50 protein-coding genes and 1 other RNA gene (2 of these 51 running past the window's edge) are annotated in these 57671 nt (G+C 48.8%); 49 read left to right on the forward strand and 2 right to left on the reverse strand.

From position 1 onward, the window contains the following. From HP552_RS21705 to HP552_RS21785, 17 genes are all read left to right on the forward strand, one after another. Positions 1-471: the 3' end of a stage II sporulation protein P gene (locus HP552_RS21705; RefSeq protein WP_175397464.1), read on the forward strand. It extends 819 nt beyond the left edge of the window; only the last 471 of its 1290 coding nucleotides appear in the window; the start codon falls outside the window, past its left edge; it ends in the stop codon at positions 469-471. 36 nt (positions 472-507) lie between these two features. Further along, complete coding sequence (locus tag HP552_RS21710; protein WP_175397465.1) at positions 508-858, forward strand: hypothetical protein; 351 nt, start codon at positions 508-510, stop codon at positions 856-858. Positions 859-1004: 146 nt separating this feature from the next. Then, complete coding sequence (gene lepA / locus HP552_RS21715) at positions 1005-2819, forward strand: translation elongation factor 4 (RefSeq protein WP_175397466.1); 1815 nt, start codon at positions 1005-1007, stop codon at positions 2817-2819. Positions 2820-2942: 123 nt separating this feature from the next. Next, positions 2943-4127: a radical SAM family heme chaperone HemW gene (hemW, locus tag HP552_RS21720; RefSeq protein WP_175397467.1), complete on the forward strand. Its 1185-nt coding sequence runs from the start codon at positions 2943-2945 to the stop codon at positions 4125-4127. Between the two features lie 116 nt (positions 4128-4243). Then, positions 4244-4714, forward strand: a complete 471-nt coding sequence (locus HP552_RS21725) for an N-acetyltransferase (protein WP_175397468.1) — start codon at positions 4244-4246, stop codon at positions 4712-4714. 250 nt (positions 4715-4964) lie between these two features. Next, positions 4965-5996 carry a heat-inducible transcriptional repressor HrcA gene (gene hrcA / locus HP552_RS21730; RefSeq protein WP_175397469.1) on the forward strand — a complete coding sequence of 344 codons (1032 nt, stop codon included), beginning with the start codon at positions 4965-4967 and terminating at the stop codon, positions 5994-5996. Positions 5997-6056: 60 nt separating this feature from the next. Further along, positions 6057-6635, forward strand: a complete 579-nt coding sequence (grpE, locus tag HP552_RS21735) for a nucleotide exchange factor GrpE (protein WP_175397470.1) — start codon at positions 6057-6059, stop codon at positions 6633-6635. Positions 6636-6787: 152 nt separating this feature from the next. Beyond that, entirely contained in the window at positions 6788-8632 is a 1845-nt protein-coding gene (gene dnaK / locus HP552_RS21740) for a molecular chaperone DnaK (RefSeq protein ID WP_175397471.1), read from the forward strand. A gap of 129 nt (positions 8633-8761) precedes the next feature. After that, a complete protein-coding gene (gene dnaJ, locus HP552_RS21745) occupies positions 8762-9883 on the forward strand; it encodes a molecular chaperone DnaJ (RefSeq protein WP_095359516.1) in 1122 nt (373 codons plus the stop codon). 222 nt (positions 9884-10105) lie between these two features. Beyond that, entirely contained in the window at positions 10106-10474 is a 369-nt protein-coding gene (locus HP552_RS21750; RefSeq protein WP_175397472.1) for a hypothetical protein, read from the forward strand. Between the two features lie 42 nt (positions 10475-10516). Further along, positions 10517-10696: a YfhD family protein gene (locus HP552_RS21755; RefSeq protein WP_095289850.1), complete on the forward strand. Its 180-nt coding sequence runs from the start codon at positions 10517-10519 to the stop codon at positions 10694-10696. Beyond that, on the forward strand, positions 10689-11081 hold the full coding sequence (locus HP552_RS21760; RefSeq protein WP_175397473.1) for a hypothetical protein: 393 nt from the start codon (positions 10689-10691) through the stop codon (positions 11079-11081). Before HP552_RS21755 ends, HP552_RS21760 begins: the two co-directional genes overlap by 8 nt. Positions 11082-11244: 163 nt before the next feature. After that, positions 11245-12210, forward strand: a complete 966-nt coding sequence (gene prmA / locus HP552_RS21765) for a 50S ribosomal protein L11 methyltransferase (RefSeq protein WP_175397474.1) — start codon at positions 11245-11247, stop codon at positions 12208-12210. A 3-nt stretch (positions 12211-12213) separates the two neighbouring features. Further along, positions 12214-12894 (forward strand): site-2 protease family protein, encoded by a 681-nt coding sequence (locus tag HP552_RS21770; RefSeq protein ID WP_175397475.1) that lies wholly within the window; start codon positions 12214-12216, stop codon positions 12892-12894. 142 nt (positions 12895-13036) lie between these two features. Continuing rightward, entirely contained in the window at positions 13037-13801 is a 765-nt protein-coding gene (locus HP552_RS21775; protein WP_175397476.1) for an RsmE family RNA methyltransferase, read from the forward strand. Positions 13802-13803: 2 nt separating this feature from the next. After that, a complete protein-coding gene (gene mtaB / locus HP552_RS21780; protein WP_175397477.1) occupies positions 13804-15150 on the forward strand; it encodes a tRNA (N(6)-L-threonylcarbamoyladenosine(37)-C(2))-methylthiotransferase MtaB in 1347 nt (448 codons plus the stop codon). 107 nt (positions 15151-15257) lie between these two features. Further along, complete coding sequence (locus HP552_RS21785) at positions 15258-15695, forward strand: NUDIX hydrolase (protein WP_376768975.1); 438 nt, start codon at positions 15258-15260, stop codon at positions 15693-15695. Positions 15696-15747: 52 nt separating this feature from the next. Here HP552_RS21785 and HP552_RS21790 read toward each other — a convergent pair whose 3' ends face one another. Beyond that, positions 15748-16749 (reverse strand): Na/Pi cotransporter family protein, encoded by a 1002-nt coding sequence (locus HP552_RS21790; RefSeq protein WP_175397479.1) that lies wholly within the window; start codon positions 16747-16749, stop codon positions 15748-15750. A 754-nt stretch (positions 16750-17503) separates the two neighbouring features. Between HP552_RS21790 and HP552_RS21795 the strand changes: the two genes are divergently transcribed. The 31 genes from HP552_RS21795 to rnpB all read left to right on the forward strand — a co-directional run bounded on the left by HP552_RS21795 (position 17504) and on the right by rnpB (position 55227). Next, positions 17504-18883 carry a class I SAM-dependent rRNA methyltransferase gene (locus HP552_RS21795; protein WP_175397480.1) on the forward strand — a complete coding sequence of 460 codons (1380 nt, stop codon included), beginning with the start codon at positions 17504-17506 and terminating at the stop codon, positions 18881-18883. Between the two features lie 181 nt (positions 18884-19064). Then, a complete protein-coding gene (gene addB, locus HP552_RS21800; RefSeq protein WP_175397481.1) occupies positions 19065-22568 on the forward strand; it encodes a helicase-exonuclease AddAB subunit AddB in 3504 nt (1167 codons plus the stop codon). A gap of 5 nt (positions 22569-22573) precedes the next feature. Next, positions 22574-26830: a helicase-exonuclease AddAB subunit AddA gene (gene addA / locus HP552_RS21805; RefSeq protein WP_175397616.1), complete on the forward strand. Its 4257-nt coding sequence runs from the start codon at positions 22574-22576 to the stop codon at positions 26828-26830. 194 nt (positions 26831-27024) lie between these two features. Further along, complete coding sequence (locus HP552_RS21810) at positions 27025-28209, forward strand: exonuclease SbcCD subunit D (RefSeq protein WP_175397482.1); 1185 nt, start codon at positions 27025-27027, stop codon at positions 28207-28209. Continuing rightward, positions 28206-31625 (forward strand): AAA family ATPase, encoded by a 3420-nt coding sequence (locus tag HP552_RS21815; protein WP_175397483.1) that lies wholly within the window; start codon positions 28206-28208, stop codon positions 31623-31625. The genes HP552_RS21810 and HP552_RS21815 overlap by 4 nt, the downstream gene beginning before the upstream one ends. Positions 31626-32000: 375 nt before the next feature. Beyond that, a complete protein-coding gene (locus tag HP552_RS21820) occupies positions 32001-32351 on the forward strand; it encodes a hypothetical protein (protein ID WP_175397484.1) in 351 nt (116 codons plus the stop codon). 283 nt (positions 32352-32634) lie between these two features. After that, on the forward strand, positions 32635-32997 hold the full coding sequence (locus HP552_RS21825; RefSeq protein WP_175397485.1) for a histidine triad nucleotide-binding protein: 363 nt from the start codon (positions 32635-32637) through the stop codon (positions 32995-32997). Positions 32998-33172: 175 nt separating this feature from the next. Then, complete coding sequence (rpsU, locus tag HP552_RS21830; protein WP_005547957.1) at positions 33173-33346, forward strand: 30S ribosomal protein S21; 174 nt, start codon at positions 33173-33175, stop codon at positions 33344-33346. Between the two features lie 15 nt (positions 33347-33361). After that, on the forward strand, positions 33362-33805 hold the full coding sequence (locus HP552_RS21835; RefSeq protein ID WP_095289878.1) for a GatB/YqeY domain-containing protein: 444 nt from the start codon (positions 33362-33364) through the stop codon (positions 33803-33805). A 340-nt stretch (positions 33806-34145) separates the two neighbouring features. Continuing rightward, positions 34146-35486, forward strand: coding sequence for an NfeD family protein (locus HP552_RS21840; RefSeq protein WP_175397617.1), 1341 nt, complete (start codon positions 34146-34148; stop codon positions 35484-35486). A 162-nt stretch (positions 35487-35648) separates the two neighbouring features. After that, positions 35649-36656 carry a flotillin-like protein FloA gene (gene floA, locus HP552_RS21845; protein ID WP_175397486.1) on the forward strand — a complete coding sequence of 336 codons (1008 nt, stop codon included), beginning with the start codon at positions 35649-35651 and terminating at the stop codon, positions 36654-36656. A gap of 13 nt (positions 36657-36669) precedes the next feature. Continuing rightward, complete coding sequence (locus HP552_RS21850; protein ID WP_175397487.1) at positions 36670-37269, forward strand: YqfB family membrane protein; 600 nt, start codon at positions 36670-36672, stop codon at positions 37267-37269. A gap of 178 nt (positions 37270-37447) precedes the next feature. Then, complete coding sequence (yqfC, locus tag HP552_RS21855) at positions 37448-37741, forward strand: sporulation protein YqfC (protein ID WP_175397488.1); 294 nt, start codon at positions 37448-37450, stop codon at positions 37739-37741. Further along, positions 37738-38931, forward strand: coding sequence for a sporulation protein YqfD (yqfD, locus tag HP552_RS21860; protein WP_175397489.1), 1194 nt, complete (start codon positions 37738-37740; stop codon positions 38929-38931). Before yqfC ends, yqfD begins: the two co-directional genes overlap by 4 nt. Before the next feature lie 6 nt (positions 38932-38937). Continuing rightward, on the forward strand, positions 38938-39909 hold the full coding sequence (locus HP552_RS21865) for a PhoH family protein (RefSeq protein WP_175397490.1): 972 nt from the start codon (positions 38938-38940) through the stop codon (positions 39907-39909). 15 nt (positions 39910-39924) lie between these two features. Next, the gene (locus HP552_RS21870) at positions 39925-42174 is read left to right on the forward strand and encodes an HD family phosphohydrolase (protein WP_175397491.1); all 2250 of its coding nucleotides are present in this window, start codon (positions 39925-39927) and stop codon (positions 42172-42174) included. Positions 42175-42208: 34 nt separating this feature from the next. Continuing rightward, positions 42209-42706 (forward strand): rRNA maturation RNase YbeY, encoded by a 498-nt coding sequence (gene ybeY / locus HP552_RS21875; protein WP_175397492.1) that lies wholly within the window; start codon positions 42209-42211, stop codon positions 42704-42706. Next, entirely contained in the window at positions 42706-43077 is a 372-nt protein-coding gene (locus tag HP552_RS21880) for a diacylglycerol kinase family protein (RefSeq protein WP_175397493.1), read from the forward strand. The genes ybeY and HP552_RS21880 overlap by 1 nt, the downstream gene beginning before the upstream one ends. A gap of 44 nt (positions 43078-43121) precedes the next feature. After that, entirely contained in the window at positions 43122-43535 is a 414-nt protein-coding gene (locus tag HP552_RS21885; protein WP_175397494.1) for a cytidine deaminase, read from the forward strand. Positions 43536-43569: 34 nt separating this feature from the next. Continuing rightward, positions 43570-44469: a GTPase Era gene (gene era, locus HP552_RS21890; RefSeq protein WP_175397495.1), complete on the forward strand. Its 900-nt coding sequence runs from the start codon at positions 43570-43572 to the stop codon at positions 44467-44469. Positions 44470-44569: 100 nt separating this feature from the next. Next, the gene (locus tag HP552_RS21895) at positions 44570-44710 is read left to right on the forward strand and encodes a YqzL family protein (RefSeq protein ID WP_175397496.1); all 141 of its coding nucleotides are present in this window, start codon (positions 44570-44572) and stop codon (positions 44708-44710) included. A 33-nt stretch (positions 44711-44743) separates the two neighbouring features. Then, positions 44744-45496 (forward strand): DNA repair protein RecO, encoded by a 753-nt coding sequence (gene recO / locus HP552_RS21900; protein WP_175397497.1) that lies wholly within the window; start codon positions 44744-44746, stop codon positions 45494-45496. A 161-nt stretch (positions 45497-45657) separates the two neighbouring features. Continuing rightward, complete coding sequence (locus HP552_RS35460; RefSeq protein WP_281366149.1) at positions 45658-45786, forward strand: hypothetical protein; 129 nt, start codon at positions 45658-45660, stop codon at positions 45784-45786. A gap of 220 nt (positions 45787-46006) precedes the next feature. Next, positions 46007-46894: a glycine--tRNA ligase subunit alpha gene (gene glyQ / locus HP552_RS21905; RefSeq protein ID WP_175397498.1), complete on the forward strand. Its 888-nt coding sequence runs from the start codon at positions 46007-46009 to the stop codon at positions 46892-46894. Then, entirely contained in the window at positions 46887-48965 is a 2079-nt protein-coding gene (gene glyS / locus HP552_RS21910; protein WP_175397499.1) for a glycine--tRNA ligase subunit beta, read from the forward strand. Before glyQ ends, glyS begins: the two co-directional genes overlap by 8 nt. Positions 48966-49183: 218 nt before the next feature. Next, positions 49184-49651 carry a YaiI/YqxD family protein gene (locus HP552_RS21915; protein WP_376768972.1) on the forward strand — a complete coding sequence of 156 codons (468 nt, stop codon included), beginning with the start codon at positions 49184-49186 and terminating at the stop codon, positions 49649-49651. A 48-nt stretch (positions 49652-49699) separates the two neighbouring features. Next, positions 49700-51520 carry a DNA primase gene (gene dnaG, locus HP552_RS21920; RefSeq protein ID WP_175397501.1) on the forward strand — a complete coding sequence of 607 codons (1821 nt, stop codon included), beginning with the start codon at positions 49700-49702 and terminating at the stop codon, positions 51518-51520. Positions 51521-51563: 43 nt separating this feature from the next. After that, positions 51564-52703, forward strand: coding sequence for an RNA polymerase sigma factor RpoD (gene rpoD, locus HP552_RS21925; RefSeq protein WP_095289908.1), 1140 nt, complete (start codon positions 51564-51566; stop codon positions 52701-52703). Positions 52704-52886: 183 nt separating this feature from the next. After that, complete coding sequence (locus HP552_RS21930) at positions 52887-53645, forward strand: tRNA (adenine(22)-N(1))-methyltransferase (RefSeq protein WP_175397502.1); 759 nt, start codon at positions 52887-52889, stop codon at positions 53643-53645. Next, on the forward strand, positions 53621-54736 hold the full coding sequence (locus HP552_RS21935) for a Nif3-like dinuclear metal center hexameric protein (RefSeq protein ID WP_175397503.1): 1116 nt from the start codon (positions 53621-53623) through the stop codon (positions 54734-54736). Before HP552_RS21930 ends, HP552_RS21935 begins: the two co-directional genes overlap by 25 nt. An 82-nt stretch (positions 54737-54818) precedes the next feature. Beyond that, an RNA gene (gene rnpB, locus HP552_RS21940) (RNase P RNA component class A) lies at positions 54819-55227 on the forward strand. A gap of 177 nt (positions 55228-55404) precedes the next feature. Here rnpB and HP552_RS21945 read toward each other — a convergent pair. After that, positions 55405-56634 (reverse strand): aminotransferase-like domain-containing protein, encoded by a 1230-nt coding sequence (locus tag HP552_RS21945; protein ID WP_175397504.1) that lies wholly within the window; start codon positions 56632-56634, stop codon positions 55405-55407. A 108-nt stretch (positions 56635-56742) separates the two neighbouring features. On the opposite strand from HP552_RS21945, the gene pdxR reads away from it, so the two are divergent. Then, positions 56743-57671: the 5' portion of a MocR-like pyridoxine biosynthesis transcription factor PdxR gene (pdxR, locus tag HP552_RS21950; RefSeq protein WP_175397505.1), read on the forward strand. 592 nt of this gene lie beyond the right edge of the window; the window shows 929 of its 1521 coding nt (coding positions 1-929); its start codon is at positions 56743-56745; the stop codon falls past the right edge of the window.

A 57671-nucleotide genomic window follows, 5' to 3' on the forward strand; every position in this document is an offset into this window, starting at 1 on the left:
AACTGGAACTACTCTTATAAATATTCACGTCAAACAGTGAAGGCTGCTCTCGCTCAAAATGATGATCTTACCTACCTTATTGATATTCATCGGGATTCCCAACGTCACAATAAAACAACCACGACCATTGATGGCCTAGGATACGCCAAAGTGTATTTCATCATTGGACATGAGAATCCGAACTGGCAAGAAAATGAAGCATTTGCTGCGAAAATCCACAAAAAGCTCGAAGCAAAATACCCCGGCGTCTCGAGAGGGGTTTGGGGCAAGGATGGCGGCGGAGCAAATAATGGTGAATACAATCAGACCCTTTCACCCAACAGCATTTTGATAGAAATCGGGGGAATAGACAATACGGGGGCTGAGCTCAAGCGGACTTCAAAAGTGCTTGCAGACATGATTGCCGAGGTATATTGGGAAGATCAGAACGTGGATAAAGCCAGCACAGGTACTACGTCACAAGGCAGTTGATTATTCTAGGATATAACCTGACAGGAGGCGAACAATGTGTCCAGATTCGGCAAAAGAATGGTAACCGTTATTGTATTTATGTTATTAGGAGTTCTGCTAGGAATGCAGCTGGCAGGAGGCAGCTTTCAAATAGATGATGTTCCTGAGGTAAGCCCAGCCGTTGTTAAAACAGAACCCGCCGCCGAATCTGAGCCTGCTGTTTCCGTACAACAAGAAGAAAAGGAAACGCCCATTGTTCCCGTACAAACTCCAAGTCAGGTGCTTGGGGCGGAACAGGACAAAGCTCCGGTGGATGTGCTTGCAGACAAAACAGCGGGGCTTCTTCAAAATCTGTCTCACAACGGAATTAAGTGGGTGGTTTCGCTGTTTAGCGGGGTCGCTGAATAAAAAGCTGCTCAATGTAGGTAAAATAAACCCCTGGAGATTCGTATTCGGGACGATTATTATAAAGTTGAGGCAACGCGGGATTGATGCACCCTGCATCAACTGTTATAATGAAGTGATTGACACTAGGCTGTTTCTGGGGGTAAGGAATGACTGACATTCGGGCAAGACAACGTAAAATTCGTAACTTTTCAATTATTGCACATATAGATCACGGCAAATCAACACTTGCGGACCGGATCTTGGAGTACACAGGTGCGCTCACCACTCGGGAAATGCAGGAGCAGGTTCTGGACCAGATGGAGCTTGAACGCGAACGTGGAATTACAATCAAGCTGCAAGCTGTTGCCCTGAATTACAAAGCCGATGACGGTGAAGAATATTTACTCAATCTGATTGATACGCCGGGACACGTAGACTTCACATATGAAGTATCACGCAGTCTTGCTGCATGCGAAGGTGCTCTGCTTGTAGTGGATGCGGCTCAGGGAATCGAAGCCCAGACGCTGGCAAACGTATATTTGGCATTGGACAATGATCTGGAAATCTTACCGGTCATCAACAAAATCGACCTTCCAAGTGCCGATCCGGATCGGGTGAAGCAGGAAGTGGAAGATGTCATCGGTTTGGACACGAGCAACGCGGTACTGGCTTCGGCCAAAGCAGGCATCGGGATCAAAGAGATTCTGGAGCAAGTCGTACAGAGTGTACCTGCACCACAGGGCGATCCTGACCAGCCTTTGAAAGCGCTGATTTTTGACTCTCACTATGACCCGTACAAAGGTGTAATTGTATATATCCGTGTCATTGACGGCAAAATCAAGTCAGGTTCCAAAATCAAAATGATGGCAACAGGTAAATCATTTGATGTAATCGAAGTGGGTGCATTCAAACCGCGCATGACCATTGTGGACGAGTTGAACGTTGGTGATGTTGGTTTTGTTGTTGCAGGTATCCGGCATGTCGGTGATACTCAAGTCGGGGATACAGTAACAGATGCCAAAAATCCAACACCGGAACCTTTACCAGGTTACCGTAAAATCAATCCGATGGTTTACTGTGGTCTCTACCCGATTGAGACATCTGATTATGTGGATCTGCGTGAAGCCTTGGAGAAATTGCAGCTGAACGATGCATCCCTCAGCTTCGAACCGGAGACATCGAGTGCACTCGGCTTTGGATTCCGCTGTGGATTCCTGGGACTGCTTCATATGGACGTTATTCAGGAACGGATTGAACGCGAGTTCAACATACCACTGATCACAACGGCACCAAGCGTAATCTATCATGTGACTTTAACGAATGGTGAAGTCATGCAGATTGATAACCCATCCAACTATCCTGAGGTGGGAAGAATCGATTATGTAGAGGAACCATATGTCAAAGCCTCAATTATCGTACCGAATGATTATGTAGGTACCATTATGGAGCTTTGTCAAAATAAACGCGGCGAATATGTAAATATGGAATATCTCGATACAACTCGGGTAACCCTTACGTATGAAATCCCGTTGTCCGAAATTGTGTATGATTTCTTCGACCAATTGAAATCAAGTACAAAAGGATATGCATCTTTCGACTACGAACTGTCCGGGTACCGTCAGTCCAATCTGGTGAAAATGGACATCCTGCTTAATAGTGAACAGGTCGATGCGCTGTCCTTCATCGTTCACCGTGATCGGGCGTATAACCGCGGCCGCATTATCTGTGAGAAGCTGCGCGAGCTGATTCCACGGCAAATGTTCGAGGTGCCGATCCAGGCATCCGTAGGTACGAAGGTCGTCGCTCGTGAAACGGTAAAAGCCATGCGTAAAAACGTACTTGCCAAATGTTATGGTGGTGACATCTCGCGGAAACGGAAACTGCTCGAGAAGCAGAAGGAAGGTAAGAAGCGGATGAAACAGGTGGGTAACGTTGAGGTGCCGCAAGAGGCGTTTATGGCGGTGCTGAAAATTGATGACTAACCAATTTAATTTGAGGTACGCCACAAAACGTGTGTATTCAAATTAAATTACAGAATATTAAATAAACCAAGCTGAAAGGGAAGCCGGATGGCTTTCCTTTTTTCAAATAGAGGGGGACTTGCCATGACATTGGCAGCACACAGCCGGAAAACAGGTGCACCCCAAGCGGTGTACCTTCACATTCCCTTTTGCACAAATAAATGTTTCTATTGTGATTTCAACTCCTATGTACTGAAGGACCAGCCTGTAATGCAGTATCTTGAGGCATTGGAGCGGGAAATGGAACATACGGTTAAAGCGAATCCGCCGGGAGAGATCAAAACCATTTTTGTTGGCGGGGGTACACCAACCGCTTTGAAGCCGGATGAGATGGCCGTGTTCTTGCGGTCTGTCAAAACGTATTTCCCGAATTGGGCGGACGATATTGAATTTTCGATGGAAGCGAACCCGGGAACGACGGATGCCGAGAAGCTCGCTGTAATGAAAGAAGGCGGCGTGAACCGCGTCAGCTTTGGCGTCCAGGCTTTTCAAAATGACCTGTTGACCGGCATTGGCCGGATTCATAACACGGACGATGTATATCGCAGTCTGGAGAATGCCCGTAAGGCAGGGTTAAATAACCTGTCCATCGACCTGATGTTTGGTTTACCAAATCAGACAGTGGAGATGCTGAACGAGAGTATTGATAAGGCACTTGAGCTTGATCTGCCCCACTACTCCATATACAGCCTGAAGGTTGAGGAAAATACGCTTTTCCATACGCTATATCAAAAGAATCAACTGCCGCTTCCTCATGAAGATGATGAGCTGCAAATGTATCTTCTATTAATGAAGCGAATGAAAGAAGCAGGATACGGGCAGTACGAGATCAGTAACTTTGCCAAACCGGGGTTCGAAAGTCGTCACAATATTACGTATTGGCGCAATGAGGACTATTATGGCCTTGGAGCCGGTGCGCATGGATATGTTGGGCGTGAACGTCATATGAATATTAAAGGCATAAATCCGTATGTCGAAGCTTCTCGTGCCGGACTGCCTCGTCTGGATCATTTTGAGATCAGCCGTGCGGAAGCCATGGAAGATTATTTGATGGTTGGACTGAGAATGCTGGAGGGAGCATCCGCTTCGCGGTTTAGTGAGCAGTTTGGAGAATCCATCGAAGACGTGTTTGCTAAGCCGCTCGGCAAAATGCTGAATGCAGGATTGCTTGAACGGACGTCAGACGGCTTCCGGCTTAGTGAACAGGGGATCCTGTTCGGGAATGACGTTTTTGCCGAATTTATCGGCTCCATATCGCTGAATTCGTAGCTTGAAATTCCATACACTCTGTTGTATATTTATTCATATTGATTTTACAGAGCGTGTCTGGTTAACAACTACGAAGTCAGCTTTCCTCTGGAAAGCTTGTATAGGGGGAGAGCGGGATGTCGGCGATATGCAGAAAAGCCGTGCCGGAAGATGTTGAGCCATTGTTTGAAATGATTAAGGGATACGCTGAACGTGGGATTATGCTTCCGCGCTCAAGGGAAGTACTGCATCGCCAGCTGGAACACTTTGTTGTAGCCGAGGTGAACGGTGAAGTGGTGGGCTGCGGCTCACTGTGCCGTCTGGGGAATGATCTGGTGGAAGTCAGGTCGCTCGGCATCTCCGAAGGCCACAAAGGGATGGGTATTGGTTCCTTGCTGCTGGACCGACTGGTAGAAGAAGCGGAGAAGCTGCAAATTCCAAAGGTCATGGCGCTGACATACGAGGTCTCCTTTTTCCTTAAAAATGGGTTTGCCGTTGTAAACAAGGAGATCTTCCCGGAAAAGGTTTGGACAGACTGTGTCCATTGCAGCAAGCAGGATTGCTGCGATGAGATTGCGGTACTGAAGGAATTGAACGTATCCGCATAACAATCAAGGACCACATGCTCCAGAAGAATAACATTCGTCTGAGCATGGGTCCTTTTCTTTGTTGTAATTGGCGACTGGAGCTGTTATGACCTTCTAAGATTGGTCTATACTATAAATAGATGAGTGTACTCATCAAACTGACTTGACAATCTTCACGTCAGTTTGGTATTTTTGTATTACCGCTTAGCACTCATCTAACCGGAGTGCTAACGACATGGGACAGTACAGTCAGAAGGAGGGAATACTCACCATGTTAACAGAGCGTCAACGCATGATTCTGAACGCTATAGTGGATGACTATATCCGTTCAGCTGAGCCCGTAGGGTCCCGGAGCATTTCCAAAAGGGGAGATGTTGGATACAGTCCGGCTACGATCCGTAATGAAATGGCGGATCTCGAAGATATGGGCTTTCTGGAACAGCCTCATACATCGGCAGGCCGTATTCCTTCGCATAAAGGCTATCGATATTATGTCGATCACTTGGTCCCTTGGAATCAGGTGGAGCCACAAGAACTGGATGATCTGAAATCTTTCTTTGCCGAAAAACTGAACGTCATGGAACAAGTGATTCAACATGCGTCCGTCATTTTGTCACACATGACGAATTATACTTCAATCCTGCTCGGACCGGAAGTGTTTCACACGTCACTGCGCCATTTTCAACTGCTTCCGCTGAATGAAAATACGGCCGTGGCCATTATTGTGACCAACACAGGTCAGGTGGAGAACAAGACGGTTCAAATTCCACCGGAGATTTCGGTAGCCGATATGGAGAACGTGGTAAATTTGCTTAACGCCAAATTGGTCGGTGTGCCTATCTACAAATTAAAGTCCCGTCTGTACACCGAACTGGGGCAAGAGATGGAACGGCATATTTCACGCTATGAGGAAGTTATGCAGGTGCTGAACAGTGCCTTTGACAACGAACATGACAATCGTCTTTTCCTTAGTGGTGCAACCAATATGTTAACTCAACCGGAATTCAAAGATGTCGAAAAGGTAAAAGATATCCTTGACCTACTGGATGAGACACCAACACTCATGAAATTAATGATGCCCGTGCCGGGTGGATCAGGTATTCAGGTGCGGATCGGCACCGAGAATGATCATGAAGCTTTCGCCAACTGCAGTTTAATTACAGCGTCCTATTCATTGGATGGAGAAGCTTTGGGATCCATAGGTATACTGGGACCCACACGGATGGATTATGCACGTGTCATTCATATTTTAAATACATTATCTCGTGATTTAACGGCTATGCTAACGCATCGCTTCAAATAAGTTGCATGCTGATAAAGATACGGGTGTGAACGACTTCATTATTATAAGGAGGTGAACATCTTGAAAGAGGAGCAATCATTCGCAGCAGAAGAACAGGAACAGCAGGACACAACAGCGGCCGAGAGTCAGGAACCTGTTAACGAAGCAGGAGCTGCAGAAGCACAGGCTGAGGAGATGGCAGATCAGGGCCAAGATGAGCTCGCACGTTTGAAGACAGAGGTTGAGGAACATCAACAGCGCTTTGTCCGTGCTCAAGCTGATTTTGACAACTTCCGTCGCCGTACACAAAAGGAAAAAGAGGAGCTGGCGAAGTATGCTTCAATGAAGCTGGTCACCGAACTGGTACCGGTTATTGACAACTTCGAACGTGCCATGGCTACTGTACCGGAAGGTACGGAATCTGAATCCTTTTCCAAAGGCATCCAAATGATCTTCCGCCAGCTGGAAACCGTGCTGAACAATGAAGGTCTGACTGCAATGGATACGGTTGGACAGCCGTTTAATCCTGAATTCCACCAAGCAATTATGCAAGTGGAGAGCGACGAGTATGAAGAAGGTACCGTTGTGGAGGAAGTCCAAAAAGGCTATATGCTGAAGGATAAAGTACTTCGTCCAGCTATGGTTAAAGTCAGCTCATAATTTTGGTTACAGAATAATGGGCTTGACTCCATTGTTTGTTGGATGTGACGAAGTTTAATATAAAGGTTTACACACATAGAGCACGATAAGGAACAATTGCAAACAAGGATCAGCATGATCCATTTTAAATAGTTGAGGGAGGAAATTTTCCGATGAGCAAAGTAATCGGTATTGACTTAGGAACAACCAACTCTTGCGTAGCGGTAATGGAAGGCGGCGAAGCTGTCGTTATTCCAAACCCTGAAGGCGCACGTACAACCCCATCCGTAGTGGGTTTCAAAAAAGATGGAGAGCGCGTTGTTGGTGAAACAGCGAAACGCCAAGCGATCACGAATCCGGATCGTACGATCATCTCGATCAAACGTCATATGGGTACTTCCCACAAAGAAACAATCGACAGCAAAGACTACTCTCCACAAGAGATCTCTGCGATCATCCTGCAAAAATTGAAATCCGATGCCGAAGCTTACCTTGGTCAAACGGTAACTCAAGCGGTTATCACCGTACCAGCTTACTTCAATGACAGCCAGCGTCAAGCAACCAAAGATGCCGGTAAAATCGCAGGTTTGGAAGTTCTGCGTATCGTCAATGAGCCAACGGCAGCAGCTTTGGCATACGGTATGGAAAAATCCGAAGACCAAACGATTCTCGTTTATGACTTGGGTGGCGGTACTTTTGACGTATCCATTCTTGAACTGGGTGACGGCTTCTTCGAAGTTAAAGCAACCAGCGGTGACAACCAACTGGGTGGCGATGACTTCGACCAAGTCATCATTGATTACCTCGTGAGCGAATTCAAAAAAGACCAAGGCATTGACCTGAGTAAAGATAAAGCAGCGGTTCAACGTTTGAAAGATGCAGCAGAAAAAGCCAAAAAAGAACTCTCCGGCGTATTGACTACAACGATTTCCCTGCCATTCATCACCGTGGCTGATGGCGTTCCTCAGCATTTGGAGTTGAACCTGAGCCGCGCGAAATTCGAAGAAATCTCTGCAGGTCTGGTTGAGCGTACGCTTGAACCAACTCGCCGTGCATTGAGCGATGCGGGGATGACAGCTAACGATATCGACAAAATCGTATTGGTTGGTGGTTCCACACGTATTCCTGCAGTACAGGAAGCAATCAAAAAACTGACAGGTAAAGAGCCTCACAAAGGCGTTAACCCAGATGAAGTTGTAGCGTTGGGTGCTGCTGTACAAGCGGGCGTACTGACAGGTGACGTGAAAGACGTTGTATTGCTCGACGTAACTCCACTGTCCCTCGGTATTGAAACTGCAGGTGGCGTATTCACCAAAATGATCGAGCGCAACACAACGATCCCTACTTCCAAATCCCAAGTATTCTCCACATACGCAGACAATCAACCAAGCGTTGAGATCCATGTTCTGCAAGGGGAACGCGAAATGGCAGCTGGCAACAAAACGCTGGGACGCTTCATGCTGGGAGATATTCCACCGGCTCCACGTGGTGTTCCGCAAATCGAAGTTAGCTTCGATATTGATGCGAACGGTATCGTTAACGTATCGGCAACAGACAAAGGTACAAACAAAACGCAAAAAATCACCATCACTTCTTCCAGCGGTCTGAGCGATGCTGAAGTTGAGCAAATGATGAAAGATGCTGAGCTGCACGCAGAAGAAGATAAAAAACGCAAAGAGCTCGTTGAAGCGAAAAACAGTGCAGATCAATTGATCTACTCTGTGGACAAAACGATCAAAGATCTTGGCGAAAAAGCAGATGCTGGTGAAGTGGAAAAAGCCAATGCTGCAAAAGAAAAACTGCAAGGCGTACTGGCTTCCGACAACCTGGAAGACATCAAAGCGGCTACAGAAGAACTGACAGAGATTGTTCAACAATTGTCCGTTAAACTGTATGAGCAAGCACAGGCACAAGAACAAGCAGCTCAAGGTGCTGAAGAGCAACAAGGTTCCGCTAAACGTGACAACGTCGTAGACGCTGATTACGAAGTCGTGGATGAAGATAAAAAACAAAACTAATTCACGGTTTTTCGTGGATTAATCATCGGTGACGTTCGGATCGAGGGGAAAGTCATAGCCGGGTCTTCCGTGCTTTGACTTTCCTTTTGTCACGATGTGCGATAAGGTGAATGTTATGGGGGTGGAAGAGTGGCTGAAAAACGTGATTATTATGAGGTACTCGGCGTCGGCAAAAATGCAAGCGACGAGGAAATCAAAAAGGCATACCGTAAGCTTGCCCGTCAGTATCACCCTGACGTGAACAAGGCAGCAGACGCGGAAGCCAAGTTTAAGGAAGTAAAAGAAGCTTATGATGTAGTCAGCGACAGCCAGAAGCGGGCTCAGTATGATCAATATGGTCATATCGATCCAAATCAGGGTGGATTCGGCGGTGGCGGTGATTTCGGCGGCGGCGGATTTGGCGACATCTTCGATATGTTCTTTGGCGGTGGCGGCGGACGACGTGATCCAAATGCTCCGCAACGGGGAAATGATCTGCAGTACACCATGACGATTGAGTTCAAGGAAGCGGTGTTCGGCAAAGAAACCGACATTACCATTCCGCGTACCGAAAGCTGTGATACCTGTCATGGTTCAGGTGCCAAACCGGGTACGAAGCCAAAAACATGTTCCGTCTGCCAAGGTAGCGGTCAACAGGAAGTCGTGCAAAACACACCATTTGGCCGGATGGTCAATCGTCGTGCTTGTTCGAACTGTAATGGTTCTGGTCAAATCATTGAAGAAAAATGCACAACATGCAGCGGCAGCGGTAAAGTCCGCAAGCAGCGCAAAATCCATGTTCGCATTCCAGCGGGTGTGGACGATGGTGCTCAACTGCGAATGACAGGTGAAGGCGAAGGTGGTCTGCGAGGTGGACCAGCAGGAGACCTTTATATCGTCATTCGTGTGAAATCTCATGATTTCTTTGAGCGTGAAGGCGATGATATCTACTGCGAAATTCCACTTACATTTGCTCAGGCAGCATTGGGAGATGAGATTGAGATTCCAACGTTGACTGAAAAGGTGAAGTTGAAAATACCAGCCGGTACGCAAACCGGAACATATTTCCGTCTTAAGGGCAAAGGGGTTCCACGCCTGCGCGGTATGGGCCAAGGGGATCAACATGTGAAAGTGGTTGTGGTTACACCAAGCAAGCTGAATGACGAGCAGAAAGATCTGCTCCGTCAAATCGCTGCATTGGATGGGGAGCAAACACATGAACATGAACAATCCTTCTTCGACCGGGTGAAACGGGCTTTCCGCGGAGACTGAGTATCAAATGATAGGATCTGAAAGGACACCACAGCGGGTTTTTCCGCGGGGTGTCCTTTTTTCATATATACAGGCGTTCCACAGAACATGTAAGCCGCTTCTAAGGATGTGCACTTTATGTGGGAGATTTCTGCATAATCTGAGCAATACTGCGGAAAGATAGCAGGGCGAGAATGATCATGCATAACTGTATGCGCCAATATTCGGAAGCAGGTGAACCTAATGACCGAGAAAAATATTTTGGCCTATTTTAACAGCCCGGAGCAGGCCGAAGGGGCAGCCAAAAAATTGGAAGCCTTGCGAGTGGAAGACTTGTCCATCAATCGTTTCAGCCGCTATGCGGGTGTAGGTCCGAGTGGGGCTTCTTACACACCGGGGGTTTCCGGCAGCTATTCATCGTGGGTGCCTGGTGCGCTCGGTACGAATGCAACGGCTGGAATTATGGCTGCAGCAGATCCCTCAGCGAGTGGCATGAGTGATGGTGGACAAGGAGGTCCTACCGGAAAGGATGTTTTGTTAACCGTCGTTGTGGACGAAGCAGTACATCACCGGGCGTTATCCATTATTGAACAAGCTGGTGGAATGATCTAACAGGTAAACAGTGATCGACTTAATTTGAAGGAGGAGTTAACGATGGCAGAGCACGAACGCCCAGGCAAGATTTTGACGAAAACGGAAAAGATGAAACGGATGCAATCCGCCAAAAACGAAGATGTCGAATTCAGCGCTGAAGTTGCGGATCATGATGACGTAGAGGCTTTGCGTCGCAGCGAAGCGGCGGATCGTCGTCAGGGACGGGAGCTTCATGAATGAAGAACGCTCTGCTGTAACCATTGAGGCAGTCTTCACAAGCTGGTCTGAAGCTGAATCTGCCCGAAGGGCTTTGTCATTGCTGCATCCGAATCAGTTGAGCATCGAGAGCCTTATCAATGAATCCCTTTCTAGAAATGAAGAAACAGAGGGGGATAGGGATGAAGCCCCTACTGCTTTGACAGGGGGATTCAGCGGCGAACTAAATGTGCTTGCACTTATTAGCGATGAGACCGAGATGTTATCTAACGGCCAGGTTATGGATATTTCGGAAGATCGCGCTTCAGGTCCATCCCGACAAGAGATTTTGCTCACTGTTTCTGTGCCGAGTGATTATCTTCCGCAGGCTGCTGAAATGATTACAAAGAATGGCGGGCGCTTTTGCTGAATGATCAAAACTCTTTTGGCCACAATTCAGACAGGATATCCAAGCAGTTAAACTGCGGGTATCCTGTTTTTTTGCTTGAATTCACAGGCACGGTTTTGTACTCCTGCTCCCTTGTGTAGTACAATGATTGGGATGTTTGAAAAATGAGGAGGAAAAATCAAGTATGTTATGGCATGAACTAACAATACATACCACAGAAGAAGCTGTGGAAATGATCTCGAATTTTTTACATGAAGCAGGTGCTGGAGGCGTCTCGATCGAAGAGTCCGGTACATTAAATAAAGAACGTGATACGTCTTACGGTCAGTGGTATGAACTGCCTTTGAATGACATTCCTGAAGGTCTGGCTGTCATTAAAGGTTATTTCTCGGAAGGTACGGATATGGAAGCATTAAAAAGCGAGATTAACCCGAGAATTGAGCAGCTTTCCGAATTTGATATTGATGCGGGAGAGATTCGATATGAGATTCGTACGGTGGATGAGGATGATTGGGCAAATGCCTGGAAACAGTATTTCAAGCCGGTTCGCGTCTCCGATCGTTTGACGATCAAACCGACATGGGAAGACTACACACCGGAAAGTCCGGAAGAAAAAATTATCGAACTGGATCCGGGTATGGCTTTTGGTACCGGTACACATCCGACAACATCTCTTTGCCTGCGGACACTGGAAACGGTAATCCAGGGCGGTGAGGAAGTCATTGATGTGGGTACTGGTTCGGGTATTCTGGCGATTGGCGCCATTCGGCTTGGGGCAAAACATGTACTGGCGCTGGATCTTGATCCGGTAGCGGTATCGAGTGCCAAGGAAAATGTTCATCTGAACGGGTTGGAACAACAAATTACGGTGAAAGAGAGTGATTTGCTATCAGTTCTCGGAAACCAGGATCCTGCTTTAGGCGTTCAGCTGCCTGTGAAAGTCATTGTAGCCAATATTTTGGCCGAGATTATTATGCTCTTTATTGATGATGTATACAATGCATTGGAACCAGGCGGTGTCTATATTGCTTCTGGTATCTGGAAAAATAAAGAGCAGGTCGTGCACGATGCACTCGTTGCGTCCGGATTTGAAATTAGCGCGGTTCACCGTGATGAAGACTGGCTGGCTTATGTTGCCAGAAAGAGGTAAAGCATGGACTTTCTGAATTCGCTCTTCCGTTATCCCATTGATCAGCTCCCGTTTTTCCTGCTGACCATTCTGATTGCTTTTACCGTTCATGAGTTTTCACATGCGTACTTTGCCAATAAATTCGGGGATCCGACCGCCAAGCTGCTGGGTCGGGTCACCCTTAACCCGGTAGTACACTTTGATCTGTTTGGTGTGCTGCTGCTTGTCATTGCCGGGTTCGGTTGGGCGCGTCCTGTTCCGGTAAACCGAGCGAACTTTGATAAACCCAGATTAATGGGCGTCATTGTTTCATTTGCTGGGCCGCTCAGTAATTTGCTGCTTGCAGTCGTCGGAACGATTATATACGCTTCGCTGGTTGGTTCTGGCGTAATGGGCGGTATCGAGAATGAACGCTTGTTCACAGCGATTTCGACTTTCTTTTATATGTTCAACCTGACGAACTTTTTCCTGTTTTTGTTTAACATGATTCCACTGCCACCACTGGACGGTTATCGAATTCTTGAAGACATATTACCGCCATCGATCAGTCGCAAGCTTCAAGGAGTGGAGCAATGGTCCATTTTTATCTTTCTCTTGATTCTGATCATTCCCCCTTTGCAAAGAGTTACGATTCAGCCTTTATACCAGTTGGCTTATAACATGTATGTTGATTTCTCATATTTGATTTTGGGCCTGTTTTCATAAGGGAGAATTCAAGACATTTTGGACTGAAATGCTGGTCAGAAGGACATAAAAGTTGTATGATCATCTGTGGCGATTGGATTCACGCCTGCCAATGGGCGGGGTGAATGCCAGTCATAACAGGAAAGAATAGGTGGATTGACCCATGCAGCGTTATTTTGTATCTGCAGAACAGCTTACGGAGCATTCTGTTGTCATTCTGGGAGATGATGCGCGCCATATCAGTAAAGTGATGCGTGGCAAGCCTGGAGATAAACTGATTGTCAGCGATGGACAGAGTCGTGAGGCTCTGGTGGAGATTGAGAGTATCGAAGCTGGCCAGGTAACGGCAAATATCGTGGAATCTCTGAAAATGGACCATGAAGCTCGTATTCGTGTAACGGTGGCCCAGAGTTTGCCAAAGGGCGACAAGATGGAGACGGTCATTCAGAGATGTACCGAAATTGGAGCGGTATCGTTTGTACCATTCCTCTCGGAACGTACGATTGTACAATATGATGCCAAGAAAGAAGGCAAACGGTTGGAGCGGTGGCGTAAAATTGCCAAGGAAGCCGCTGAACAAAGTCATCGGAATCGCATTCCATCCGTCGGGCAGCCGCTTTCCTGGAAAGGGCTGCTGTCTTCTTTTGGGGGCTATAGTTTGGTATGTTATTGTTATGAAAAGGAGAACGGCAAACAGCTGCGTGATGCACTGAAGCCGTTTGTCGAACAGCTGGCACCTGGTGCGGCTGCAGACGTGTTGATTGTGGTCGGGCCTGAAGGCGGGTTCACCGAAAAGGAAACGCTGGAAGCCGATCAGGCAGGCGCGGTATCCGTTGGGCTGGGTAAACGCATTTTGCGTGCCGAGACCGCAGGGATGGCTGCGCTGACTTGTGTTTTATACGAATCCGGAGAAATGGGGGGAATGTAATTATGCCATCCGTGGCGTTTTACACCTTGGGCTGCAAAGTTAACTTTTATGATACAGAGGCCATCTGGCAGCTGTTCAAAAATGAAGGATACGATCAGGTCGACTTCGATGAACAGACAGCAGATGTATATTTGATTAACACATGTACGGTAACGAATACCGGTGACAAAAAGAGCCGTCAAATTATCCGCCGTGCCATTCGGCGCAACCCGGATGCCATTGTGGCTGTAACGGGCTGTTACGCCCAAACTTCACCTGCAGAGATTCTTGACATTCCTGGTGTTGATCTCGTCATCGGAACTCAGGACCGGGATAAAATTCTGCCTTACGTTCGGGAAATTCAGGAGTCCCGCCAACCGGTAAATGCGGTACGAAACATTATGAAGACTCGGGTGTTTGAGGAAATGGACGTGCCGGACTTTGCGGATCGTACGCGTGCCTTCCTCAAAATTCAGGACGGATGTAACAACTTCTGTACGTTCTGTATTATTCCATGGTCCCGTGGGCTCTCCCGCAGCCGTGAAGCAAACAGCATTGTTCAACAGGCTCACCAACTCGTGAACGCGGGATATAAGGAAATTGTACTGACAGGCATTCACACGGGTGGATATGGTGACGATATGGAAAACTATGATCTGACAGATCTGCTGTGGGATCTGGATAAAGTGGAAGGGCTGGAGCGAATCCGCATCAGTTCCATTGAAGCGAGCCAGATCGATGATCGTATGCTGGACGTCATCAAACGTTCGGACAAGCTTGTACGCCACTTCCATATTCCGTTGCAGGCAGGTGACGATACTGTATTGAAACGCATGCGCCGCAAATACACAACCGAAGAATTCTACAACAAAATGCTTCGGATTCGTGAAGCAATGCCGGATGTGGCTATTACCACAGACGTTATTGTTGGGTTCCCGGGTGAGACGGATGAAATGTTCCGTAACGGATATGAATTGATGAAGAAAATTGGTTTCTCGGAAATGCACGTGTTCCCATACTCCAAACGTACAGGAACGCCGGCAGCCCGGATGGAAGACCAGGTGGATGAAGAAGTGAAGAATGCACGTGTGCATGAGCTAATCGACCTGTCTGAGCAAATGCAGCTGGCATATGCACAGAAATTTGTAGGCCAGGTGCTGGATGTCATTCCGGAAGGTGAAGCCAAAGGCCGTGAAGGCAGTGGAAAACTGCATGGTTATAGCGATAACTATATTCAGCTTGTATTCGATGGCTCCACGGACATGATTGGCAAAGTGTGCCGCGTCAAATTGACTGAAGCTGGTGTAAATGAAAGCCAGGCCACACTGGTTCGTGTGTTGGAAGATAATTTGAAGTCCGCAGCGATGTAATCGAGGCGTCAAAAGCAAGGATTTCATTTCCTTGGGGAGCGTACCCGAGGGAGTGAAGTCCTTCTTTTTCAACTATAGGCAAGACATTTTCGTGAACGGGGGAGAGCATCATGAACAAAAAAGAAATTTCGGCTGGCGGAGTTGTTTATCGCACTGGTGAAGATGGGGGTCTTCAAATTCAGCTCATTCTTGATCGATATGGCAAAACTACACTTGCCAAGGGCAAGATGGAAGCAGGAGAAACGGTTGAGCAAACGGCATTACGCGAAATTTTGGAGGAAACAGGCATGGTAGGCCGGATTGTCGAGCCTGTCGATATCATCGCTTATACGTATCAGCATGTAGAGTTTGGTCCGGTAGATAAGGAAGTTCACTACTATCTCGTTGAGGCAGAGAGCGGAGACCTGCAGCCCCAGATTGAGGAGATCAAGGGAGTCGACTGGTATACACCACAAGAAGCCTGGTCCAGACAGCAGCAAAACGGCTACGACAACAACGATAACATCTTGCGTGTGGCACTGAACAAGCTGGGCATTAACGTATAGTATTTTCCCAAACAGCGAAGCTTGGTAATGTTCAGACTAAAGTAGCCGCGCATTAAGCTGCGGGTGACTTCGCTGATGGGGCGTGAGCCGGTGGTTTTTTGTGCCAGATTGGCAGATAGCAGAACGGCAGGGCAATCAGTGAACTGATGATGTTAAAAAGGGTCTGGGCATGGGCAATCTGTGCCCCGTTGTCCGCTGACAGCCAAGCCGAAGCTGCATGCAGTTGGCCGATCAGCGGCATAAATAGCAGGGCTCCCGCAATGTTTAATACAACATGGGAGGCTGCGACGAATTTGCCCGCGGATGCTCCGCCAGCGGCAGCAATTACGGCGGTGATACAGGTCCCGACATTGGACCCGATCACAATGGCAATACCGATCTCCACAGGCAGTACACCTGTGGCTGCTAATGTAATCGCCATGCTGATGACAGCGGCACTGCTATGGATGAGTGCCGTAAGGCAGGCGCCTGCCAGGAACCCCCACCACAAGCTGTCAGCTGAGCGATCCAGAAACCACTGAAATACACCCATACTGCGCAGAGGAACGGCGATGGACTGCATGACTTGAATGCCGGTCATGACCAGAGCGAATCCTGCAGCTGCAAGAAAGCTGCATTGTATGTTAAACAGGGATATTCGCGTGCGTTCAGGAGCTGCCTGATTGCGTTCACTAAGAACAACAAAGACAGCCCAACCTGTAAGCGAGATGACTAGCAAGGGCAGGGCAGCACGTCCAATCTGTAATCCAACCAATTCGGTTGTCAGACATGTACCAATGTTTGTACCCAGGATAATGCCAAGAGTTCGACCATAGGTAATTAATCTTGCATTCGCGAGACCAATGGTGAGTACTGTAACGGCGGTGCTACTCTGTAGTATTGCCGTGGCTCCTGCACTGAAAGCCATGCCTTTCCATGGAGCTGAGGTAGCCCGATTAAGCCATTCGGCCAGCATCGGCCCAGCCATTCGCTGCAGGGCCGTTTCCATTAGCTTCATTCCGCCAAAAAAAATGATCAGCCCATATAGTAGCGGCAGCACAACATCTCTAAACATCTTGTTCCATCATTCCTTCCGTGCCTATCGTTATCTCATCTTATGAGTAAGTGAGGACAACCATGACAGCAGGAGGAAAACGAACGAGACAATGTTTGAATTTATAACGCAACTCCACAATTCAAAAGAAACGGTGATTCGTGCAAACGGAGCGGAGGGGACGGAATTGGATCTGAAGAAGCGAAGCGTTCGCGTTTATCCCCGGATTTTCCCTTTGTGAAAAGGAATCAAAAAAATCTGGGGATAACAGTGATCGGAAGACCAGTCCGTCGCCGTAATGGTAGCATGACTTCGCATTTGGATCTGTCTTAACATACCTACCTCACAATTCAAAAGAAACGGTGATTCGTGGAAACGGAGCGGAGGGGACGGAATTGGATCTGAAGGAGCGAAGCGTTCGCGTTTATCCCCGCATTTTCCCTTTGTGAAAAGGAATCAAAAAATCTGGGGATAACAGCGATCGGAAGACCAATCCGTCCCCGTAATGGTAGCATGACTTTGCATTTGGATCTGTCTTAACATACCTACCTCACAATTCAAAAGAAACGGTGATTCGTGCAAACGGAGCGGAGGGGACGGAATTGGATCTGAAGAAGCGAAGCGTTCGCGTTTATCCCCGGATTTTCCCTTTGTGAAAAGGAATCAAAAAATCTGGGGATAACAGCGATCGGAAGACCAATCCGTCCCCGTAGCGTCTCCCTTTGCACTAAACCTATCTTTTCAACTAACTAACAACAAAGGAAGTGGATTTACCTTGCCATCGGTTACACTGGAACGCAGTCGCAAAAAGCGGCTTGAACATGCACATCCATGGATATATAACAACGAGATTGCCTCGGTTGACGGGAACCCGGAACCGGGAGATCTGGTCAATGTACTGAATCATCAGGGCCGCTATCTGGCAACAGGGTACTACAACCCGGCATCACAAATTACAGTGAGAGTCGTCTCCTATCAACCGTTGGAGTTTGAACAAATGGACACGGCTTTTTTCGCTGCTCGTTTCAGTGACTGCTTGCGTCACCGGGAACGCTTTATCCGGGATGGCGAGGCCTATCGTCTGGTTTATGGCGAAGCTGATTTTCTGCCGGGTCTGATCGTTGATCGTTTTGGCAGTATCCTCGTTGTGCAGCTGCTTACGCTAGGAATGGACCGCTGCCGTGAAGCCATCGTACAGGCTCTGATCGAAGTGATGCAGCCGGAGGGGATCTATGAGCGCAGCGACGTGCCTATTCGTGAGTTGGAAGGTTTGGAGCAGACGAAAGGACCGCTGTATGGGGACTGTCCACGTCATGTGACGGTAACCGAAAATGGATTGCTCATTAAAGTCGATATCGTAGAAGGTCAGAAAACGGGTTATTTCTTCGACCAGCGTGAGAATCGGGCAGCGATTGAACCTCTCATGAAGGGCTGGGGTTACAAAAGCGGAATCACCATGCAGCACGTGGAACAAGATGGAAGTGAGCAGCTGTTACCCGTGAATAAAAGTGGTAAAGTGGTGACCTTCCCGTATTGGGACGGCGCAACAGTACTGGAATGTTTTTCACACACAGGCAGCTTCACATTGAACGCTTGTAAATATGGGGCCAAAAAAGTGACATGCCTTGATATTTCAGAGCATGCTATTGAAAGTGCCCGCACCAATGTAGAATTAAACGGCTTCACAGATCGGGTAGAGTTTGTGGTTTCTGATGCATTCCAATACTTACGTGAACAGGTCAAAGGTATAGACGATCGCTCCGTACGCGCACGTGCAGCTGAACAGAAAGTGGATACCTCCAAAGCGCTTGCAGCCGGTGGCGGTAAAACGTTCGATGTGGTCATCCTTGACCCACCTGCCTTTGCCAAAACGAAATCCGCAGTTAAAGGAGCATGCCGTGGTTACAAGGATATTAATCTGCATGGCATGAAGCTTGTTAATGAGGGTGGATATTTGGTAACGGCAAGCTGTTCGTACCATATGCGCCCTGATCTCTTCCTGGAAACAATTGCGGATGCAGCCGAAGATGCAGGCAAAGTGCTGCGTTTGATCGAATGGAAAGCTGCAGGTAAGGATCACCCGCAAATTTTGGGTGTTGATGAGGGCCATTACTTGAAATTTGCCATATTTGAAGTGCGCAGCAAAACAAACTGATCCCTCCTGGTTTATTAGATTCCATCACGAAACAAGTCCACGGTTATAAGCTGTGGGCTTTTTCCTGTTACAGGAGATCATCTTGGCTTTACCGGATTGTGGCAAACGTATGTTCCGAACCAGGTCAGATATGTTATACTGAGAATTAAAATCTTGTTCGTGACGGTTTGGAGGATTAAACATGTCCGTACGCTTTATTATTGGCCGGGCAGGCAGCGGGAAGACGACGCTGATTACCCGGGAAATTACGTCTCAGCTTCAACAGGAACCCCAAGGTAAACCTCTCATTTGGCTGGTTCCGGAGCAGAGTTCGTTTCGTTCTGAGCAGGCCCTGGTTTCTTCGGGTGCGATCAAAGGCACCATGCGTGCCGAAGTGCTGGGTTTTCGCCGATTGGCCTATCGTGTTATGCAGGAAGCGGGTGGTTCTGCTCGTATTCCAATCGGAGCCGAGGGGAAAAAGATGCTGCTCTATAAAGTGCTTCAGCGGCGCAAGGAAGAGTTGAAGCTTTTTGGTGCCTCTGGCAACCAGTTGGGATTTATCGGGCATTTGAATGATTTATATAGCGAATTCAAGCGATATGAACTTGATCCCGGTTCATTGGAAGAAGGGCTTTCTACATGGAGTTCATCTTCTTCGGCACCAATTTTGGGGGATAAGTTACATGATCTGCTTCTTATATATCGTGACTATGAACAGGAACTATCGGAACTCTACATCGATGATGAAGACACGCTGACAGAATTGAATGATCGTTTGTCAGAAAGTGCGCTTCTTCAGGATGCTCAGATATGGATCGATGGTTTTCAGGGGTTTACCCCGCAGGAAATGAGTGTGATTGGACGGTTGATGCTTCAGGCTTCTTCCGTAACCATTACACTGACCCTAGATCGACCGTATGATCATGGGGCACTGCCCAGTGAACTGGATCTCTTCCATCCAACCGCGAGTGCTTACGCGCGGCTCAAAGGTATGGCGGATGATCTGGGCGTTGGGAGCGAGACGTCAGTGCTTGATCCAGATGTTTTACCAAGATATGAGGAAAGTCCGGGTCTTGCCCATCTGGAATCTGGATTCGACCGCCGAATTCGTTGGAGAAGCGATGGCCGAGATGCTGGCATCAAAATGTATGCAGCTGAAAATCGCAGGGCAGAGATGGAAGGGGCACTGCGGGAAATGCGCAGATTAGCTCAGGATGAAGGTGTGCGTTACCGTGACATGGCGGTGCTCGTTCGTCAGCTGGATGCCTATGCCGATATCGCTGAACCATTGTTCAGAGACTATGACGTGCCAGTTTTCCTGGATCGCAGAAGAAGTGAGCTTCATCATCCGCTCGCCGAATTCATTCGTTCCGCAATTGATATTGTTCGTCGTCGCTGGCGTTATGAAGATGTATTTCGCTGTGTTAAAACAGATTTGCTGCTTCCTCGTGATGGCTCCATTACCCGTGAAGATATGGACCAGCTCGAAAACTATATTCTTGCCTGCGGGATCCACGGATACCGCTGGACGGATGGAAAACCATGGAAATATGTTCCGAGTCTGTCCCTGGAAGACAATGGCCAGGAAGGTCGAAGCCGAGGTCGTGAACAAATGCTGTCGTTGATGGAAAAATGCCGAACGGTCATTACGGATCCGATGGGTGTTTTTGAAAAACGGATGAACAAGGCCAAGACTGCCAGAGAACAGTGTGCTGCCCTGTATGGATTGCTGGAAGATGCAGAGATTCCATGGAAGCTGGAAGTGATGTCTGCTGAAGCGACAGCGCAGGGGGATCCGGAACGTTCGCGGGAACATCGTCAGATGTGGGGAGCAGTCCTGGATCTGCTGGACCAGATGGTGGACATGATGGGAGCCGAACGACTGGATATCGATTTGTTCGCTGGTCTGATGGAGACGGGTTTAACCGAACTGAAGCTCGGACTCGTTCCGCCGGCGCTGGATCAGGTGCTGGTCGGTTCCATGGATCGGACGCGGCTGCAGGATATCAAATATGTATTTATTCTGGGTGCCGTGGATGGTGAACTGCCGGCTGTACCGCAGGAGGATGGGGTATTAACCGAGCAGGAACGGGAGCTGCTGACCGAACGGGGCTTGGGCCTTGGACCGGGAACAACAAGACGAATGCTGGACGAGCGTTTTCTGATATATACCGCCCTGACTGCGGCCAGCAGGCAATTGTGGCTAAGTTATCCTGTGGCTGACGATGAGGGGAAAACACTGCTGCCATCGGAGATTGTAAGGCATGTACGCAAAATGTTTGGTTTGAATGAATCACCATTGCTTACCCAGCCACCGGTAACGGATTCAGAAGAGACTCACTGGCCTTATGTCATTCATCCGGAGCAGAGTCTGTCTGTTCTGATTGGACAATTGCGTAGATGGCGCCGTGGTGAGGAGATTCCTGAACTCTGGTGGTCTGTCTACAACTGGCATCTGTCCGATGAGGCCCGAAGACCCCAGTTGGAACGATTGTTGGGATCGATTTTTTATCGTAATCGGGCACTGCCGTTGCGTACTTCGACGAGTCGCCGATTATATGGTACAGAGGTGCGGACGAGTGTTTCGCGGATGGAACGATTTGTGGCGTGTCCATTCTCCCATTTTGCCTCCCATGGATTGCGATTAAAAGAACGGCAATTATATCGACTTCAGGCACCGGATATTGGGCAGTTGTTCCATGCTGCACTAAGTCAATTGGCTATACGGCTGCGCGAAGAGAACCGAAGCTGGGGCAGCCTCTCTCCGGAACAATGCCGAAAGGAAGCAGAGCAGACCGTGGAGCAGATTGCGCCACAGCTGCAGGGAGAGATTTTGCTCAGCACGAAGCGATACGGTTATATTTTCCGCAAACTGAAGGATATTGTTAGCCGGGCTTCGATCATTCTGGGTGAGCAGTCCAGGCGGGGAAGTTTTGAACCCATTGGGCTTGAATTGGATTTTGGGCCAGGGAAACCTCTGCCGCCGCTGCGCTTCGAACTTGAGAATGGATGTGTGATGGAGATTGTGGGCCGGATTGACCGGGTTGATGTGGCTGAAGGGGAGAATGGTCTGCTGCTGCGGGTCATTGACTACAAATCGAGCCAGACCGATCTCAAATTGCACGAAGTGTACTATGGACTGTCCCTGCAGATGCTTACGTATCTGGAAGTGCTGCTTAGTGCGGCCGAAGAGTGGCTGGGAGAATCGGCGATGCCTGGAGGAACGCTGTATTTTCACGTGCATAATCCGCTGCTGCAATCAGCGAACGGCATGACGTCAGAACAGGCGGGACAGGAATTGCTGAAACGATTCAAAATGAAGGGCCTCCTTCTGGCAGACCGCGATGCCATTGCACAAATGGACAACACCCTGGATAAAGGCTACTCGGCAATTATCCCTGTCGCACTCAAGGCTGATGGCAGCTTCTATAGCAGTGCTGCTGTAGCTACGCCAGACCAGTGGGATACACTGCTTGCATCGGTTCGCAGTAATATCCAGGAGATCGGGACCCGGATTACGGATGGGGATGTGGCTATTGAACCTTATCGCATTCAGCAGGAGGTTGCGTGTACGTTCTGTCCGTATAAACCGGTGTGTCAATTTGATGAAAATATTGAAGGCAATGAATATAATCTGTTGTCCAAGCCGGGCAAACAGCAAATCTGGGACATGCTGTCACACAACAAGGGAGGGGATACAACGTGACGAATATGCCAAAACCGGAAGGCAGCTTCTGGAGTGATGACCAGTGGAGTGCGATCTCTCAGAGTGGGGAAGACATTCTGGTTGCCGCAGCAGCAGGTTCAGGGAAAACAGCTGTGTTGGTTGAACGGATTATTCGCAAAATAGCAGATCCTTCCCGTGGTTTCAGCGTGGATCGATTGCTGGTGGCTACCTTTACGAAGGCAGCGGCTGCTGAGATGAAACAGCGTATCCGGGAGGCACTTGAACAGGCGCTTGAGGAGCAGCCTGAGGAAGAGCATCTGCGCAAGCAGCTGTCGCTGCTCGGGCGAGCTTCGATTACAACTCTCCATTCATTTTGTATGGAAGTCATCCGTCGTTACTATCAGCAAATTCCGCTTAACCCGGCCTTCCGGATATTGAACGAGAATGAAGCCGAAATGCTGCGTCAGGAACTTCTGGAGGAGCTTTTTGAAGATAAATACGGAGAAGAAGGCGAAGGCAGTACTTTCCGTGAGCTGGTGGATTGGTTCAGTGGGGAAAGAAACGATGATGCCATGCACCGGCTTGTGCAGCGGTTGTATGACTTCTCGCGGAGTCACTCCTGGCCGGATCACTGGCTCTCGGTAATGGCGTCTGCTTTTCAAGTTGAAAATGTGGAGGCGCTGGGTCATTCTGCATGGGTACAGAGCATTTTACGCGATGCTGCACTGACCCTGAGCGGAGCAGCCGGACTACTGCGTCAAGGTATTGGCATTGCCCTGCAGCCGGAAGGACCAAAACCGTATGCAGATACGCTGAAGGAAGATCTTGCAATGGTCGAGGATCTTCTGTCAGCAGTGGAGGTTATGCCTTGGGAGAGACTGCCTGAAGTATTTCAGCCAGCCGCTTTTGGCAAGCTGAAACCCTGCAAAAAGGACCAAACGGATGCGGCGCTTCAGGAGCAAGTGAAGGAGCTTCGGGAAGCAGCGAAAAAAGCAGTCACCGATCTGAAAGGGTCACTTTTTGGCCGGAGTGCGTTTTCGTTCTGGCAGGAGCTGGAGCAGGCTGCTCCGCTCATGCAGGAATTGTCCAAACTTGTAATTGAGTTCGGTGAACGCTACAAGCTGGCCAAACAGGAACGTGGTCAGGTTGATTTCAGCGACCTGGAACACTACTGCCTTCACATTTTGCGTCATGAGGATTCCACGCCAGAGCTGTCAATGCCGTCAGATGCTGCGATGGAATACAGAGCACGTTTTGATGAAGTGCTGCTGGATGAATACCAGGATACCAATACCGTTCAGGAAGACATTGTCAGGTTGATCTCGAGGGAAAATCCGGGCAATCGCTTTATGGTAGGAGATGTCAAACAGAGTATTTACCGTTTTCGCTTGGCTGAACCAGGGCTGTTTCTGAACAAGTACCGTCAATATGAGTCCGGCATCCAAGCGGATGGAGGAGAAGAAAATACACCGCGTACGGGTAGACGTATTGATCTGGCACGGAACTTCCGCAGTCGTGCAGAGGTGGTACATTCGGTGAATATGCTGTTTCGCCAGCTCATGAATGAAGGTGTAGCCGAAATCGCCTATGACGAACGGGCCCAGCTCGCCTATGGAGCTTCGTTTCCACCGGAAACAGAGGGTGACGAGGCATATACGCCGGAATTGATGCTGATCGATCGACAAGGCGGTGGCCCTGATCTGAGCGAAAGTGTGGATGAAAATGGAGAACACCTGGCATCAGCTGAACTGGAAAGTGTCGAACTTGAAACGGCTCAATTAGAGGCCCGGGCCATGGCTCGCCGTATCCGGGAGATTGTAGGCGATACGGATCAGCCTGCGCTGAATGTGTACGATAAAGCATTAAAAACAATGCGTCCAGCGCGTTACGGTGACATTGTCATCTTGCTGCGTTCTGCCCTGATGTGGGCCCCCCTGATGATTGAGGAATTCAGACAACAGGGGATTCCAGCCGGAGGAGAGCAGAGCAAGGGTTACTTTCAGGCAACGGAAGTGGAGATCATGTTGTCCCTGCTTCAGATCGTGGATAATCCTAGACAGGACATTCCGCTTGCTTCAGTGCTTCGTTCACCAATAGTTGGTCTGGATGAAGAGGATCTGGCACAAATCCGTCTGGGAGATAAAAGGCAGTCTTTCTATGACGCTGTTGTATCTGCTATTGAGACCGAACAAGTGCGCGATCATGACTCATCAGCAATCCAGATGCAATGGCCGGAAGCATGGTCAGAGATTCAGCAGGCGGAGCGAGAGGCAGCTGTTTCGGCAGAGGCAGAGGTGATGGAACCGAAACCTGGCGACAGAGAAACAAAGAACGACAGATATAAAGTGGATGAAGAGCTTCCAGAAGATGCGGGCTCGGAATTACAACAAAAATTAATTCGTTTTATGCGCCAGCTGGAGCAATGGAGGCTCGAAGCACGCCAAGGCAGTCTGAGTGAACTCATCTGGCGTATATACAGGGAAACGGGCTATTTGGACTGGGTTGGCGGTCTTCCGGGAGGAATGCAGCGTCAAAGCAATCTGAAAGCTCTGTATGACCGTGCACGTCAATATGAAGAAGCGACGGCAAACCGGGGTTTATTCCGCTTTTTGACCTATGTCTCCAGATTGCGCGAGAATGACGGAGATTTGGGAACGGTGGCCGGATCAGGTGAACAGGATAATGCGGTACGAATTATGACGATTCACCGGAGTAAGGGGTTGGAATTTCCGGTTGTATTTGTGGCAGGCATCTCCAAGATGTTCAACCAACAGGACCTGAATGCACCGTTTCTGATGCATAAGGAGCTCGGATTCGGTCCAAGGTTTGTGGATCGGGAGAACCGGGTGGCTTACCCCACATTGGCCAATCTGGCCATTCGCCGCCGCGCCCAGTTTGAATTGCTGGCGGAAGAGATGCGGGTACTCTATGTGGCCCTCACTCGGCCCAAGGAGAAAATGATTCTGGTTGGGACGGTAAAAGATGCTGCCAAAAAAGCAGCGGCCTGGTCACAGATAAAAGACAGTTCCGCATTGATTCTTCCTGATTACCTCCTAGCGGCAGGAAGGAGTTATCTCGACTGGATCGGACCTGCTTTGATTCGCCATCCAGCAGCTTCTTCATTGCGTGAACTGGCTGGTGTGCGTGATTCAAATGCTGCTTGCCTGATAGAGGACGAATCACGCTGGAGCATATCCGTCATTTCTGCCGATTGGGTATCCAAGGAGATCTTTGTGGATTCGAAACATGGTGACGAAAACGAGATGACGGAGATTCGTCAAGAGCGCATGAGTGCGCTGCAAGCAGCGAAGCCTGTAAACCTACTTCCTTCTACAATTAACCTTAACGAGATGGTTGTGAGTACTCCAGATGGAACGTCACAAGAAGGCATGGATATCGATCAAGTCTCACTGGAAAAGCAATGCGTCCAAAACGTTGATCAGCGACTGTCATGGACATACCCATATGAAGCGGCTACTCGGATTGCTGCAAGCACGTCTGTTTCGGAATTGAAGGCAGTGCTTGCCATACAGGACCATCAGCCTCTTCAGGTGATGGAAGAGCTTGAAAGACAAATGGATCATGCTGTCGTTCTTGAAGGTCCGCAGCCAGAAGATAAAGTTAGTGAAGTCTTTAATGATTCAATGGATAAAGCTAGCGAAACGTCCTTTAAGTTGCATTTGCGTCGTCCGAAGTTTATGGAAGAGAAACAATTGACGGGGGCTGAGCGAGGTACAGTGTACCACACGCTGATGCAGCATTTACCCTTGGACGGAACGAATGTGGATGCCGCGGTTGTTGAACAGACACTGGCAAGACTGGCCACACTTCAGATTTTGCTGCCTCATCAGGCAGAAGTGATTGAACCTGCGCATGTCGCACAATTTTTCCAGGCAGCACCAGGAACTGACCTGTTGCGTGCAGACTGGGTGAAACGGGAGATTCCGTTCATCTATGGACTGCCAGCAGATCATTCTCCAGCCGAGTGGCTCCGTAATCTGTCATCAAATTCAGGGATGCAAATGCTGGATGAAGGCAGTGGACTCCGGGCATCTTTGGATAACGAAACGGTCCTTGTACAGGGGATCATTGATTGCCTGTATGAGGTGGAAGGCGAGCTCACGCTGCTGGATTACAAAACCGACCGGGTGCTTGAACATCGCGGAGGTCTAAAAGAATTGACGAGTAACTATCGTTTTCAGCTGGAACTGTATGGCCGTGCGATTGAAGATATTTTGGGACGTAAGGTAGATCGGAAGTGGCTGTACTTCTTTGATGGCGGACATGCTGTAGAGCTTTAAGAACAGGTTAGGGTTTATATAAAGTGTTTGATTTAGAACGGATGACATGAAGGGGACGGAATCGATTCTGAAGAAGCGATGGTGTCCCCTTTTGTTCAGGATGTTTAGCCTTTAGAGAGAAATGATTCACGAAAGTTTGGAGACAGCAGAGATCTGATACAGAGATCTTGCAGGGGAGAGGGGATGAACGGAACATGCGTATTTTGCACACAGGGGACTGGCATTTGGGGAAAACGCTGGAAGGACGAAGCAGGCTGCGTGAACAGGAGGATTTCGTCGATGAACTCGTCAAACTGGCGGATGATCAGCAAGCGGACGCAGTGTTAATGGCTGGCGACGTATATGACTCTGTTAATCCGCCTGCATCGGCAGAGCAGCTGTTTTATGAAGCGGCTGCCCGGCTCACGGAGCGCGGAAGACCGCTGGTAGTCATTGCAGGCAATCATGATCAGCCGGAACGGGTGGCTTCTGTAACGCCACTTGTGAACAGACAGGGCATTACTCTGGTAGGCATGCCAACGGCAGAAGCAGTTACCATTCATGCGCAGCGAACGGGCGAGACTGCCCGGATTGCAGCTTTGCCCTATCCTTCGGAGGCACGGCTGAATGAACTGCTCACTACCGATGGGGATGAAAACGTGCTTCGTCAGGCCTACAGCCGCCGGGTAGGAATGTTGATGCAGCGGCTGGCGAGTTCATTTCGTCCGGATACGGTCAATTTGGGGATGAGTCACATCTATGTACTGGGCGGGGTGGAAAGTGATTCGGAGCGCCCGATTCAGGTGGGTGGTGCCTATACGGTGGATCCAGCCTCGTTGTCGATCGGTGCGCAATATACAGCGCTTGGACATCTTCATCGGGCCCAGGCTGTAAAGGGAGACGGTGTGATCCGGTACAGTGGATCGCCACTGGCTTACAGCTTCTCGGAAGCGGGACAGAGCAAATCGGTTACGATGGTGGATCTGGCGCCAGGCGGAACTGCAAATGTGGAAGAAGTGCTGTTAACCTGTGGACGTCCACTTGTGCGTTGGAAGGCACGCGGTGGACTGGCCGAGGTATATCGCTGGCTGGAAGAGGGTCGAGATGCCCAATCTTTTATCGATATGGAAGTGTGGCTGGACGATGCCATGTCACTGAAAGAGATCCAGCAGCTGCGCAAGTCGCATGACGGTATCATTCATATCCGACCGGTTTATCCGGAGATGGCTGCAGCAGGATTGCTGGAGCAGCGTTCCGAGCTGCCCGTGCACGAATTGTTTCGCAAGTTCTACCAGCGTCAGACAGGCGGGGCACAGCCTGAAGACAGTCTGGTGAAGCTGTTCCTGGAACTTGTAGATGAGGACGAGCCAGGCGTGCGTGAGGAGGTTGAAGGAAGATGAAGCCGATTTTATTAAAAGTGGCCGGTCTGCAGAGCTACCGTGAAGCACAGGAAGTTGATTTTACGGTACTGACGGAAACCGGATTGTTCGGCATCTTCGGTCCAACGGGGAGCGGGAAATCTTCCTTGCTGGACGCCATTACCCTTGCAATGTACGGCAAGGTGGAACGGGCGGTTAACGGGACGCAGGGCATCATGAATCATGCTGAGGATGCGCTATCGGTGGCTTTTACCTTCGAACTGTCATCGGCTGAAGGGACACGGAGATTTCGGGTGGAACGGCGTTTTAAACGTAACAATGAAATATCTGTAAGCAATACGATCAGCAAATTCATTGAGACTGTAAACGGAGAGGAACAGGTGCTTGCTGATAAACTGGCCGATGTTAACCGCTGCGTTGAAGAAGTGATTGGCCTTAAAATGGATGACTTTACGCGAGCCGTTGTGCTGCCGCAGGGTAAATTTGCTGAGTTTCTATCCCTGAAAGGCAGTGAACGACGACAGATGCTGCAGCGTCTGTTCCATTTGGAGAAATATGGAGATCAGCTTGCCATTAAGCTGAGCCGGCGAGTGAAAGATAACGATATGGTTCATCAAGCTCTCCTGGCAGAGCAGCAGGGTCTTGGCAATGCGAGCAAGGAAACGTTGGAAGAAACCAGACGACTTCTCCAAGAGGCTGTAAAGAATGCAGAACTCTCCCGGAAAATTCTGGATGAAGCAACGAAGGAAGCTGAGCAGCTGGGAAAAATACGTGAATGGAGTCAAGAGCGCCAGAGGCGTCTGGAAGAACAGCAAAAGCTCAAAATCCTTGAACCTGAGATCGAAACAGGTGAACAACGGTTGAAACAGGCTGGTGCAGCCGAGGCCATATTACCTGCACTTCAGACCATGCGGGATGCTGTAACAGAGCAGAAGCTGCGACAAACTGCAGCTGCAACAGCCCATGAACAAGCTGTGGAACACGAACGGTTATCTGTTCTTGAAGCAGAGAAGGCTGATACGGCGCGTATGCAGTTGGCTGAGAGTGAACCGAAACTATTGCTCCGGCTGGAACAATTGGAACAGGCCAAAGAGCTGCAGCGGGAACGGGACGGTCTGCAAGAGGACGGTGCCCGTCTGAAGCGGCTCCTGGAGCAGGGGCAGGCTGAGCAGGCTGTCCTTGGCCAGCAGCTGGAAAAGGAAAAAGAACTGCAGCAGCGTGGACGCAAACGCAGAGAAGAGTTGCAGGAAAGTCTAAAGCCGAATGAAGTCAAGGCTGAGGAGCGAAGACAGCTGCAAGCTGCACTTGAGCTTCGGCATCGACTGGATACGGCCGCAGAACAGCTGCGACAGAACCAGGCTGAAATGGAAACCTACAAGCAGTCTGCGAATTTGGCAGCCGAGAAGCTGCAGACGGCGGCCGGCGAAGAGAGCCGCCTGAATGAACGGCGTCAGCTTCTGGTCGAACAGGCGTCAGCGGGTCTTGAGGCCCTGCTGGCCTGTGAGCAGGACGTTGGCCGCGAACAGAGCCTGCTGGCCTGGGCGGAGGAGCAGCTGCGTGGCTCGATGCGCGAGCAGGAGCTTCACCGGCTATCCTCCGCCTTGCGCGCCGAGCTGCGTGACGGCGAGCCTTGCCCGGTGTGCGGCTCCGCACACCACCCGCTCCCGGCTGCACCGCCGGGAGAAGGTCCGCACGCAGGCGATGCGGACCTCGAACTGCTGCGCAGCCTGCAGGCGGAGCTGCAGGAGCTGCGCTTCGGGCTGCGCCAGCAGCTGCACGAACGTCGCAGCCTGCTGACGCAGCTTGGCGCTGCGGCCGGCGAAGCTCCGGCCGCAGCCGAGGCCGCGCCTGCGGCTGCGGAGCCTGAGCCCGCCGGTTCGCCCGCACACGGGCGCTCCCCGGCGGACTGGGCAGCGCGAGCCGCCGCACTGCGCGAAGCCGCGCGGGCGCTGGCTGACGCTGCAGCGCAAGTGCAAGCGGAAGCCGCCGCGTTACAGCAGGCGGCTGTGGGTGCGCAGCAGCGCCGCATGGAAGCGGCTGCCGCGCAGGAGGCCGGCCGTGCCGGGCTCGTCCAGGCGGAACGCAAGCTGGCCGAGAGTGAGGCAGCTGCAGCTGCACTGCAAGGCCGCTGGGCCGCCGAACTGCCGGGCATCGCCCAGGAGGAGGCTGTCGCCCTTCATCAGGCGATGCAGGAACGCGATGCACGTGCTGAAGACATTAAGGAACGGCTGAACAAAAGTGTCACCTTCCTGGAAGAGAAGGAGCAATTGGTACAGTCCCTTCACCAGAAACTTGTTGAACTGGACAAACAGCTGATCCAGTGGCAGACCGAGTGGCAAGGGAATAACAAACAGCTGTCTGAAAAGGAAGAACGACTGCGCCAATGGGTGGGCGAGCAACGAGTGGAGGAATTGATCGCCGCTGCCGAGTCCCATCTGGATGGACTACGAAAAGCAGCTGCCGACTCGGCCCAGCGCTTCAAAGAAGCGGACGCCCTGAAACAGGAGTCCGCCAAAAAAGACGTTATGGCTAGGCAGGCCTTGGCCTCAGCGGCGGAACATCTGGATCAGGCAGTTGCACGCTGGCAGCAATTGCTGGTTCAATCTCCATTCGACTCTGAACAAGCTGTTCTGGAAGCGGCCATTCCTTCGGAAGAGGCTGAGCGTTTGGCAGCAAACATTCAGCATCATCGTGAACGCGAACGTGAACTGGCTTCACAGCTGCGTGAACTTGAGCAGAAGCTCGGTGGAGCAGAAGTGTCCGAAGAGCAGTGGGTATCCTGTACGGAACGTCTGAAGTTGAGACGCGCCGAGGATGAAGCTGCACTAAGTGCCAAGGCACGTGCAGAACGGGATCTGGAGGATGTTCAGCAGCGTCATGTTCGCTGGACCGAACTGGAGAACAAACGGGTAGAAGTAAGTCATCAAGGGGAGCTGCTCAGCAAACTTCAGGCTGCCTTCAGGGGAAATGCTTTTGTAGAGTATATTGCTGAAGAACAACTCATGCAGGTGAGCCAAGCTGCCTCACAGCGCCTACGATTTTTGACCAAACAGCGGTATTCGCTCGAGGTGGACTCGGGCGGCGGATTTGTTATCTGTGATGATGCAAACGGAGGGGTTAAACGTCCGGTATCCACCTTGTCAGGCGGCGAAACATTTTTGACCTCCTTGTCCCTGGCATTGGCCTTGTCTGCCCAGATTCAGCTGCGTGGTCAGTATCCACTGCAATTTTTCTTCCTGGATGAAGGGTTTGGTACGCTGGACCCTGAACTGCTGGATACCGTAATTACATCGCTGGAGAAACTGCATGATGACCGTCTAGCTGTCGGAGTCATAAGCCACGTGCCGGAGCTGCGGGCTCGTCTGCCACGCAAGCTTGTTATTATTCCTGCAAACGAGGCTGGGGGCGGCTCTCGGGTGGTATTGGAAAGCCTTTAAAAACGTGATCTGTTTTTCTTCGCCAAGTCTTAAATTATGTAATGACTGCCATTATCCTTTAGTAGATCCTTCAGTCGACTGAATTCCGGAGTGGAGAATGGGAATCATATTTCTTTTACTCCCCTGAATTGAGTGAGATACCTCACAGATACAGGTTCAACCTGCTGTTATACTACAGTCAAGCCGACATACCTTATGTTAAGTACCCCGGCGGACGTTTGATCAGGAAGTTTCCTGGTTAGACGTCCGTGGCAGCAGATTTCATTCGAAATCCGCTCACGGGGTACTTTTTTTTGCGTGAACCTTGAGTGTCAATTCGCCCAGATCTGAATACCATGGAAGGGTGATGAAGCACGATAAGGGAGGCGTACTGAAGTGGAAAAGGTGGAAGCGAAGAAATTATGCAAGGAACACATGCATCGTTATGTTTGTGTACAGATGAAGGACGGAAGCCATTTTGATGGAATCATGGAAAATGTGGATGACGACATGATTTATTTGGCTGTCCCTGTCGGTCCTGAAGCTCTAGCAAATCATGCAAACTGGGGAGCAAACGCAATGCCGGGAGCAGGGTATCCTGCCCCTCATACTCGCGGATTTTATCCGGGATACGGATACCCGTACCCATATCCCTATCCATACTATGGTTACGGTCGCAGACGTTTTAACAGACTGGTTCTGCCTTTGTTCGGGCTGGCCGCATTAACTTTACTGCCGTACTATTGATATGAGGCTCGAAAATCAGATTTGGAATTAAAATAAATCCTGCAACCTTTCTCATCCTTAAGGGCATATTACGGTCCACCGGGGTGCAGAAAGGTTTTTTATAATGTTCATCAAATGATCGGGCCATGAGGATTATATTGAGCATCCGTTGGCATGATAGATATGGTTATGGGGGGTGGTTGATTTTAAAAAGCATTTTCGTGTGAGATTGGACGACACTTTTCACTTCCGGTATGATAGAGGAGCATACATAAATCTTTAAAATCAAAGGAGGGTATGAACAATGGATTGCTTGTTTTGCAAAATTGTAGAGGGCAGCATTCCCTCCAACAAAGTTCTGGAGAATGACCATGTGGTTGTCTTTCATGACATCCAGCCCGCTGCGCCGACACATGTTCTCGTTATTCCGAAGAAACATATTGCTTCCATGAATGATGTGACAGCAGCGGATACACCGCTGATTGGTGAAATTCATCTGGCAGCACAGGAAGCAGCGAAACGTCTTGGGGTTGACGAGTCCGGTTATCGTTTGATTAATAACTGCGGCAAGGATGGAGAACAAACGGTCCATCACCTGCACTATCATTTGCTTGGAGGCACCAGACTTGGTGCATTAACAAGCCTGTCGGATTCGCACAAACAATAATGGGTCGATTGCTATGCTTTTCCTTGCTCAAATGAGATTGAGATAGCACTGTGATTCGTTTAAATAAAGTGATCATTACGTTAAGGTTGACACGTTTATTATCTTTCGCCTATAATGAAAGGTGATGAACCGTGTTATTGCTCTTGGACGGTCTGGTCGGAGGGAGGGAAAACTGGTGTCTGAAACTAAAGTTCGCAAAAACGAGACTATTGATGCTGCACTTCGTCGCTTTAAACGTTCCATCGCTAAAGATGGCGTCTTGGCTGAGGTGAAGAAACGTAAGCATTATGAGAAGCCAAGCGTAAAGCGCAAGAAAAAGTCCGAGGCTGCTCGTAAGAGAAAGTTTTAGGAGGATTTGAACAACATGAATCTTAGCGAACGATTGAACGAAGATATGAAGCAAGCGATGAAGAGCAAGGACAAGTTCAAGCTCTCCACCATTCGGTTGATTCGTTCGACGATCAAGAATCTTGAAATAGATTTGAAAAGAACTTTGGATGACAACGAAGTGCTTGATATCCTGAGTCGTGAAATCAAACAGCGCAAAGATGCCCTCCAAGAATTTGACAAAGCGGGCCGTGAAGAACTCGCGGCAAATGCAAAAGCGGAAATTGATATAATTGGTCAGTACCTTCCCGCACAGCTTACCGAAGAAGAAATTAAAGTTATTGTACAGCAGACCATCCAGGAAACCGGTGCTTCTTCGAAAGCCGAGATGGGGAAAGTCATGGCGGCCCTTATGCCGAAAGTAAAAGGCAAAGCGGACGGCAAACTGGTTAATCAAGCAGTTCAACAATTTCTGCAATAAAGCAAATCAATAAACACCTCCTGACTTGTCAGGGGGTGTTTTTTCCTGATTAACGTTTTGATAAATAAATTGGCAGTTCATGGATCATTATTAAAACGAAAGAGTTAACGTAATAGTCTGTGATACACAGCGCATGTTTGAAAAGAGTTCTTTTTTTATTTGCTTTAAAATGGTTATCATACATAATTTTAGATTTAATTTCTTGCAATTCCTCCAGCTTTCAAATATAATTTTAAGATTTTGAAACGAAATGTTGCATTGTACGTAATAAATACCATAAGCTGGACAGTATAACAATAATGGAAAAGGGGGGATTATTGTGAAGGGAAAGCGCCGGAAGATGCTTGCGGGGCCATTGTTGCTCATGATGCTGCTGACGCTGCTGCTTCCTGTCTTGATTGGATCGCCGTCTGCACATGCAGCTGAAAAGAGCGGCGCCGTATATATTATTCCGGTTGATAAACCAATCGAGCAGGGTTTAGGCAAGTTCATGGAGCGTGGCTTCAAGGAAGCGGAAGCGATGAACGCTGGCCTGATTGTTCTCGATATCAATACGCCGGGAGGGCGTGTCGACACGGCAGAAGAACTGGGTAACCTGATTAAGGAAAGCCCTGTTCAGACCGTTGCTTTTGTCCGTGGAGACGCTGCTTCGGCTGGGAGTTTTCTGGCCTTAAATGCAGATAAGATCGTAATGTCGCCAGGCAGCATGATTGGTGCGGCAGCGATGGTAGACAGCACAGGCAAACATGTCGATGATCCGAAGCTGGTTGCATTCTGGAAGAGCAAAATGCAGGGAGCAGCGGAACAAGGCGGTCGTGACGGCAATATTGCAGCGGGAATGACTGATGTCAACATGGTAGTGGAGATGCCGGAGATCAATAAAACGAAGCAGAAGGGTGAAATTATTGCTTTGTCTGCCGAGGAAGCGCTGAAAGTGGGATATGCGGACCATATCAGCAAAACTCCGGAAGAAGCGGCAGCCTGGCTGGGTTACAGTCAGGATGATGTATTCACTGTAGAGCGCACTGCAGCAGAGAATATATCTTCTTTTCTGACCAACCCAGTTGTCATGACTGTACTTCTGTTTCTGGGGATTGCGGGTGTGGTCATTGAATTGATCGTACCTGGATTTGGAGTGCCTGGTATTGTGGGTATCGTCTGCTTCATTCTCTACTTCTCCGGGAACTACATTGCCGGTTTTGCTGGAGCAGAGACCTGGGTGCTCTTTACTGTTGGGCTCATCATGATGATCTTGGAGATGTTTATTCCAAGCATGGGGATTCTGGGGATTCTGGGATCCATCGCGCTTGTGGCCGGTGTCGTGCGTGCCGCATATGACACAAGTGATGCATTTGTATCACTGGGCATTGCTTTCGGAGCAGCGCTAGTGGTTATAGCCATCGTGGTGATTCTGTTTAAGGACAGAGGCATATGGAATCGATTTATACTGAGTGACAAATTGTCTGCCGATCGAGGTTATTCATCTGCGACAGAACGTAAAGAACTGATTGGTCTTCAAGGGATCAGCCTGACTCCGCTTCGTCCATCTGGAACAGCAATGTTTAATGGGGAACGGATTGATGTGGTTTCGGACGGAGACTTTATTCCAGTTGATACACCGATTATTGTGGTTAAAGCCGAAGGCACCCGGATTGTGGTCCAGCAAGCTTTGCCGGTGTAAACCGCTTGCTTTGCCGGAGTTCTGAGTGGACTTCGGCAGTGTACATAACCATATGGCAGTGCTGCTTGCCGAATGGTGTTTTTCTAATATTAGCAGCGTAATATTTGATATCTGTTATGATGAATTTTTACAAAATTAAAGTGCAATGGAGGAGTTTTGTCTATGGAACCAACCTTGATTACGGTTTTGCTCGTTGCGGTAGTTGCCATTATCGTATTGAGCGTATTCTTCAGCTTTTTCCCAGTAATGCTATGGATCTCGGCTATTGCTTCCGGTGTGCGTGTTGGAATTATTACACTGGTAGCGATGCGACTGAGACGTGTAACACCTAGCCGAATCGTAAATCCAATGATTAAAGCAACCAAAGCCGGTCTACAAATCTCTATGAACCAACTGGAAAGCCATTTTCTTGCCGGTGGTAACGTGGACCGCGTTGTCAACGCTTTGATTGCCGCACAGCGTGCAAACATTCCACTCGAATTTGAGCGTGCTGCTGCGATCGACCTTGCGGGCCGAGATGTTTTGCAGGCTGTACAGATGAGTGTCAATCCGCGTGTCATTGAAACTCCAGTTGTATCTGCAGTAGCCAAAGATGGTATTGAAGTCAATGTAAGAGCCAGAATTACAGTTCGTGCAAACATTGACCGACTCGTCGGTGGTGCTGGTGAAGAGACTATTATTGCCCGTGTCGGTGAAGGGATTGTAAGTACCAACGGTTCTGCGGACTCTCATAAAGAAGTACTGGAAAACCCGGATCTGATCTCCCGTACCGTATTGTCTAAAGGTCTGGATTCAGGGACTGCTTTTGAGATTTTGTCCATTGATATTGCAGACGTGGATGTAGGTAAAAACATTGGTGCCTTCCTGCAAACCGAGCAGGCTGAGGCTGATAAACGTATTGCACAGGCAAAAGCCGAAGAACGCCGCGCGATGGCTGTAGCCCAAGAGCAAGAGATGAAAGCGCGCGTAGTGGAAATGAGAGCACGTGTGGTTGAATCTGAATCCGAAGTGCCACTCGCAATGGCAGAAGCTTTGCGGAGCGGTAAAATTGGCGTAATGGATTATATGAACCTGAAAAATATTGAAGCAGACACGCAAATGCGTAACTCATTAGGAAAACCTGGTGAAGGTAACTCCAATAATCAGGGTGATTCCAAAAACGAAAGATAGGCGGTGAGTAAACATGGGCCTATTTGAATGGATTTTTGATAACCTGTATATTGTGGCAGTCGTGGGTTTTGCGCTCTTTTCCTTCCTTGGAAAAGCAGCCAAATCGGCTGATCCAAACAAGAGACGTCCCAATAACGGAATGCCTACTTTCGGAGGAAGCGGAGAAGTAGACCGAAATGACCGCTCTCCGTCACAAACAGCGACTCAGCAATCTGCCGGTGATACCCGTTATGATGATTCTTATGACGACAATGATCGGTATGAGGACGACCAGTACGATGATCGATATGATCATCCGTATCCTGATCCTGCGGCATCATCTCGTCAAGGAGACGATTTTAGTGGAAAAAACTTAATCGGCGGGATGGAAAGCTCACTCGAACAACAAATGAAAGAAATGGAAAAACAACAGCAATTGATTCAGAAGAGGTTGAATCGCTTTTCTTCTGCTAAAGCACCTGTTGTGTCAGATACCAGTTGGGATGAACCCTCAATTGGTGAATCGGGACAGTCGCTTTTACGCAAAGAAGATATCCGGAGCGGTGTGTTGTGGGCTGAAGTGTTGGGTCCTCCGCGTTCTAAACAGCCTTTTGGTTCGAGGGGCAAGTTGTAATAAGGAATTAATATGAAATAAACAGGAAAGAGCCGTTTCTGGTGAGCAACATGCCGGAGACGGCTTTTTTGCTGTGTCCTCTTTTTTTAGAATTAATGATCTAACACAAGCCGTAGTTTTCATAAAATCATGTCTCTCCGCATAAGTTGAACTGTAGAGGAAGGGGGAAGACCTTCGTATGACCCGGATCAGCCGCAAGCTGCGCAGATGGACCAGTGAGGTGCTGGATTTGCCGCAGGATGTGCTTTATGATATGCCACGGTTAACCCTGATCGGCAGCAAGCAATTGTATATAGAAAATCATCGCGGTGTGATCCATTTTACGCCCAATCGCATTGTTCTGGCGTTATCTCAAGGACAATTAGAAATTAAAGGGGCCGATTTGATGATTCGTAATATTTTGCCGGATGAAGTGGCGGTTGAAGGAACGATTTTGGATATACATATGAATGGAGCGGAGGGGAACGGATGAAACAGCCCAGTCTGTACAAACTGCGAGGTGCAGTCCGAATCACGGTCACTGGGGGGGACATCGAAGCGCTGATCAACATGGTGGCAGAGCAGGGACTGGAAGTGTGGAACCTGCGTGCCCATGATGGACGCAAGGCAGAAATGAACATTCTGCTGCCGCACTTTTTTAGGCTACGTCCTTTGTTGAAACGGACAGGCTGCAGGGTGAAAGTGACGCATCGAAGCGGGATTCCTTTTTTTATGGCCCGATTACTCAAAAGAAAGTTCTTCCTCGGGGGCATGGTGTTGTTCGTCATTGCGATGTTTGCACTATCATCGATGATTTGGAATGTGGAAGTGAAAGGAAATGTGAAAATCCCGACTGATGTGGTGCTTGCTGCTGCTAAAAAAGAAGGGATCTACCCTTTTCAATGGGGTTTTCGGCTGCAAAGTCAGGACAAGCTCTCCAGGCAGCTGGCATTGGCACTACCGGATGTAACCTGGATTGGTGTGAGCAAAGAGGGGACAACCATTACCATTCAGGTCGTGGAATCTGCACAGCCCCAGCGTGAACCGCTGTTGAATCCCAGACACTTGGTGAGCAAGTCGGATGCGGTCGTTACCCAAATCTACGCAGAACAGGGACGTCCGGTTGTACAGAAGAATATGCGCGTCAAGAAAGGGCAGGTATTGATATCGGGTATTTTGGGGGATGAAGAGAATACGGAGAATGTAGTAGCCAAAGGCGAGGTTCGCGGGCTCGTATGGCGTGAATATGAGGTGGAAGTCCCTCTGGTTCAGAAACATAACACGATGACAGGAGAGAGTAAGGAACGTTTCTATATTGTGCTTGGCAATTGGGCTGTGCAGCTCTGGGGATATGGCAAGACTCCGTTCAGTTCCTTCAATACGGCAAGTGACCATAAGCCGCTGACGTGGCGTTCTTTCACGCTTCCTATGGGATGGTTGACCGAGACCGATATGGAGACCAGGGAACAGGAAGAGCAGCAGACGGTGGAATGGGCCAGAACGAAAGGACTAGAGGGCGCCAGAAACGATATAATCGCCAAAAATGGCAAGGGAACAAAAATTTTAAGTGAAAAAATTTTGCATGAGAAGAAAGAGAATGGTAAAGTTTATATGAAAGTATTATTTGAAGTGGAAGAAAGCATTGCGGAAGAACTTCCGCTAGTCCATAGTCAAGGAGAATGAGGCTATTTGTCAGAGCAAACACGCAGCATACGAATCTCCCTCCAGAGTGCGGGAGAGGGTCAATCTCTTTTTGGACCCCAAGATATTTTTCTGAAACTGATTGAATCCGAGATTCCTGCACAGATCGCTTCTCGTGAAGCGGAGATTGTCATTCATGGCAGCACGAAGCATGTGGAATCGCTTGAACAATTATTCGATGTGTTACTGCAATTGGTACGTAATGGATATGTGTTAACCGAAAGGGACGTCAGCTATGCGATTGAACTGGCGAAGGATCTGCGTGCAGACCAGCTTCTCGACCTGTTCAAGGGTGAGATTACGACGACCTACCGGGGCAAACCGATCCGTGTCAAAACCATTGGACAGAAACACTATGTAACGACCATTAAGAAACGCGACGTCGTATTCGGGATCGGTCCTGCCGGTACAGGTAAAACCTACCTGGCTGTTGTGCTGGCGGTTGCCGCACTCAAGGAAGGAAGCGTCAAACGCATTGTGCTTACAAGGCCTGCTGTTGAAGCGGGTGAGAGCCTTGGTTTCCTGCCTGGAGATCTTCAGGAAAAGGTTGATCCTTATTTGCGGCCTTTGTATGATGCCTTGTACGATGTAATGGGGCAGGAGCAGACGGCCAAGGCACTGGAGCGCGGTTTGATTGAAATAGCGCCACTGGCATATATGAGGGGACGTACACTTGATGACTCATTCATCATTTTGGATGAAGCTCAGAATACGACACCTGAACAGATGAAAATGTTTTTGACCCGTCTTGGTTTTGGCTCCAAAATGGTCATCACCGGAGACGTGACACAAATTGATTTACCTCGCGGCAAAAAGTCAGGGCTTGTGGAAGCGAAAACGATACTCAGTGAAGTTGAAGAGATTGGATTTGTCTACTTTGCCGAGCAAGATGTTGTACGGCATTCCCTCGTCCAAAAAATTATCGTTGCATACAACCACGCCGCAGAAAATCAAGAATAGAAGGGATTGTCTAAGGTGACCTCGAAGGAACTGTCAAAAGGCAAATCTTTTCAGAATAAAGCTACAGGATGGAAGTATAGCGTGTGGGCACGCTATCTTCTGTTTTTGTTTCTGGTGATTCTCTTCTACGTGAGTCTGGCTTCCAAGCTGCTCCCCGAGCGGTATGATATTCAGGAAGGCACACGAAGTGAAGTGGATATTGCTGCGCCGATGCAGATTCCAAATACGAAGGCTACACTGAAAGCGCAGGAAGAAGCCGCTGAACGTGTACAGCCGATCTTTCAGATTGTGCAGCTGCGAAACGAAAATTTGATGACCACTCTGCTCGATCGTATTGATCGGCTGAATCAGGATGATCAGATTTCCAGTCAGGACAAGATTGACATCTATCGTGATGAGATTCCGCAGCGCCAGAAGGACTTTGTGTCCAACTTTATTAACAACAATCGGAAAGCGGGTACATACTCCGAAACTCTTTTGGAAGAAATCAGAAACGTGGTGCAGGAGCAAAGTTACCGGATCCCGGAAGAAACCTATATCAAAATTTCACGTCTGACCTCCGAAGATATCCAGGAGATGAAGCCCGTTGCCCGGGATATTGTCTCCAGGCTAATGACGGATCAGATCAGCGATGCTACAACGGCACGAGCAAAAGTGGCAGAGATGGTGAGTGTAAGCTCTCTAAGCAAGCGTACACAGCGTGAGGTGGTTCAGGAGCTTGCTCGTCTTGTGGTGACATCCAACCGCTTCTATGATGAAGAGGGTACGAAGGAAGCCAAGGTGCAGGCCCGTGAGAATACACAAACGGTCTATATCAAGCAGGGGGAAACATTGGTAGCCAAAGGTGAAACGATCACTCCCGAGATTTATACGCTGCTTGATGAGAATGATTTGCTGAAGAACGAAGTGAACTACTGGCCCCAGCTGGGGCTACTCATGCTGTCTTGTCTGTTGTCGGCAGCAATTCTGATGTATATTCAGCAATACAGCGGAACGCATTTCAAATATAACAATGCACAATTGCTGATGCTTGTACTTATCTTCATTATTACGATCGTGGTTATGCATGTAACAGCATTCATCCAGACGGCCGACAGGTCTTACGTGGGCTTCCTTGCACCGGTCGCGGTTGGAGCAATGTTAATTGCTTTACTGCTGGATACATCACTTGCTTTTGTTTGTTCAATCATTATTGGCATGCTGTCAAGCATCATCTTAAATACACACCAGGGTCAGATTTTTGATTTTGAACTCGGTTTCTTCGCGGTGCTGGTATCTTTTGTTGCCATATTCGCGACATACCGGGCAAGTCAGCGATCCACCATTTTAAAAGGTGCCATTATGGTCTGCCTGTTTGGTTCCATTGCCGTGTTTACACTGTCATTGATCGACACAGGTGACTGGAACCGGACAACTACGTTGTACGGCGTCGGATTTGCGTTTGCAGGCGGTGTATTAACGGCGATCCTCGTTATCGGGCTTATGCCGTTTTTCGAGACATCGTTTGGTATTTTGTCGGCATTGAAGCTGGTTGAGCTGTCAAATCCGAACCATCCGTTATTGCGCAAGCTGCTGACAGAAACGCCGGGCACTTATCATCACAGTGTGATGGTAGGAAACTTGTCTGAAGCCGCAGCGGAAGCTATAGGGGCAAATGGTCTGCTCTGCCGAGTAGGTTCGTATTATCATGATATTGGCAAGACCAAGCGACCGATATATTTTATTGAAAATCAGAACAATATGGAGAATCCGCATGATTCCATAGATCCCAAGCTGAGCAAATCGATTATCGTTGCACACGCACGGGATGGTGTGGAGATGCAGAAGGATTACAAGCTGCCAAAACCAATTCGGGATATCGCAGAGCAGCATCACGGTACGACCTTCCTCCATTACTTCTATCACAAAGCACTGCGCCAAGCGGAAGAAGCAGGCGTTGAGCCTGATTTCACCGAAGAGGATTTCCGTTATCCTGGGCCGAAGGCTCAGTCCAAGGAATCTGCTATTGTTGGCATTGCCGACAGCGTGGAGGCTGCTGTGAGATCTTTGCGCAAACCGACAGTGGAGCAAGTGGAGTCCATGATTGAGAAAATTATCAAGGGGCGTCTCGATGATCATCAGTTCAACGACTGTGATCTGACGATGCGTGAGCTGGACATCGTAGCTAAGACGCTGAAAGAAACGGTAATGGGGATTTTCCACTCCCGTATTGAATACCCGGAAGAGATCAAGAAACCGAAACCGACTTCACCTGAAGCGGGTTGACTTACTATTATGAGCAGACAGGAGTTATGAAAGAATGAGTCTTAACCTGGCATGGAATAATGAACAACAGGATAAAGAAATTACGGAGCCGATGATTGCAATGCTGGAGCAGCTGCTGAACCTTGCCGGGGAAGCAGAGGGCGTTGCGGATGGGGAGGTTGCCCTGACTTTTGTGGATGATGCACAGATTCATGAGCTGAACCGTGATTACCGCGGAATCGATCGTCCGACAGACGTGTTGTCATTTGCGATGAATGAGACGATGGACGAGGAACTGGATATCATCTATGAACTGGATGAGGATGAAGAGATGGAAGAGATGCCTGATGTTCTCGGTGACATCATTATTTCCGTTCCTCGCACCATCCTGCAAAGTGAGGAATATGGGCATTCATTTGAACGTGAGCTTGGTTTCCTGTTTGTGCACGGTTTCCTGCACCTGCTCGGATACGACCATCAGGACGAAGCAAGTGAAGCTGAAATGATGGGCAAACAAGAAGCTGTACTGGCCCAGGCCGGGTTGACACGATAATGAAAGGGCGCTCCTGGAGTCTGGTGTTCCGCAATGCGGCAGAAGGAATCGTATACGGTTTTCGGACACAGCGAAATGTTAGGGTTCATTCGGGAGTAGCCGTCATCATGTGTTCGGCCGGATTTATCTTCGGAATTTCCAGAACAGACTGGATGTTTTTACTTACAGCCATCTTTTTGGTAATGGTGACCGAATTAATGAACACTGCCGTTGAGGCAGCAGTGGATCTGGCACATCCGCATATTCATCCGCTTGCAAAAGCGGCGAAAGACACCGCGGCTGGTGCAGTTTTGCTGGCTGCGGTGTTCGCCGTAGTCATCGGATGTATGGTTTTCGGCAAACCGGTGTTGAACTGGCTCGGTTTGCTATAAATGCAAGTTTAATTTCAGATTTAACCTGAGGGAGAGATTGGATTATGGATAACAAACTGCTCATGCAAGAAGCCATCAAGGCACGTGAAAAAGCGTATACACCTTATTCCCACTTTGGCGTAGGAGCAGCACTGCTGGACAGTGAGGGCAATGTGCATCACGGATGCAACATTGAGAATGCTGCATATACACCGAGCAACTGTGCTGAACGAACAGCTCTTTTCAGTGCGATCGCAGGCGGGCATCAGCCCCGCAGCTTCAAGGCGATTGCTGTGGTCGGGGATACAGAAGGCCCGATTGCTCCATGTGGTGTGTGTCGTCAGGTCATGATTGAGTTGTGTGAACCGGATATGAAAGTCATTATGGGCAACCTGAAGGGTGATCAGCAGGAGACTACGGTTGCCGAGCTGCTGCCGTGGGCTTTTGGTCCGTCGGATCTGGACTTTGCTAAAAAATAATACATTCCAGGCCTAGGCGCCTGAGGAGGACCATATGAAAAAACAAGCATTTAAATCCGGCTTTGTAGCCATTGTTGGACGTCCCAATGTTGGTAAATCAACCTTGATGAATCAGGTCATTGGACAAAAGATAGCTATTATGTCGGACAAGCCGCAAACCACTCGAAACAAAATACATGGGGTGTACACCTCCGAAGATAAACAAATTGTCTTTCTGGATACACCAGGGATTCATAAACGTCAATCGAAGCTCGGCGACTACATGAATCAGACTGCTCTGAATACACTCGGTGAAGTGGAAGCTGCCTTGTTCCTGATTGACGCTTCCGAGGGAATGGGCGGTGGAGATCGTTACATCGCTGAACAGCTTAAAAATATAAGAACACCTGTCATTCTGGTCATGAATAAGATTGACAAAATCGAACCGGAGGCGCTGCTGCCGCTTATTGAGGAGTATCGCAAACTGCATGATTTTGCTGAGATCGTGCCCGTCTCCGCTAAGCTTGGCAGCAATGTGAGTACATTGTTGGAACAGCTTGGCAATTACTTACCGGAAGGGCCGCAGTACTATCCGGAAGATCAAATTACCGACCACCCGGAACAGTTCGTTTGTGCGGAGCTGATACGGGAGAAAATTCTGCAAATGACCCGGGAAGAGGTTCCACACTCCATTGCTGTAACCATTGAGGATATGAAGGTTCAGGACAACGGGGTAGTGTACATTTCGGCAGTTATTTTTGTCGAACGAGATTCGCAAAAAGGGATCATTATCGGCAAGCAGGGAGCTCTATTGAAAGAGGTAGGCAAGCGAGCCCGAACGGATATTCAAAACCTGTTGGGTTCAAAAATCTTCATGGACCTATGGGTTAAGGTGAAGAAGGACTGGAGAAATCAGGATCGCGTGCTGCGTGATTTAGGCTTCGGTCGCGAATAAACAATTCAGTATCCATTAATTGCAACACATAGTTTACCTTGCAAGACTCCATCCTACTGGTAGATGCAGACGTCATTTCTAATGAGAGGATGAAATTCTGATGCGAGATTTTTCGTGGAAGGTTTTTGCAATGACGGGGGATGTGGAGTCCTATTTGTTATATACCGAGGCTTGTGCCTCAACAGGTCAGGAGTCTGATACTGCAGGGGAAGTGATAGAAGATGAAGAAGCCGAAGGTTAATTGGCTGATTCGGGAATGGTTAGGTGACGAGGCATGCTATACAGGGTGGAAGGGATTGTCATCCGCAGCATGGACTACGGCGAGGGAAACAAAATTATTACGCTTTGCACCGAAAGCGGTGGAAAAGTAGGTGTGCTCGTCCGTGGTGCCAAAAAGCCCAAAAGCCGACATGCTGCACTAGTGCAGCCGTTTACGTATGGCCAGTATGTTTATTTTCGAAACACGGGCCTCGGAACACTGAATGCGGGCGAAATCATCGAGTCGTATCATGAGCTGCGGGAAGATCTGGTCAAAGCCGCTTTTGCATCCTACGCGTGTGAACTGCTGGACCGGGTTCTGCAGGATGAGGAGACAGGAGCATTCTGGTTCAAACAGTTAAAGGCTTGTCTCCAAGCGTTAAAGGAAGAGAAGGATCCGACCGTCATAACTAGTCTTTATGAGATGAAAATATTACAGGCGGCGGGCTACGGCCCGTCACTTGATGAATGCATATCATGTGGTCAGGAGCGACCGGATGAGCAGTTATTTGTCAGCCCAAGGTTGGGTGGGGTTCTCTGCAGAGCTTGTAAACACTTTGACCCGCCGGCTTTGTCTGTAAGTCCCAAAGCTCTGAGATTACTGCGATTGTTTGCACAGCTGGACTTGCAGCGATTGGGCAACATATCAGTCAGCGAGAGCACAAGAGATGAAATGAAGAAGATTATGAGAGCCTTCATGGATCATCAGCTCGGTCTCAATTTAAAAACCCGTTCTTTTCTTGATCAGATGGAGAAGTACGGGATTTAACGAGTTATTTTTGGAGGATCATAAATTATCTTGACTTTGCACTCTTTTTTATTTAATATGGATTATAATTTCTCTTTTTGGAGACATGCATTGAACGAGATAGTAGGAGACTTGATTTAATGTTCTTCGTAGGGGAGGCCACATGGCCTTGAGTACGGTGATTGAAGCGAGCCTGGGATGGTGAAAGCCGGGATGAATCGGTCTGTGAAACGGCACTCGGGAGCATGAATGGACACGGAAAAGTGGGCTTGTGTGAACAGATTATCCTGTTTTGTACACAAGCCAAGTAGGGTGGAACCGCGGGAATAGCTCTCGTCCCTACGTCTGGACAACAGGCGTAGGGCGAGGGTTTTTTGTATTTTGGAATTGTTTTCCCTGGAGAACAAGGCCTTAATCTTATAACCCTCGCAAAACGTAGCTTTGTCCATCCAACATCTGGCTTCGATTGTTCTTGTGCTATTCGAAGCGTTCTAGGCTTGCCAAACAATCCCATTGAAAAGGAGCATGATTATGAATTTTCAGCAGATGATTCTAACGCTGCAGCAATTCTGGGCCGAGCATAACTGTATTATTGTTCAGCCTTATGATACGGAAAAAGGGGCAGGTACGATGAACCCAATGACCTTTTTGCGTTCGCTTGGACCAGAACCTTGGAAAGTCGCTTATGTAGAGCCTTCACGTCGTCCTTCGGATGGACGTTACGGAGAGAATCCGAACCGTCTGTATCAGCATCATCAGTTCCAAGTCATTATCAAGCCTTCACCGGACAACATTCAGGAAATTTACCTGGAAAGTCTGAAACGCCTGGGAATTGATCCACTGAAGCATGATATCCGTTTTGTTGAAGATAACTGGGAGAATCCTTCTCTTGGCTGCGCTGGTCTGGGCTGGGAAGTCTGGCTGGATGGTATGGAAATCACGCAATTTACATATTTCCAGCAAGTCGGTGGAATTGAGACGAATCCGGTAGCCGTTGAAATTACGTATGGTATGGAGCGTCTTGCTTCTTACATTCAGGAAAAAGAAAATGTGTTTGAACTGGAATGGGTAGAGGGAATCAGCTATGGTGATGTATTCCTTCAGCCTGAATTCGAACACTCCAAATATACGTTTGAAGTATCTGATGTGAAAATGCTGTTTACCCTCTTCAACATGCATGAAGAAGAAGCCAACAAAGCTATGGCACAGCATTTGGTATTCCCGGCATATGACTATGTGCTGAAATGTTCCCATACCTTCAACCTGCTGGACGCACGTGGAGCAATCAGTGTAACGGAACGTACCGGTTACATTACCCGTGTCCGCAATCTGGCACGGCAAGTGGCTGCAACATATGTGGAAGAGCGTGAGAAGCTTGGCTTCCCGCTGATCAAGAAAGGGGGAGCCGAGCATGTCTAAGGATCTGTTGTTTGAAATTGGTCTGGAAGAAGTTCCTGCACGCTTCATGCGCGCAGCGATTGAACAGCTGCAGGATCGTATCGTGAAATGGCTGGATGCATCCCGCATAACACACGGTGAGGTAAATGCTTACGCTACACCGCGTCGATTGGCTGTTTTGATTCAGGATGTTGCCGAGAAGCAGGAGGATGTGGAGGAAGAAGTAAAAGGCCCATCCCGTAAAATTGCACTCGATGACAGCGGTAACTGGAGCAAAGCAGCACTGGGATTTGCCCGCAGTCAAGGAGTTGAACCGGATCAATTTACGTTCAAGGAACTGAGCGGTGTTGAATATATCTATGCGACGAAGAGCAGCAAAGGTGTGGAGACTTCATCCGTGATTGGTGAAGGCCTGCTGTCTATATTGCACGCGATGACATTCCCAAAATTCATGCGCTGGGCTTCCTATGATTTCAAATTTGTGCGCCCGATTCGCTGGATTGTCGCTCTGCTCGGCAGTGAGGTCATCGAGATTGAAGTTGCAGGAGTGAAATCTGGCAACGTTACTCGTGGACATCGTTTTCTCGGCAAAGAGACCGTGATCTCTAATCCTGCCTCTTATGTTGAAGTGCTGCGTTCCGAACATGTTATCGCAGATATCCAGGAACGGGAGCAGATGATTGTATCCCAAATTCAGGCACTTGCTGCTGAGAAGAAATGGGATATCGCGATTAAGGAAGATTTGCTGGAGGAAGTACTGTTCCTCGTGGAAACACCAACCGTATTGTTCGGAACATTTGATCCTTCTTTCTTGAATATCCCTCAGGAAGTATTGATTACTTCGATGCGTGAGCATCAGCGTTATTTCCCTGTCCTGGATAGTGAGGGACAATTGCTGCCTTACTTTGTAACGGTTCGAAACGGTGGCAGTGATTCGCTTGATGTGATTGCCAAAGGTAACGAAAAAGTGCTGCGTGCACGTCTGTCCGATGCCAAGTTCTTCTACGAGGAGGACCAGAAGCTGGAGATTAAGGACGCATTATCCAAACTGGAGAGCATCGTCTTCCAGGAAGAACTGGGTACAGTGGGAGATAAAGTTCGCCGCATTCGCAAAATTGCGGATGGTCTCGCAGCCAAGCTGCAAGTTTCTGCGGATGTTGCCGAATCGGTGAGTCGTTCCGCAGATATCTGCAAATTTGACCTGGTTACACTGATGGTGGGTGAATTCCCTGAGCTGCAAGGTGTTATGGGTGAGGATTATGCACGCAAGGCAGGCGAAAAGGAAGAAGTGGCCAAAGCGGTATTTGAACACTACCAACCGCGTTTTGCCGGGGATCAATCTCCTGCTTCGCTTGAAGGTGCTATCGTGAGTGCTGCCGACAAGATGGATACCATTGTAGGCTGTTTCTCCATCAATATCATCCCAACCGGATCTCAGGATCCTTACGCACTGCGTCGTCAGGCGGCAGGTATTGTACAAATTTTGCTGGATCACAATCTTCCGCTGACCTTGTCCGATGTGTTCGGTGTTGCGCTTCAGGTACATGCTCAGATGAATCTGTTGAAACGTGCGGACGAAGAGGTTCGTAAAGATTTGCAGGACTTCTTCGGACTTCGTGTGAAAAAACTGTTGTCCGAGACGGTTCGCTATGATGTCGTTGATGCGGTGATTTCTGCCGGATTCGATGATATTAGTGCAATTGTACCGAAAGGTGAAGCTCTGATGGCGGCTGTTCAAACCGGAGACGCGTTTAAAACGACAGTCGAGTCCTTCAATCGTGTTGGCAACCTTGCTGCCAAAGCTTCCAATTCTTCTGTGCATCCTGAACTGTTCACCGAAGAGGGAGAGCGGCAGTTGCATGAGGCATGGAGCAGAACCAATGAGGAGTATCGCAATGCACTTTCCCAGCACGATGCTGCTGAAGCGCTGGCGATTGCCTCGGCTTGGAAGGACGCTATTACGGCATTCTTTGATTCCGTGATGGTAATGGCCGAAGATGAGGCTGTACGTGCAAACCGTTTGGCTCTGCTTGCAGCCATCGACCGTGACTTGAAAGGATTTGCCGATTTCTCCAAATTGGTGGTAGTATAATAACCCCGTCCCAATCGGGTTAGAGGGTACGCATAAAATTCAGTATTAAAGAAGGATATATGAGGGTATAAATATACGGAACGGGTTGTGAGTTTTATTTTTAACAGCCGTTCCGTATTTTAGCCTTTGATTTACCTTGACTGGTCAGAAGGAATTTGGCTGGCGGAAGTCGTATATAACAATATGCAGCTATTTTATGAAACCGGGTGATCCTGAGGTTGAGTGAGTTGAATATACGCCACATTGTTGTGGACGGTGATGCTTGCCCGGTGAAAGCGGAGATTGCGGAAACGGCCCGCCGTTTTAATATCCCCGTATTGTTGGTATCTTCCTTTGATCATTTGCTTCAGGGCGGAGAAGGGGTACGAACGGTGCAAGTGGACCGCAGTGATCAGAGTGCGGATTTGTACATCGCCAACCATATTAAGGCCTATGATGTAGTCATTACACAGGATTATGGACTGGCTGCGCTCGCGCTTGGCAAACGTTGTTATGTTTTATCATTTCGTGGTCGCGAATTTAATGATCGTGATATTGATTTTATGCTCGATTCCCGTCATACTGCCGCCAAAGCACGAAAAAGAGGGCATTATGGGAAGGGCCCAAAGCCTTTCACAGAGCAGGATCGGGAAATTTTTCAACATAAACTGACAAAACTTTTAAAAGATTTGCAGGAGAATGTGTAAGTTTAGCGAATTATATTTACGTGTTGAAAGAGATGAAGGTGGCCCTAGATGAGTACCGGACAAGGCGGTATACCCGAAAGCATTATTGAATCGGTGTTACAGCAGCATGATATTGTCGATACGGTGAGCAGATTTGTGCATCTGACCAAGCAGGGGAAATACATGAAAGGCCTCTGCCCTTTTCATTCGGAGAAGACGCCTTCGTTCACGGTCACACCAGAGAAACAAATTTTCTATTGCTACGGTTGCGGCACGGGTGGAAATGCCATCAAATTCAGGATGGAAATCGAAGGGTTATCCTTTCCCGAGGCTGTCAAAACGATGGCAGAAGAAAGTCACATTTCAATGGGAGACTGGCAGGGGCGTGAATCCGCTCATGTGAATCCGGAGACCGAACGTCTGCTGGAGGCGTATGAGCTTACTGCAAAACTGTATCATTTCTTATTGAAAAATACAGAGCATGGAAAGGCAGCCATGGATTATTTGCGCTCGCGCGGCTTTAGCGACAAGCTGATTGACCAGTTCCAGATTGGCTATGCGCCGAATCGCTGGGACACGCTGGTGCAATTTCTGGAGAAACGCAACTTTCCGCTTGAAGAGATGGAAAAGGGCGGTCTTCTGTCACAGCGGAATGAGGGTCAGGGCTATGTGGACCGCTTCCGAGACAGGGTCATGTTCCCGATTAATGGCAGAAGCGGAAAACCGATTGCATTTGCAGGTCGCATTTTGGGAGACGGGCAGCCAAAATACCTAAATTCACCGGAAACCCGGTTATTTAACAAAAGCCGTGTTCTCTATAATCTGCATCAGGCCAAAAATGCAATCCGCAAACAAAGACAAGCTATTTTGTTCGAAGGTTACGGGGACGTGATCTCCGCTTGGGATCAAGAGATCCAGAACGGAGTTGCGGCCATGGGTACAGCGCTGACCGAGAATCAGGCCCTCATGCTCAAGGGCATGTGCGACGAAGTCATTATCTGTTATGACGGGGACCGGGCTGGACAGGCTGCTGCACTTAAAAACTTCCCCATTCTGGAGGAGGCCGGGCTGCAAGTTAAGGTTGCTCTTATACCCGAGGGACTTGATCCGGATGACTTTATCCGCAAGTACGGTGGTGAACGGTTTCGCAACCAGATTGTAGAAGGTGCTGTAACCACAACAAAATTTAAGCTTATAAACCTTAAAAAAAACCATATACTGCTAGAAGGCGGCGGTCTAATCGCCTATTCCAGGGAAGCGGTAAAGCTAATTGCTCCATTGTCTTCCCCAACAGAACGCGAAGTTTACTTACGTGAACTGGCTGCTGAAGTGGATGTATCTTTTGAGACACTCAAGCAGGAGTGCAATGAAGAGCGCCAGTCCATGAAAAATAACGAGCAGTATGGGGATAATAACCCGAAAAGGTGGAATAATGGTAGGCAACAAAATAGGCAGGTGCCTACACCCAATCTGTTGCCGGCTTACCATGCTGCTGAGCGTAAACTTCTGGCCTGGATGCTTCAGGATGACGAGGCTGCACAGTATGTGAATGAGCATCTTGGTGAAGCTTTTAACTTGGATGATCATGCAGCTATTGCTGCTTATCTATATGCCTACTATGCGCAAGGCAAATCGCCGGATACAAGCCGTTTTATGTCCTCATTGCATGATGACCGATTGGAGAAAACCGTCAGTTCAATCTCAATGATGGATGGCCCGGGTGAATGGAACGTTCAGATGCTCGATGATTGTATCAGGGAAGTGCTGAAATATCCGCGCAAAAAAGAGTACGATCTAAAAAAAGAAGAAATGATTGCTGCAGAGCGTGCAGGGGATTTTGTACGCGCGGCGCAAATCGCAACTGAAATGATTGCCCTAGAGAGACAGTAAATGTCCGTGAGTTGGATGTTTCTAGGGAGGAGGGAGTCGAGTTATGGCGAATGATCAGCATACTGAACTAGAAACAGAATTGACGCTGGATCAGGTTAAAGATCAACTGATTGAATCAGGCAAGAAAAGAGCTTCGCTGAATTACAAGGAAATTATTGAGAAACTCTCCCCGTTTGAGCAGGATGCAGAGCAAATGGATGAGTTTTACGAACAACTAAGCGACCTGGGGATCGATGTTGTAAACGAAAATGATGAAGAGGTTACACTTCGCCCTAATGATGACTCAGAAAACAACAGCAGAGAGGGAGACGATGAATTCCACTTTGATGATGATCTGAGCTTGCCTCCAGGTATCAAAATCAATGACCCTGTTCGTATGTATCTGAAGGAAATTGGTCGTGTGCCTTTGCTGTCTGCTGATGACGAAGTGGAACTGGCTAAGCGGATTGAAAATGGGGATGAAGAAGCGAAGCGCCGACTGGCTGAAGCCAACCTCAGGCTTGTAGTCAGTATCGCCAAGCGTTATGTAGGACGCGGTATGTTGTTCCTTGACTTGATTCAGGAAGGAAACATGGGTCTGATCAAGGCAGTTGAAAAGTTTGACCACAAGAAGGGTTACAAGTTCAGTACGTATGCTACTTGGTGGATTCGTCAAGCGATCACACGTGCCATTGCCGATCAGGCACGTACCATTCGTATTCCTGTTCATATGGTAGAAACGATTAATAAACTGATTCGGGTATCCCGTCAGTTGTTGCAGGAGCTTGGACGCGAACCAACGCCGGAAGAGATCGCAGCTGAAATGGATCTGAGCGTGGAGAAAGTGCGTGAGATCACGAAGATTGCACAGGAACCGGTTTCCCTGGAAACACCGATTGGTGAAGAAGACGATTCCCATCTGGGCGATTTTATCGAGGATCAGGAAGCGTTGGCTCCAGCAGATGCTGCTGCTTATGAATTGCTAAAAGAACAGCTTGAAGACGTGCTGGATACGTTAACAGAGCGTGAAGAAAATGTGCTTCGCCTTCGTTTTGGTCTGGACGATGGACGGACGAGAACGCTGGAAGAAGTGGGCAAGGTATTTGGGGTTACGCGTGAGCGTATTCGTCAGATCGAAGCCAAGGCTCTTCGTAAATTGCGTCACCCAAGCCGCAGCAAACGGCTTAAGGATTTCCTCGAATAATAGAACTATGGGAGACTTTTCGCAGGCCGCTCAGGCGGCGGCGAGGTCTCCTTTATTTTTAAATGAAACATCTTAATTGCTTGGTTTTGGTAATTAATCCTTGAAATGTTTGATTGGATTTCATTTTATCGCTTTTCGTTGTCCAATGCAAATCAATAAATTAAATGAATGTGCAGGTGCTTCATGAAACTTTCGAATCGATTACAACAAATACATGACCAAATCCCTGAAGGCAGCCGTATAGCGGATATTGGCTCAGATCATGCTTTGCTTCCTGTAGCGGCTGTTCGCAGCGGAAAAGCTGCAAGTGCTGTGGCTGGTGAAGTTAACCCGGGACCTTACGAGGCTGCACGCAAGCAGGTGAGTGATGCAGGGCTGCAGGAACAGATCACTGTGCGCCGTGGAGACGGACTTGAAGTCATCTCTACAGGTGAAGTGGATGTTATTACGATTGCGGGAATGGGCGGGGCATTGATTGCCTCCATACTGGATCGTGGCCTTTCCAAGCTGGAAGAGGTGAAGATGCTTATCCTTCAACCCAATGTGGGTGAAGATATTCTCAGACGCTGGTTGCTGGATCATCATTGGGTAGTCGTAGCCGAACAATTGCTCGAGGAAGATGGCAAGATCTATGAGATTATTACAGCTATGCCGCAAGCATCCAGTCCAATTGCCAATGAGGAAGTGTACCTGGCCAGGCCGCTTGAAGGCGGAGTTGTTTTGACGAAGGAACTTTTGCTGCGCATGGGTCCGTATCTGGTTGATCGACCAACGGACGTATTTTTTGCGAAGTGGGAAAGTGAGATCGTTAAACTGAAGGGCGTGGTGCAATCCATCTCGAAATCCGATCAGGACTCTTCCCGTGAGAAGGCTGCTGAGGTGGAACGTCTGATTGTAAACCTGAAGGAGGTACTCGAATGTTTGCCAAAGGTCAAACGGTAATTCAACTGATGGAGCAGCTGGCTCCCAAACATCTGGCTGTACCAGACGACCGCATTGGTCTGCAGCTGGGCAGTTTGCAAAAAGAGATAAATCACGTGCTGATCGCGCTTGATGTGACAGATGAAGTTGTCGAAGAGGCCATTCGGATTGGTGCCAATCTGATCATTGCACACCATGCTATTATTTTCCGGCCGGTAAAATCATTCAATACGGATACACCAATGGGGAAATTGTATGAAAAACTGATCAAGCATGATATAGCCGTATATATCAGTCATACGAATCTGGATGTGGCTGAAGGCGGGATGAATGACTGGATGGCAGAGGCGATTGGCATCGAGAGCAAGGAGTCATTGGAAGATGTACATACAGACCATCTGTACAAGCTGGCTGTATTTGTCCCGCGTACGCATCATGAGCAGGTGCTTCAAGCCATTCTGGAAGCAGGGGCCGGCAGTATTGGCCAATACAGCAAATGCAGCTTCAACACGGAAGGAATGGGCACTTTTGTCCCCGGAGAAGGGACACAGCCTTATATAGGCGCACAGGGTCAGATGGAGCGTGTCGAGGAGATGCGTATTGAGACCATTGTGCCGCAGAGCCTGCGCAGCAAAGTTGTCCAAGCGATGCTGAAAGCACATCCGTATGAAGAAGTGGCCTATGATCTGTATGCGATGGATCTAAAGGGCCGTACGCTTGGTCTGGGACGATTAGGGCCACTCAAGCAGCCCAAGACACTGGCTGAGCTCGTCGAGGTCGTGAAGGCCCAATTGGACGTGCCTTACGTTCGTGTAGTAGGGGATCTGAATCGACAGATCAAAAAAGCGGCAGTCCTTGGCGGTTCAGGAAGCCGTTATACCATGACCGCACGATTCAAGGGAGCCGATGTCATCGTTACAGGAGATATTGATTATCATACTGCTCACGATGCGCTGATGGCAGGCATGTGCATCATCGACGCCGGGCACAATGCCGAAAAGATTATGAAACCCAAAACAGCCGACTGGCTCCGTTCCCGCTTGGCAGATAAGCGCTATGATACGCAAGTAACCGCCTCGGAGGTCAACACGGAAGTGTTCCGGTTTATTTAATCAATATCTGGATCATCCGTTTCCAGTAATATTAAGCTTGTTTGTGAACCCAAATGCCTGTATACTATGTAATGTTGTTCGGAAAGCTTGACAGACAATCGCTGGTGGCCTTGTTGCCACGAGAGGAAAGTCCGGGCTCCACAGGGCAGGATGCTGGATAACGTCCAGTCAGCGCGAGTTGAAGGATAGTGCCACAGAAATGGACCGCCGATGGCCGGATCTTCCGGCACAGGCAAGGATGGAACCGAGGTGTAAGAGACCCCGAGGAACGCTGGTGACTTCGTTCCTGGTAAACCCCATCTGGAGCAAGACCTAATGGGACACAGTCGACTCTTCGGAGGAGGCAGCCTTAGCCCGAGGTGTGTCTAGGTTGGTCGCTTGAGCTGTGCAGCAATGCATGGCCTAGATAGATGATTGTCGCTTGTGGTGGGAGGGTAGTTCCCGTCTGAACCACGAAGAGCACAGAACCCGGCTTACGGTAAGCTTTCCTAACTGCAACAACATGAAGTGTTAATGAACTACTTACTAAGAAGCTGTAATAGTACTTTTAATTTTAAACATCAATAAGGCGACAGAAACCGATGATCTCGGAATCTGCCGCCTTATTTTTTTGTGCTCATTTGTTTTGAAATTGTAATTCAGTTCATAATACAGCTAATGACAGTTTATTACAGTGTAACAGCTGTATCGGATTGTACAGAGGCATGCCAGCGCTGAATGGCACGATCCATACGTTCTACCGCTTCAGGAAGCAGTTCAGGGTCTGTGTGCGTGAAATTGATCCGCATCCGATTCAATTCGGGAGTTCCTGCGTAAAACGAATCACCAGGGACAATGCACACCTTTTCCTGAATACCGTAGGTAAACAAATTGCTGGCTGACATCGCTTCAGGCAGTTCCAACCACAAGAACATTCCCCCTTGCGGGGAATTCCAACTGATGCCCTCCCAGGCTTTGTCTGTCATAAGTGAAGTCATTTTGTTCATCCGTTTTGCGTAATCTTTCGAGATACTGCGAATATGTCCATCCAGGTCAAACGTTTCGAGCAGGGCATGAAGAGCTCTCTGGTCGATGCTGCTGGAATGCAGATCGGCTCCCTGTTTCGCACGTGCGGCGATCTTGATAATATCCGCAGAAGCAAGAATCCAACCCGTGCGAAGACCCGGGGCTACTGTTTTGGAAAATGTGCTGGTATAGATGACGTTGGACGGTCCTTCATAGGATGCTGCATCCAGTTCCACGAGTGAAGGTGCATCCAACTGTTCCGGATTAAACCGGATTTCGCCATATGGATCGTCCTCCAGAATCAGTACTCCATATTTACGGCACAGGTCAACGGCCTGCTGTCTTCTGGCGCGACTCCATACTTTACCCGATGGGTTTGAGAATGTCGGATTAATGTACACCAGTTTCGGACGCTGCAGTTTTAATTGTTCTTCAAGGGACTCGGGAAGCATTCCCTCTTCATCACAGGCTACACCGTGAGATTCAGCCTGGTAAGAATGGATGACTTGAAGAGCAGCCAGGTAGGTTGGAGACTCGACGAGTACACGGTCACCGGGATCGAGCAGAATGCGGCAGACCAGATCTATAGATTGCTGTGATCCTGTAGTCAGGAGCATATGGTCGGGGGAAGCGGGAATGCCCTTGGATTCCAGACGCTCGGCAATTTTGGCACGCAGCGGTCTGAAGCCTTCCGTTTCTGCATATTGAAGGGCAGAGGCGCCGCTCATAAACACCTGATGGTACGCATCACGTATGGCTTCCACTGGGAATGACGACTGCGCTGGCAAACCTCCGGCAAGTGAAATCATTCCAGGCGCCTGAGCGGCCTGAAGCATGTCGCGAACGACAGAGGACGGGGTGTTTAAAGCCATTTTGGACCAAGGGATATTCATCTGTTCTCATCTCCTGTTATTCACTGTTATACTAATATTATAAACTATAATAGACGGAATGCTATATAACAGTAAAATGTGGATGATAACAGTTGGGGGAGCGGGCATATGCACATTGAATTAAAACGAGGAAGCAGCACCAAGTTGTATATTCAGATCGCGCTCACACTGGCAGACCGAATTCGTTCCGGCCTGATCGAACCTGGAACTCGCCTGCCGTCTGTCCGGAAAATGACGGCAGACCTGGGAGTGAGTCTGGTTACCGTGTCCAAGGCGTATGCCGAACTTGAGGCCATTCAACTAATAACTTGCTCACAGGGGAAAGGGTGTTATGTACGAGGGGCACAAGAGCTGGGAAAAACGGGGGAAATCGAGAAAAATCACCTAGGGGAGCGAAATCATGATGCCAACACCCCATGGAACTGGCAGATGGCACTTGTGGATTATTTGCCGCGGGCACAGCTCTGGCGTCATTTTGACGCTTCTCCACAGGTTCAGTACGAATTACATATGTCGGCCATCCAGCCCGAACTGCTGCCTACGAGTGAAATTATCGATAGTGCATACCGACTGTCCTCCGACCATCCGGAACGTATGGCAGCGTACGGCTCATTTCAGGGGGATCGGGAGCTTCGCCAAACCTTTGCAGGCCATTTTACCGAAAGGGGGCTCCATGTTGCTCCTGAGCGGATGCTGATTACAAGCGGCACACAGCAGGGGATTGATCTTGTTGCTCGCACGTTCGTTGGACCTGGGGATGTGGTGTACATGGAGGCTCCTACTTACACGGGGGCAATTGATGTATTTACAAGCAGGGGGGCCAAAATCATTACCGTACCGATGGACGGTGAAGGGATGCGTATAGATCTGTTAACACGTCTCTGTGATACATACCCGCCGAAGTTGATCTATACCATCCCTACCTATCACAATCCGACAGGTATTACGATGAGTGCCAGAAGGCGGGCACAATTGTTGAATTTGGCCCAAAGTTATCATTGTCTCATTTTGGAGGATGATCCGTTTGCCGATCTTTA

Source organism: Paenibacillus xylanilyticus, assembly GCF_013359935.1.
GTDB lineage: Bacteria > Bacillota > Bacilli > Paenibacillales > Paenibacillaceae > Paenibacillus > Paenibacillus xylanilyticus.

Excerpts from the sequence above, each read along its gene's own strand:
- lepA (WP_175397466.1), top strand. The coding sequence starts at position 1,005 with ATGACTGACATTCGGGCAAGACAACGTAAAATTCGTAACTTTTCAATT.
- hemW (WP_175397467.1), top strand. The coding sequence starts at position 2,943 with ATGACATTGGCAGCACACAGCCGGAAAACAGGTGCACCCCAAGCGGTG.
- HP552_RS21725 (WP_175397468.1), top strand. The coding sequence starts at position 4,244 with ATGTCGGCGATATGCAGAAAAGCCGTGCCGGAAGATGTTGAGCCATTG.
- hrcA (WP_175397469.1), top strand. The coding sequence starts at position 4,965 with ATGTTAACAGAGCGTCAACGCATGATTCTGAACGCTATAGTGGATGAC.
- dnaK (WP_175397471.1), top strand. The coding sequence starts at position 6,788 with ATGAGCAAAGTAATCGGTATTGACTTAGGAACAACCAACTCTTGCGTA.
- HP552_RS21750 (WP_175397472.1), top strand. The coding sequence starts at position 10,106 with ATGACCGAGAAAAATATTTTGGCCTATTTTAACAGCCCGGAGCAGGCC.
- HP552_RS21755 (WP_095289850.1), top strand. The coding sequence starts at position 10,517 with ATGGCAGAGCACGAACGCCCAGGCAAGATTTTGACGAAAACGGAAAAG.
- HP552_RS21760 (WP_175397473.1), top strand. The coding sequence starts at position 10,689 with ATGAATGAAGAACGCTCTGCTGTAACCATTGAGGCAGTCTTCACAAGC.
- prmA (WP_175397474.1), top strand. The coding sequence starts at position 11,245 with ATGTTATGGCATGAACTAACAATACATACCACAGAAGAAGCTGTGGAA.
- HP552_RS21770 (WP_175397475.1), top strand. The coding sequence starts at position 12,214 with ATGGACTTTCTGAATTCGCTCTTCCGTTATCCCATTGATCAGCTCCCG.
- HP552_RS21775 (WP_175397476.1), top strand. The coding sequence starts at position 13,037 with ATGCAGCGTTATTTTGTATCTGCAGAACAGCTTACGGAGCATTCTGTT.
- mtaB (WP_175397477.1), top strand. The coding sequence starts at position 13,804 with ATGCCATCCGTGGCGTTTTACACCTTGGGCTGCAAAGTTAACTTTTAT.
- HP552_RS21790 (WP_175397479.1), bottom strand. The coding sequence starts at position 16,749 with ATGTTTAGAGATGTTGTGCTGCCGCTACTATATGGGCTGATCATTTTT.
- addB (WP_175397481.1), top strand. The coding sequence starts at position 19,065 with ATGTCCGTACGCTTTATTATTGGCCGGGCAGGCAGCGGGAAGACGACG.
- addA (WP_175397616.1), top strand. The coding sequence starts at position 22,574 with ATGCCAAAACCGGAAGGCAGCTTCTGGAGTGATGACCAGTGGAGTGCG.
- HP552_RS21810 (WP_175397482.1), top strand. The coding sequence starts at position 27,025 with ATGCGTATTTTGCACACAGGGGACTGGCATTTGGGGAAAACGCTGGAA.
- HP552_RS21815 (WP_175397483.1), top strand. The coding sequence starts at position 28,206 with ATGAAGCCGATTTTATTAAAAGTGGCCGGTCTGCAGAGCTACCGTGAA.
- HP552_RS21825 (WP_175397485.1), top strand. The coding sequence starts at position 32,635 with ATGGATTGCTTGTTTTGCAAAATTGTAGAGGGCAGCATTCCCTCCAAC.
- HP552_RS21835 (WP_095289878.1), top strand. The coding sequence starts at position 33,362 with ATGAATCTTAGCGAACGATTGAACGAAGATATGAAGCAAGCGATGAAG.
- HP552_RS21840 (WP_175397617.1), top strand. The coding sequence starts at position 34,146 with ATGCTTGCGGGGCCATTGTTGCTCATGATGCTGCTGACGCTGCTGCTT.
- floA (WP_175397486.1), top strand. The coding sequence starts at position 35,649 with ATGGAACCAACCTTGATTACGGTTTTGCTCGTTGCGGTAGTTGCCATT.
- HP552_RS21850 (WP_175397487.1), top strand. The coding sequence starts at position 36,670 with ATGGGCCTATTTGAATGGATTTTTGATAACCTGTATATTGTGGCAGTC.
- yqfC (WP_175397488.1), top strand. The coding sequence starts at position 37,448 with ATGACCCGGATCAGCCGCAAGCTGCGCAGATGGACCAGTGAGGTGCTG.
- yqfD (WP_175397489.1), top strand. The coding sequence starts at position 37,738 with ATGAAACAGCCCAGTCTGTACAAACTGCGAGGTGCAGTCCGAATCACG.
- ybeY (WP_175397492.1), top strand. The coding sequence starts at position 42,209 with ATGAGTCTTAACCTGGCATGGAATAATGAACAACAGGATAAAGAAATT.
- HP552_RS21880 (WP_175397493.1), top strand. The coding sequence starts at position 42,706 with ATGAAAGGGCGCTCCTGGAGTCTGGTGTTCCGCAATGCGGCAGAAGGA.
- HP552_RS21885 (WP_175397494.1), top strand. The coding sequence starts at position 43,122 with ATGGATAACAAACTGCTCATGCAAGAAGCCATCAAGGCACGTGAAAAA.
- era (WP_175397495.1), top strand. The coding sequence starts at position 43,570 with ATGAAAAAACAAGCATTTAAATCCGGCTTTGTAGCCATTGTTGGACGT.
- HP552_RS21895 (WP_175397496.1), top strand. The coding sequence starts at position 44,570 with ATGCGAGATTTTTCGTGGAAGGTTTTTGCAATGACGGGGGATGTGGAG.
- recO (WP_175397497.1), top strand. The coding sequence starts at position 44,744 with ATGCTATACAGGGTGGAAGGGATTGTCATCCGCAGCATGGACTACGGC.
- glyQ (WP_175397498.1), top strand. The coding sequence starts at position 46,007 with ATGAATTTTCAGCAGATGATTCTAACGCTGCAGCAATTCTGGGCCGAG.
- glyS (WP_175397499.1), top strand. The coding sequence starts at position 46,887 with ATGTCTAAGGATCTGTTGTTTGAAATTGGTCTGGAAGAAGTTCCTGCA.
- dnaG (WP_175397501.1), top strand. The coding sequence starts at position 49,700 with ATGAGTACCGGACAAGGCGGTATACCCGAAAGCATTATTGAATCGGTG.
- rpoD (WP_095289908.1), top strand. The coding sequence starts at position 51,564 with ATGGCGAATGATCAGCATACTGAACTAGAAACAGAATTGACGCTGGAT.
- HP552_RS21930 (WP_175397502.1), top strand. The coding sequence starts at position 52,887 with ATGAAACTTTCGAATCGATTACAACAAATACATGACCAAATCCCTGAA.
- HP552_RS21935 (WP_175397503.1), top strand. The coding sequence starts at position 53,621 with ATGTTTGCCAAAGGTCAAACGGTAATTCAACTGATGGAGCAGCTGGCT.
- HP552_RS21945 (WP_175397504.1), bottom strand. The coding sequence starts at position 56,634 with ATGAATATCCCTTGGTCCAAAATGGCTTTAAACACCCCGTCCTCTGTC.